Source organism: Lactobacillus sp. ESL0679, assembly GCF_029433515.1.
Taxonomy (GTDB): Bacteria; Bacillota; Bacilli; order Lactobacillales; family Lactobacillaceae; genus Lactobacillus.
The window spans coordinates 172289-229959 of the sequence record NZ_JAQTIG010000003.1 but is presented as its reverse complement, the minus strand read 5'-3'; the positions used below and the strand labels follow the sequence as shown (position 1 = coordinate 229959).

The window sequence follows — 57671 nt, the reverse complement described above, 5'->3', positions numbered from 1 at the left end:
CGCAGTAATGCATTAGCAGCAGTCTTATTGCCATGCATCATCGCCTGCTTCAAGTAAGCAATCCCATAAGCATAACCAGGCTTTAACATTTGTTCACCCTTGACGCGATCAGCCTTCTTAATTTTGATTGCCGTGTGCGATGTCAATTTGCCGTGCTGCTCTTGATAGTAAATTGCAGCAAGTAAATACAATCGACTGCTAGCAGTTATGCCATGTGCCTTAATTGTATTATTAACACGGGCAAACTTACGCGAGTTTAGATCCTGCACACTAACCTGATAGCTCTTGTCCTTGCCCATCACCTGTTCAATTTGCTGGGCCCAGTCCTTGTCACTGCCAGACTCAACTTTAACATCGGCAGCGTATTCGACTTCATCAACACTGGGTTCACGGCTCTTTTTAGTCGCTTTATTATTTTTAACTACCTTGCTTTGCCACGAATTAACAATGCGCACACTGGTATTTTCAACATGATTTAAATTATTTAAATAAAGTAAAAACGATACAAGAGTCGCAACTAATGAACCAACCAAAATTTTGTTTTTCATAAATTAGCCTCAATTTAGAAGAAATGATGTCGCTTCATTAACACAATTAACCAAACCATTAAGAAAATGGCAAAAGCAGTAATCGTAATCCAGTCTGATGGCTTATGTCCCACCGGCAAGCTAACATTCATCCCGTAAAAACCAGTTAAAATTGTCGGGATTGTCAACACTAGCGACCAGACCGTTAAGAACTTCATCGTGTCATTCAAGTTGTTGTTCATCATATTATTGGAAGTCGCTGACAATGTTGCCGTTACTTGCTGAGAAATCTTCACCATCTCGGCAGCCTGGTTAGACTCAATTAGAACATCATCCAGCCGCTCACCAGCATACTTAGTAAAACTCAACTTGGACTTTTTCAAACTCTTAAGCATCATTAAATTTGTTTGAATGGAGCTGGAAAGATAAACCAAACTCTTTTCAATGTTTGATAATTCAACCAAATCATGATTATCAATATCATCAGACAGTTTTTGGTCCAGACTATTGCGTTCGACATCCAACTGCGTAACAGCCCGCTGGAAATATTGCGACGAAAACAGCAAGAACTTCATTAATAGTTCCGTTACATCTTGCGCTTGAGCCAACTTACGCCTCATCGGTCGGTCGTTAAATTCGTCAAAAACATAACTAGTCGACTCAGTATGAAACGTAAAAATATTTTCACCAGATACTAAAAAAGTAATCGGGTGTGACGTAAAGTGCTTAATTGACTTCGTTGGCCAAATCGGCACATCGTAAACCAGCAAGTGAATTTGTGTATGAGTATCGTAATCGTAGTGCGGTCGCTCGTGCCGGTCAGAAATATAAGAAATCATGTCCGGGGTGAAACTAAAATCATCCTGCAGCCGATTGCTGTCTTCCTCACTCAAATTACTGATGTCATACCATCTATATTCAGTTTCCACAGGAAAAGATTGCTCTCTAATCACCGTTCTCACCCCTGGCTTGTTAAATTAATTGACCTACAATAACCAATTCTTATGCCTTATTTATCTTACCATTCAAGCAAAAAACAATAAATAAAAAACAGACCAAGAGGTCTGTTTTTTTATAAAATCTTCTATTTTATTATTGCTTCCATGCAGCATCAAATTTTGTCTTGCCCGTCTTAATTGCATTATTAACATTCTGCTTCTTTTGGGCAGCAGCCAAGATTGATTGCATGATTGCTGGCAATTGACTGTAAGTTGCACCAGAATCTTTAATTACTGGCACACTGTACATTGTGTTAGTTGTCAAAACATCTTCTAACTTAGCCGGCAGCTTCAATGCCTTGTTAGCCTTGTAACTCTTGGTCTTAGCTACAGCTTCGTTAACTGGGATATAACCAGTTTCCTTAGCCCACTTAGCTTGACTAGATTCTGAAGCTAAAAACTTCATGTACATGAAGGCAGCCGATTTTTGCATGGCAGTTGCATGATTAAACATGTAAATGTCAGTTCCTTGTTGCATCGTGTACTTGCTTGGACGAGCAGCAACATCATAAGTAAAGCCTTTCTTAGCAGCTTGCTTAACCCAAGTTTCTGTTGATGATGAGGTTACCATCATGGCTAACTTCTTATTGGTAAACGGAATGTACAGGTACTTATCTGAACCCGGCATTCTGAAGTAACCAGCTTTTTCACCATCAGCAAAGTAGTTGATGACTTGCTTAGATTCATTGCCAGCAAAGTCAATCTTACTGGAGAAGTTTTGACCAGCATTCTTCATCCCCAAGACATAGTAATTGTCCAAGGCATCAAAGCCGGCACCAACTACCTTGTGCTTACTCTTTTGGTAAATTGTTTGGGCAGCACTCTTAAGTTCCGCCATTGTAGTTGGCACTTTCTTAACGCCGTATTGCTTGAGCATTGCTGGATTGTAAATCAAAATTTCAATTGATTTGTTAAACGGAATGCCATATTGTGTCCCGTTAATTTTGGCACCATCAAGCAAGTCGGACTTAATGCCACTTTCTTGTTGACTGCCCCAACCAACATCCTTGTTATTAATGTAAGGTGTCAAGTTAACCAGTGCCTTGTTCTTAGCAGCACTCTCTAACCAGTCAGGATAAGCTTGAGCAATTGTTGGCAAGTCCTTCGGTGATTGCAAGGTTGAATTGATCTTTGCCTGTAAATCGTTATAAGCACCTTGCTCCTCTAACTTAACTGTAATGTTAGGATTTTTCTTTTCAAATTCCTTGGTCAAACTCTTTAAGGTGTTCTCTTGGGCACCCTGCATTCCATGCCAGAAAACAACAGTTGTTTTCTTAGTTACTTTAGGAATTTTATTATTAGTTGAAGTTGACGAATTGCTCTTTGAACAAGCAGCAGTCCCCATTAAAGCCAAGCCCGCTACTGCAACAGTTGCAAGCTTTTTACCGAATTTCATTTTAGATTTTCCTCCAAATAATTTATTATATTGTTCTTAATAAATTGTCAATTGATAATTCTTGTTAATTGTATAGCAAGCTTTGAAAAATTACAACAAAATTTTGAGTAAAAATTCGGTTTTTGTAAAAATATTATATTTTACTATAAATAAGGTTCGTATTTTATTCGATAAAGATTTAAAAATATACAGTTTGTTCTAGTTTAATGAGTGAAAATTACTGCAAAAAAGACTGGTTGTCGTTGAAACAATCAGTCTTAAAATGTTTTATTTTTCTACTTCTACATAATCTGCAATATTCAGCTTGCCTACCTTAGTAGTCACGGCTGGATTAACCGTGTGATCTGACAAATAAACGTCTAACTCAGTATAATCTTTATTAAACTCTACATTATAAAAATGATTTTTTTCTTTAGGATACTTAGCTTGAACATCACTGTTAGCAAGTGGCAGAATCTTTTTAGCTTCTTCAGCGGTTAAATGATTAATATCCTTAACTTTTACCCGCTTACCGCGATCAAGTGCAGTAGTTGCTTGTTGAAGATCGGTAATAGCTTTTTGCACATCTGTATCAGTACTAATTAATGAATCATAGGCAATTTGAGCTTTTTTAAAGTAATACTCATAGGAACTGCTATTTGAACCAGCATAACGGTATTTTTCACTAGCCCTAATTTCTGGAGCTTGATCCAATAACTGCTTTAATTCCACACGTTTAGCAGTTGATGCTAGTGGTTTATTTGCCAGAGCATCTTCTTTAGTATTAAGTGGAGATAATTTAATACCATAGATATACTTAGTATCAGCGGCTTTAAGAAGTGCATAGCTACCATCTCTTACTGTAGACTCAACTTGATAAAATAATTCAGGTTCAGTTTGACTAGGTTCACGCAAATAAAATGCCTTAGTTGCATATTCAATTCTGCCCTTCTTGGCAGTAATTGCCTGAACAACTGAATTTGGTGTATTATCCGGAACAATAACCAAGTTCGAATTCGGAATTACACTTTGAGTAGCTACTTCACCTTTGTACGTATAATAATTGGTATTCTTGGTTGTCAAAATTGCCATATGCTTACTGCACGGCAATAATTGTAAATCCTTTTTACTGTAAATTGCCGTTAGAACAGCATCATCGTCAATATCTTCGTCTAAGAATTGGTTACTACCCTTAATGCGATACATAATTGAATAGCCTTCGTCAATTTGGTAATCGATATCACTACCATCTGTTACAGCATCCACGACAACCTTTTGACCCGGTGTAAAATGTTTAGCAACTTTTTTACCTAAATCTGCATCATATACCTCAATCGTATTGGCCTTTTGATCATCAAACATCTTCTTAGTCAACTTAATTGAAGCTTGATTTGCCAAAAGTGCTTGACCATTGATCTTGGTGACATTGGCTGCCTTGATATAACCACCGTGACCAATACTATAATAAGTTTTTCCGTTAATCATTTTATATGGTAAGTAATACCAATCCCAGTTCTCATCATGAAAAGAATAATTTTTAGACCTTGGATCAGTTGTCGGTACTACTTGCTTAGCAACCTTGATTGACTTGCTAGTAATTAAAGAGCTTTTACCGCGATAAGACCATAGCTTTTGCCCATGCTTGTTATAGACACGTGAATGATTGATTTTCAAATTAGTTTGCTCAGTTGCAGCTTGAACTTGAGCAGGCTGACTTGCCAGCATAGCAGGTCCAGCTAGCATAACTGCACCAAGCAATAAAATAACTTTTTTATTGATTTTCATTATTAACACCTCACAATAAATTTTATGTAATAATTATAATCTATAAATATAGTGTTTTTTAAAATCTTTACCAAATTGAAACAAAAATAGTGAATCAATCTTGATTCACTACCAAATTAGGACATTTATTCCCAACTAAAATTTTGCATTTCTTTAATTCTCTCTTGGGCACCAGCAAGAACACCATCGATAATTTCCGTCACTGCTTTTTGTTCGTTAATTAAGCTGACATCTTGACCACACATAATGGCGCCGTTTTCTGTATCACCATGAACAAGCCCCTTATTAATGGTAATTGAATCTGCATTCTTCAATTTTTTAGCAGCTTCAGTAAAGCTCGTTCCTTGTTCAAGGGCAACAGTTCTCTTAGTTAATTCGTTCTTTAATTCACGCGTTGGCCCAATGGAATAGTTGGTTTCAACCGTTGACATATCACCTGCTGCAAGCAGCGCCTTTTTAGCATTAGGATGAATTGCCGCTTGAGCTGTTGCCAAAAAGACTGTTCCCATTTCAATTCCATCAGCACCTAAAGCTATCGCAGCTGCAGCTGTGTCGCCGTTAGCAATCCCGCCGCTAACTACTAGTGGAGCAGTTATGACTGACTTGGCTTTAGCTGCCAAAACCATCGTGCTTTCAAAGGAAATGTGGCCGCCGCCTTCCCAGCCCTTGACTGCAATTACATCGCCGCCAGCTTTTTCAGCGATTACCGCATCAGCAACAGTCGATGCCTTGAAGATAACTTTACGATGTTCTTGGTGCCATTTTGTTGTATATTCGGTCACAATTTCTTGTGGCCAATCTTGCATCCCGCAGCCATAGACAACTGGAATATCATATTCAGAAATATATTTATCAAGCTCACTAATTCGCGGAGAAGTCATATCAACTTGCAGGGCATACTTTTTGTCAGTTAAAGTTTTAATTTTAGCAATTTCCTGACGAATCATGGGTTCTGGTGCATAACCAAGGCCTAAAACACCGAGTCCACCAGCGTTAGAAACTGCCGCAGCCAAATCTGCCGTGGAAACAAAGGCCATTGCCCCTTGAATAACGGGTTTTTCAATCCCTAAAGCTGCACATACACGATTTTCTTTCATTTTTACTACCTCAATTCTTAAAAATTAATTTTTTGCTTCCATTGCTGCAATATCGTCTTTGTTAATCAGTAGCATTCCTAATCCAAATGATACGCCAAAGGCAATTAGCATTTCAATTATGGCATTTAATAAATTCATTGGTGTTTTAGCAAAAAGTGCAATTGCTAAAATACCGGGACTCGCCATTGCTGTTGATGTAACAAAAGTTAATCCGGCATATAGTCCACCAACGGCACCACCGATTATTGCTGAACAGAGCGCCTTCTTATTTTTCAAATTAACACCATATAACACAGGCTCGCTAATTCCTAGTAAAGCAGTCGATGCCGCTGAAACTGCAGTCGACTTTGTCTTTTTGTTCTTGCATTTCACCGCTACAGCAAAACCAGCACCAGCTTGCGAAATATTAGCACTTAACCCAGCTGGCGTGAAGAAAGAATCATAACCAAACTTGGTAATTGATTGTAAGGCAATTGGGAACAACGTATAGTGCATCCCCATCATGACAATGATTGGTGAAAAGCCACCTAGAATTGTCGGTGCTAACCAAGGCACATTGTGGTTTAAAAATGCAATTGCAATTCCAAGATAATCACCAATATAACTGCCAATTGGACCTAAGACAACTAGTCCCAACACAGCATTCACTAAAATAGAAAGTGTTGGTGTGACAAACATTGCCACGGTGTCCGGTAAATTACTGTTTAATAATTTTTCTATTTTTGATTGGACATAAACTATTAAAATAATTGGCACAACGCTTGAGCCATAATTAACAGCTCGAATTGGCAAGCCAAATAATGAAATTGAATGGCCACTAGCAACCATTGCAGCAAACGTTGGGTGTAACAATACGCCAGCCAAGGTTACCGCAATAAATGGATTAGCATTTAATTTCTTCGCTGAAGTATAAGCCAATAATACAGGCAAAAATTGAAAACAGGCATCAGCTATAAAGGATAAAATTTGATAATTTAAACTATTGGTTGCAATAACATGAACAGTCACAAAAATTGCAATGAACCCCTTTAATAACCCAGCTCCAATAATAACGGGCAAAATCGGTGTAAAACTACCGGCAAGAAAGTCCATGAATCGGGAAATAAGTCCTTCCTTTTTCTCTTGCTTTTTATTTTGAATTTGAGCCTGATCTTCATTAGTCGGCAGCAATTTCATGAACTCATCATATACTTTAGGTACTTCTGTTCCAATAACTACTTGTACTTGTCCAGCTTGGTTAATGACTTCAGTTACACCATCAACCTTTTTAAGATTTTCAAGATTTACTTGATTAATATCTTTAACATTTATCCGCAATCTCGTTGAACAATGTGTTATCTGGGTAATGTTTTCTGCATTACCCATTAAACGCAAAACTTCTTGAGCCACTTTTTGATAATCCATACGTTGTTTTCCCTCTTTCCTCAACCAATTTATCATGTTCAGGCTTTTGAAAAAATCACTAGATTAAGTCCAAATGGTAGGTTAAGCAACAACCTGCATATATTTGTCGGGTTATGCAACTTTGACTATTAAAATTGTGGTATATTTATTTACTGGTAAAACAAGTTTTTAGTTTAGGTCACTATTATGAAAAAAGAAGATTTACGAGTTAAAAAAACTAAATTAGTTATTCAAGAGGGCTTTGCTCAATGTGTTAGCAATAAGCCCTTTTCTAAAATTACTATTCGCGATCTAACAGACGCAATGATGATTAATAAATCAACGTTTTACAAATATTATCATGATAAATATGACCTGCGCGATACAATGGTGCGCGAAACACTTAAAGCATTTTCTAAGTACATTGACATTTCGTTTCTTAATCTTGACGAGACTAACAGCATTGAAAACTACAAAAAGAAATTACCGGCTGCATTATTACCAGTGTGGCAGCACCGAGATTGGTTAATGACTCTTTGGTCTAAAAATCTTGAACTAAATGTTTTTACAATGATGGAAATAGCTTTTGCTAAAAAATTTAAGCAGTATATTTTTTCGACAAAACAAGAATGTACTAAGTATGATGAATTACAGGCTAATTTATTTGCGACAGCGGCTTTACAAATCATCAGGTGGTGGTTTTTCAAAAGTCCTACTTCTTCTATTGATGAAATTGCCGATATTATCATTAAGTGCCTAGAATTAGGTCCATATTTTGCCTTCACTAAATAATTTTTCGATCACAAAAAGGTCTGCTCCAGTTACGGAACAGACCTTTTTAATTTAAATTGTTATTCTGCAGCATACTTTCCAGCTAAACGACCAAAAGTTAATGCGTGACTAACTGTCAGACCAGGAATGTGATCAGGATAGACACCCCAGAAGAAGCCACCGGAACAATTACCAGCAGCGTAAAGACCAGGAATCACCTTGTCTTGCTTGCTAATAACTTGCATCTTAGTATTAATGCGCAAACCATCGAGAGTTGCCAATAGCCGGCCACCCAAAATCGCCCCGTAATATGGTGCCTTATTAACTGGCTCTAAACGTGAACTTTCCTTGCCAAAGTCATCATCGCGACCTTGAGCTACCATTTCATTATAGCGTGCAACTGTCTTAGTTAAATTAGCAACTGGTAGACCCAATTTTTCGGCTAATTCTTCAATCGTATCAGCCTTTTGTACTAAGCCTTCGTTCAAGCGGTCATTAACTTCTTTACGTGCTTCATCCCCTGTGAAAATTCCAGGGAAGCCCAAGCGTGAGCAACCTAAAGTATGATATTGTCTTAATGCTTCATCAGTCATAGTTTCCTCAGTCCAAATCATGGCACTAAGATAACCAGGTTGCTTAGAAGCAGCACTCATTTGAAACTGGTATGGGGCACTTTCATTAAAGAAGCGTTCACCATTCAAGTTAACTTTCAACATCGGATAGGAACCAAGCCACAAATATCCAGGATCATCTGGAGGAGTTAAGTCAACTTCGTAGAAGTTTTCTGTCTTAGTACCAACGAGAACAGCACCACGGTTGAAGACAATCGAAGCTGGTTCTTCATCTTTAGCAGCGCCGATTTCCATAGCGGCAACAATACCAGAGCCATCATCTCGTTGACCATCAGTATAAACATTGGTCTTTAAGCCAAGTGGATTCCACTTCTGCATCAAGACTTCATTAGAACCATACCCACCAGTACACAAAATTACACCTTTGGTTGCTCTAACAGTTGTTGTCTTCTTAGTCTTCACATCTTTAACAACAACGCCCACTACGCGACCATCTTCGACAACTAAGCTTTCAAGCATTGTCCACCAGGAAAATTCGGCGCCCAATTTTTCAGCTTTTTCAATTACCCAGTTACCATAGCCCATTTGCCAATACTTACCATCAGGAGCAGTGGCTTCATTTCCTGTTGGAAAAGCACGATTACGGTCTGTTTCAAAATGAGCGTCAGGTGTTGCCTTGATATAGGCACCATGAGGCTGCAAGACTTCATCATCAAGCCAATCAACCATTTCTGAACTATTGTCAGCCCAAACATTTAATAAACGCTGGTCAACATTGCCTTGGTTAAAGGTTGAAATAAAATTGACTAATTCATTACGGTCAATTTCTACGCCAGCCTTTTTCTGCGCCTTACTGTGGATTGCAGCAATCGTTTCTCTATATAAGTAGCCAGCACTGCCCGCCTTATCAATTACTAAAACGTCACCGCCTTTTTCTGCAGCAGCTGCGGCAGCCATCCCACCAGCATTGCTGGCGCCAACAACAATAATTTCATATTCATTTTTCTTCATTTTTTATCTCCTTAACTAACTTTCTGTTTCAAAATGCTTTTTCGCAATTACGGCAACCAAGACCATAATAAGGATTGCAATTACAGCAAAGAACACATAAACAGCGTTAAAACCACCAAATTTTTCGGCAATTAAATTGTTAAGTGGCATTGCAAAAGCCCCAATCAGAAAGGCAATCGAGTTAACATACGAAAAGCCTTTAGCAAAGGCACGTTTGCCCAATGCCGCCGTTGCAATTGTCGTAATTCCTGTTCCCAAGTAGACATAGAAAATATCATTAATTCCGGCACTGAAAATTGCTAAGTTAGCCGAGTGCATGTTAGTTGCAAGAATCAGTAAGATATACGAAACAACAGAAATTGCTAACCAGAACAAACTGGCTTTTTCAGCACCATACTTATCACAAGTCGATCCAACCAATGGATTAAGAAAAATATCAAATACCATTGCGGCCGTAACCATAAAGCCGCCAACTTCGCCACTAAAGCCTGCACTAGCAGCATAAGTTGGGAACATTTGGTTCATTACAGCTGGGAATTGCAGCAAGATTACGATTGCTAACAACAACCAAAATGTGACAGATTTAAATAATTCGTGATTAGAAACTGGCTTTACACTAGCTTCTTCAGTATCATCAGTCGCATCTTTCTTATAGCCATATGGCTTGCGTCCTTCTAGTTCAGGCGTAAAGTTAATTCCAAATAAGGCACATGGAATACTCAAGACTGCAACGATAATTGCTAATATTGTCATACTCTGTTGCCAGCCATACTTAGTAATTAAGACTGACAATACAGGACTCATAATCCCTTGAAAGACAGACGTGATTGCCCAGCACAAGCCGATGGCAAATCCCGCTTGGTCACTAAACCAGTTATCAATTAAGATTCCAACTGGTGTGAATGACATAAATGAAATTGCAACACCGATAATAATGGCAATTACAAAGAACATCCAAACTGCTGTAAAGTGTGGCATTAAAAATAAACTAACGGCAACTGCCAAACTAGCAACTGCAAATAATAATTTATTATTAACTTTTGCCAAAATTTTCGGTACGTTTGGTGTCATCACAGCCATCGCCAATACTAAAACTGTGTAATAATATGACAATGTTGAGATTGGTGTATGTAGTGCTTGACTTAACGGCGCTAAAAATGACCCCATCAATACCATACTTGATCCTAGGCAAGCTGCCGAAATCAATCCGATACAGCACATGACTACCCAAGGTCTAATATTCCTTTTTTGCTTACTCATTTGATCACCTCATCATTGATACTTTTGAATATGACTTGATAATACACTGATGTTAACGCTATGATGAACTAAATAATGAATAGCACTATGATGAAATGGAATTGTATTAAATGAACTCTACGCAAATACGTTGTTTTTTGTCTTTGGCAAAAAATCTCAACTTTACTAAGTCAGCTAACGAAATGTACCTATCACAATCGACAGTTTCCAAAAACATTAAAAACCTCGAAAAAGAATTACAGATTAAGCTCTTTGAACGCGGCTACCACAAGATTTTTTTAACAGAAAAAGGCAAAATCTTCTATAATCAAATGTCACTGACCGCAGCAGAAATTAGCGATACCATTCGCAATTTGCAGCAGGGCAATAATACTAAGCGGCGCAAAATAAAAATGGGCTACACTGACTTACCTTTTGAAAAAAAGTGGCTGCCCATTGCACTTAGATTGGTTAACTCCCACACCCAATTGGATCTGGTCCCCGTCTTTGTCGACCCTGGTCAAAAACTTGATCTCAGTAACTTAATTAACGATGACACCATCGACTTATTAATTATTCAAAAAGATATTATTAGTGAGAAAAAGGAAACAGTTTATCTTGAACTATTTCAAAAAGGTTTTTCCGTAGTAATCGCCCAAGGTGACCGGCTTTACCTGAAAGACAGTATCAAATTCAGCGATCTGATTGGCCGCAAGATTTATCTGTGGAATGGCAGCGATAATTTTCCCGCAGTCGAAAGTCTCAAATTCAGCCTACAAAGTAGCGACTATGACATTAGCTTCAAAGAAGAAACGGATTCATCTATTTTAGTTGCGTATGTACGGGCCAAAATGGGCATCGGAATTGTTCCTAGTGTTCTATATAACAAGAGCGATTCAGACTTACGTTATACGCCATTAGTTACGCCGCAAAAATTGTCATACGGTATTTTATCTTCAGTTAATTCGACTAAGAAAGATGAAATTGCGATTGTCAGTAAGTACATTGCCCAAGCAATTAACATTTCTAAATCGCGATGGTAATTTTCCCATCACAAAAAGGACCTATTCCGTAATTGGAATAGGTCCTTTTATTGTAAATAATTACATTAATGTTTAGTTTTTATTGTTTCCATGCAGCGTCAAATTTTGACTTACCAGTCTTAATGGTACTGTCTGTATTCTGCTTCTTTTGTGCAGCAGCGTAGATACTCTGCATGATTGGGTTAAGCTGACCATAAGCTGCACCAGCATCCTTGATAACGGGAACACTGTACAAGTTCTTCATAGCACTTTCCAATTTGGCTGGCAGCTTAATCTTCTTGTTAGACTTATAAGCCTTAGAGTCAACTACACTTTGGTTAACTGGAATATAACCTGTGGCATTAGCCCATTCAAGCTGACTTGATTTTGAAACCAAGAACTTAATGAAGAGAAAGGCAGCAGCCTTTTGGTCAGCACTTGCATGCTTAAACATGTAAATATCTGTCCCTTGTTGCATTGTGTACTTACCAGGACGAGGAGCAACATCATAAGTGAATCTGTTGCCTACACCTTGCTTAACAAAGCCTTCACCAGCAGAAGTTCCGATATACATTGCTACTTTTTGGTTAGCAAATGGTCCTGAAAGGTAATGTTCTGACCCTGCAGTTCTGAAGTAGCCCTTCTTGATACCATCGGCATAATAGTTGATAACTTTCTTAGAAGTAGCACCATCAAAATCAATTTTACTTGAAAAGTCAACGCCCTCATTCTTCATCCCCAAAACATAATAGTTAGATAATGAGTCAAAGCCAGCACCAACAACCTTGTGGTTACTCTTGGTGTAAATTGTTTCGGCATCTTGCTTCAGTTCCGCCATTGTTGCTGGGGCCTTTTTAATCCCATACTTCTTGAACATATCGGCATTGTAAGTCAAAGTTTCAATCGACTTATTGAATGGAATACCGTATTGAACGCCGCCTATTTGTGCACCTGAAAGCAATGCTGGCTTAATATCAGAAGCACTGCTTAAACCCCAGCCAATATTTTTGTTATTTATGTATGGCTTTAAGTCAACCAGCAGCTTATTCTTTGAAGCTGTGTACAACCAATCTGGATAAGCCTGCGTGATTGTTGGTAAGTTATTTGGCGACTGCAATGTTGAATTAATCTTAGCTTGTAAATCATTGTACGCACCTTGATTTTCCAACTTAACTGTAATCTTCGGGTTCTTTTGCTCAAATTCCTGTGTCAGCTTCTTCAATGTTGCCTGCTGAACACCAGTCATTCCGTGCCAGAAAACAATATTGGTCTTCTTGGTAATCTTTGTCGGAATCTTGTCCGTACTTGATGACGAAGAAGAAGAATTGCTACCATTAGAACATGCAGCTGTCCCCATTAACACCAAACCGGTGGCAAAAGCCGCTGCTAGTTTTCTACTAAACTTCATTTGGTAAACCTCCCAAAATAAAACTAAACAATAAATTTTGATTCACTAAAGCGTAACTGTTTGATTACGCTCAGGTAAAATCCGCTTTCCAAATGGGTTCTCTTCCAGCTCCGGATGCAATGTGTGCACCGGAATTAGCATTGCTGGCTGAACCTCGGCAATAATTTCTTTGAGTTCTTTAACATCCGCATGACCAGAACAGCGCAATGCCTTAAACTCAATCTTCTTTGCCGCAAATTGTTCAACAAATGGCCGATAAGCAGGGTCAAACTCGCCTAACGGTTCTGCATTTGAATGAATATAAATGCCGCCTTCTTGCAACTTGTCAAAGTCAGTTACTGCCTGCCACAAGTATTTGCCCTTATCTGCTAACAATTCTTGGTAAGGAATTGCCAGTTCCGGTCGTAAGTCAGCAAACCTTTCATCCTGTGGCAAGTAGTAATATGGATAATCCTTACCCAAACTCTCTTTGAGCAAGTGTGCCCGTGACGCATGCAACACGACTTGCCGCGGCGAATCACTGATAATTCTTAACAAGCGTTCAACATTAGTTGAATAAGTATTAAACGTCATCTGGCGCTCTGGATTTTCCCGTTGAAGTGCGATAATCTGCTCCGTCAATTCCCGCTCATTCTTCGGGCCGGTGAATTCTTCACTATTTTGATCATGCTGTTCTTCAGGCCAAGAAACTCCAGTGCCTTCAATAATGAGCGCATCACTGCCTTTGGCAGCTGCCAAAAATTGGTGCACCCAGTCGGGATGATAGCCATGCAAGCGAATGTCGCCAGTATAAGCAATCTGCTTATCAGGAGTTGTCACAATTAAGCCAGTTGCCCCATAGGCATCATGATCACTCGGCCACACTTCAAGGGTAATGTCGCCAACCTTGATTGGCTGCCGATATTCTGCCGCAATAATCGGCCGCGTATAATTAGCTGCATGCCCTGCGGATGGCAGCAGAAAATCGCCCAATTTATTTAATGCTGGCAGCATTTTAGCAGTAATTGGCCCAGCATAAAGTGGTACCTCTGGTGCCAAAAAGTTCATTGCCTTGCTGTGGTCAAGATGCAAGTGCGACATGTACGCAGCCGCATGCTCCCAACGCTCATGATTAATCGCCTTGCCGGTCAGTTGTGGATCATAAAAGTCTGGCACATCCCCAATTAACTGATTTTTAATTAAAGTTGCGTAACTTTCATCGGGCAAGTTTAACTCTGGCCGAAAAACTTCCCCTAAGTCAAACAGCACATGTGACTTGTTATAAGCAACCTCAATCATTGGTCCGCCAATTGTTGTCAAACCATTATAAAAAGTAATTGTTGTCTTATCCTTTAAGGTCATTACGTACCACTCCTTGGATAATCTGTTTTCTAAAAATAAAGTACAAAATCAAAATTGGTAACACCGTCAGCGTTGCCGCAGCTAATTGCAGTTGAGTTTCACTCCCGGCATCGGATGCAAAAGTTGATAAACCATTGTTCAATAGCCGCATCGTATCTTCATTAGTTACTAAGAGTGGCCACAGAAATGAATTCCACCCTGAAATAAAGCTAAGCAGGCCCACAGTAAATAGGCCACCTTTGGACATTGGAACCAAGATTTTCCAAATGTATTCCCAATCACTGGCCCCATCAATCATGGCTGCCTTATAAATTGTCTCTGAAATCGAGCCAAAGTAACTTTGCAGGTAATACATGTAAAAAATTGACGTTAAAAACGGCAACACTAACCCAATATAAGTATTGAGCAGACCCATGTGGGCAATCGTGTTGTAATTGGTAAAGATAATCGCTTCTCCCGGCACCATTAATAAAGAGAGCAGCACCATCTGCACAATGCCCTTGCCCTTAAAGTGCAGGTTAACCATCGCAAATGCACCAAGCAGTGAATTAAATAGGCTGACAATCGTTGTAATACTGGCGGTCAGCACTGTATTGAAAAAGTACCGAGCAAAAGGAGCCCGAGCAAAGACCTTTGCATAATTACTCCATTCAAAGTGATGCGGAATGAGCGTCGGTGGGATTGACGTCGTTTCTTGAAAGCTCATTAGTCCACCCAATAGCATGTAAATGAACGGAAAAACCGTAATAATTGCGAAGATAAATAAAATAATATAACTGAACAACACACCTAAACGCAGTTTTTTCATCTAATTTTCTCCTATCTTCTTCATCATTTTGCGCTGCAAGAATGTCGCAAACAAAATAATTAAAAATAAGACAACTGTTGCCGCCATCGCTACACCCGGCGTACCAACAATCTGGAATTTGTTATAAATATAGAAAACCGCGGTTGTCCCGGAATTACCGACCCCAGCTTGCCCATTGAATAAGGCATAAACCGAAGTATAAATTTTAAAGGCACCAATAATGTTCATCGTTAACAAAAAGGCAATCGTCGGCACTAATTCGGGCATCGTAATCCGCCAGAACTTGTCTTTGCCGCTCGCACCATACATATCGGCAATTGTGTAAAAGTTCGGATCAATATTGCGCAATGCTCCCATCAAAATAACGATGTTAAAGGCTAATCCCGACCAAATACCAAAGATAATAATCGTAATCAAAGACATTGCCGGATCATCAATCCAGTCCGGTGCTGGCAGGTGCAAGCAGCGCAAAATAAAGTTCAGCATTCCGTAGTCCCCGTTAAAAATATAGCGAAAGACAATCCCAATCGCGATTGTTGAAGTTACATACGGCATAAAGAACGTCGTTTCAAAGAAAGTCTTGTGCTTAACTTTGCTAAAAATAATCCACGCTAGCATAATCGAAATTGCTAGGCCGACCGGTACTGAAATAACAGCGTACAAGATGGTATTTTTAATAGCCAGCCAAAATTCAGGATCATGAAAGATATACTGATAATTGCTGAAGCCAGCCCATGTTAAGTCAATTAACGACCCCTTTTGCAAGCTCATACCAAAGGCACGCAAGATAGGATAAATGCTAAATAATGTAACAAAAATAATTGTCGGCGCTAAGAACAACCACGCCTTTTTTTGATTTGTCTTCATTAGTACACGCGCTCTCCTTCGAGTGTAAAGAGAAAGATGCGGTCAAGTCGCAGTGCCAATTTGATCTGGTCACCACGCCTTAATGTCGATTCCAAGTTCACCAATGACCGAGCCTGAACATCATCATGAGTAAACTTCAAAATTCGTTCACGGCCAATTAACTCAACATCATCAATCTGTGTTGTCAAGACACCATCTTCTTGCGGGACAATATTTTCTGGCCGCACCGACAGTGTATATTCACCATCCGGCAAGTTACGCTTAAATCGTGATTGCTCCAGCTCTGCCAATTTAATTGTAAAATCACTACCCTGAAGTTCATCAGCAGTCTTAGTAACCTTAAAATTATCAATTACAGGATTACCGACAAAGTTAGCAACAAAGTAATTATTTGGTTCCAAATAAAAGTTCTGTCCCAGATCATCCTGCTGAATAACACCATCATTGAAAAGAATAATCTTGTCACCGATTGACAAAGCTTCTTCTTGATCGTGAGTAACAAATAGTGTTGTAATCCCTACCGACTTAACCAATGAACGAATTTCTTCACGGATTTTCAAGCGCAAACGAGCATCAAGGTTAGATAGCGGCTCATCCATTAATAAAATCTGCGGCTCCTGAACCAATGCCCGAGCAATTGCCACCCGCTGCTGCTGACCACCCGATAAGTTACCCGGCTTTTCTTCGGCTAAATCTGTAATCTGTGTCAGTTCCATGTACTTGCGCGCAATTTGCTCTGCTTCCGTCTTTGACTTCTTTTGTTTGCCAACTACTAGCGGAAACATAACATTTTGCAGAACCGTCATGTGCGGATATAAGGCATAGTTTTGAAAAACATAGCCAATGTGTCGGTCTTTAGGCGCAATCTTCACTACCGATTTGCCACCAAATAAAATATCACCAGCAGTTGGACTAAGTAAGCCTGCTAATATATTCAAAATAGTTGTTTTACCACAGCCAGATGGCCCCAAAAGACAAACCAGATCCCCCTTTTTAACAGAAAAGCTAACGTCCTTAATGGCCTCATGCCCATTGTCGTAGACTTTCCTGAGATTTTTTACTTCAACGAATTTGTTATCATCCATACGTTCGCACCACTATATCTTGTATTAACTGTTTGTTTTTCTCCCTAATTTTAAGATAAATTACGCTTCAGCACAACTATCTTTTCTTAATAAAAATTCGTAATTTATTAAAAGTAAGTTACTTTTTAAAGTGAATATTCGCTTTTACTGCTTAAATAGTTAATTATTTACCAAAAATATGATTTAATGTTTCTGTTTTATCATTAACGAGGACAAAACAAAAAGGCGGTAATTTCTTACTACCACCTTTTTAGCAAACTATTATTAAAACTAAACTAATTAACCGAATATTAGTTAAAAACTTTATTATTTCGACTGATTAAAAATATGGCCTAGTAAAACTTCCTTTTCCTAAAAATCATATAACCAAGAATAAAAAATATTAGTAAGTATCCCAACGTCCCTAATATAATTTGTACATTTTCAAGATGAGTTGTCGAATAATACATTGCAAAGTTATAGTATTGCCTAGTTAGGCTAACCATATTCAGTGGATTCCATTTAAGCACGTTAACGAACTTGCCCAAATTTAATAAATTTGCTGAAACTGCTTGTCCTAAAAAGATAACCAAAAAACTAGTTGTAATCACAATTGCATTACTAGTAATCAAGCAAGATAACAAAAATACTAAGCTGATAATCAGCATCGTTGTTAACAAATCGATTAACATTGTATTAAGCATATTTAGCCAAATTGGTTGATGATATTCATAAATAGTAGTCCAAGTTATTGTGGTACCCATAGTTATCGACTTCAACCCAATGGTAAAAATAATTGCTAATACATGTAAAAAGCAATCATAGATAATAACTACAATATATTTAGATAGGTAAACGTCTAATTTTTTAGAAGCTTTATACAATATTGTCAAAATTGCATTATTTTGGAATTCCATCGAAAACATCGTTGACCCAATAATTACTAAAATAAACATTATCCAGTCTGGCGCATCATAACAGGTCATCAATAAGCGTTTCGACTCTCCATATCCTAAAGTACATAAAGCCATTATCATTAATATTAAAAGAATTACAGGTATAAACCATATAATTCTTTTATGTCGTTGTTTATAAAACTCTTGTTTAATATTAATAATCATTTTTATCTCATTTCACAAAAACTACACTCTTCGCTGTCTAAATAACAAGTAACCGAGAATTGCAAAAAACAAGCTATAAAAAAGCGTTCCCATGATCAACTGCGAATTACTTAACTGAGAAACTCTATAATAATAGGGCTTCGATAATTGTTGAGAAATAAAAACCATATTTAACGGATTCCACTTTAAAATGTTACTAATTGTTGGAAAAGTCTTCATTAAAGCTGTTGACAAGCTAGCACCAAAAAAGCCCCAGGCTAGCCCGATACATATAACTACAGCATTAACTCTTATCAACATAATTAACATAAAGGACATGGCCACAGCAAAAAGCGAGTAAATTATCATCCCTAAGATATTTAAGCCAAGTTGAATTAAGATTGTTTTCCCAGCAATCACTGTAAACAAATTATATTGTCTACTCTGTAAAACTATACTTAGTAAAAAAGCAGTAATTATTGCAGTAGCAGTCAATACTATGCCATACAGTAAAATGGTCAAAAATTTTGCAATATAAATTTCTGATCTTTCAGAATTTTTATATAACAATAGCAAAATCGTATTATTGCTGTATTCCATTGCAAAAAATGCTGAACCAATTGCAATCAAAATAATTGGTATCCATTCAATTGCGCCAAAAATTGATATTAAACTATCAGCATTAGTCTTAGAAGTTAGCGCACTATAAATCATCAGCAATACTAAAGCAACTAGGCCATACAGTGAGGTTTTTTGATGAATAAATTTATAAATTTCTTCTTTTAAGCTTCTAATCATGCTGTTCCCTTTGGTTAGCTAAAATATTAACTACAATTTGTTCAAAATCAGCTGTTACTGGCGACATTTCTCGTAAGTGGATATTTTGCTTTAAAAGCTCATCTTGAATTTGATAAAGATTTTGTGGTTTTACTAGCAAATAATTATCTTGTCTAGCAAAATTAATCTTTTTAGTTTCAAGTACAGCTTCTGCAAGAGAATTATTTTCAGTCATCACTTTATAATCTTGCTGGATAAGATGATTAAATTTTGTTACTTCTTGGTTCATAATAATTTGGCCATCATTAATTAAAATTGCTCTAGTCATCACTTTTTGTAATTCACTTAAAATATGACTGGAAATTAAAAATGCTGTCCCATTTTTTGCATAACAATCAATAAGTTGCCGAACTTTAATTGTCGACTCAATATCAAGGCCATTCATTGGTTCATCAAGAATAATTAATTGTGGCGTATTTAAAAAAGCAATTGCTATGCCCAATTTTTGTTTCATTCCTAAAGAGTATCCTGAAGCTTTTGTATCAATGTAATTGTTCATTTCAAGCGCCGCAATCAAGTAATCCATGTCTGATGACTGCTGACTGTATAACTCTAGGTTCTGCCTACCAGTTAAAAAGGGATAGATTGCTGGATGCTCTATCAGTGCACCTACATTTGCCAATGCATGATGATTAGTTTCAGTAACTTTTTTATTATTTACTTTAACTTCACCGGTAAATTTTGTTAGCCCCAGAATAGTTTTCATTATCGTTGTTTTACCAGCTCCATTCGGACCAATTAAACCAACAACTTCTCCAGACTTAATATTAAAACTAACCTGATTAACAATTTTGTCGTGCCCGATAAAGACATTCAGTTTATCAACTATTAGCATATATTTTCTTTCTAAACTAATTTCTTATTTTATAACTATAGCTATGAAAAATAATGCAATTAAAAATATGATAAACAACCACCAAAAATGACTTAAGAAATCCCAAAAATTCATCGTGCCATAACGCCGAACATATTTATTTTTTTGTGGATTAAAGACAAACTGCGTTTCATCTATTTTCGAATCGGTCTTTATACCTAATACCAAATCATCTAGACTAACATTAAAAATTTCTGCTAACTTAACTACATTATCCAAATCAGGTGTTGAATCACCAGATTCCCATTTAGAAACAGCTTGTCTACTAATAAGTAATTTAGCTGCAAGTTCATCCTGAGACAGAGCATTACTTTTACGATAAGTTTTTAATTGTTCTGCAAATTTAATCATCTTTTATCCTCCTAAATTGTTACTCATTTAGTTTGTCATAATAGTTTAAATAAGCAAGCAACTATTTTAATCATTACGGTAAAAAGCAACTAACATTTACGCAACTAATACTTGCCGAACCAGAAAATACCCCAAGTTATAAGGCATAAATCTGGTTGCAGCCAAAATAGCAAGCGATTTTATGTGAGCTTCAAAATACTCAATAATTCTTTAAAATTTTACACAAAAAAATCAGTGAACTGATAAAAGCTCACTGATTTTTTATTACCTATCTCACTAAATTTCTTTCTTTGCCTTTTCCTTAATGGTTTTGGCAGTTTGCTGCAGTTGTTTCTTTTCCTCATCAGTCAGATTCAATTCAACCTTTTGCACGATACCATCCCTGCCAACTACTGCAGGATAAGACATGTATGTTCCGTATTCTTCTTGGTAATTGGATACCGGCATTTCTGTACGTGAATCACTCAAGACAGCTTCAACTAAGCGCACAGCGGCTGCCGCAATACCAAAGTTAGTGTATTGCTTACCTGCATAAACTGTGTAACCTCCTTGCTTAATTTCCTCATTCATCTCAGCCAAACTCCAAGAATTTTTCTTAGCAGTTTCAATGAATGGCTTTTCCAAAACTTTAACGGTTGACCAAGCAGTAAATTGCGAGTCACCGTGTTCGCCAAGTGTAAAGCCAATAACTGAACGAGGATCAACGCCCGTCTTCTTACCAACAGCACGCTTCATCCGTGCGGTATCAAGCAGAGTTCCTGTTCCAAAGACATGATTCTTCGGCAGGCCCGTCAATTCTTGATACAAACCTGTAATTACGTCAACGGGGTTCGAAATACAAATAATAATCCCATTGAACCCGCTCTTCTTAATGCCATCAGTGACTGCAGCCATGCGCGGCTTATTATAACGTAACTCACCAAAACGATCTTTTGCGGACAACTTAATATTGCCCATCGCACTAATGATAATGTCTGCATCCCCAAGAGCCGCATAATCATTAACCGTAATATTTGCATGATAGTGCAAGTTGGCCATTGCATCCTCAAAGTCAAGTGCATCTGCCTTAACTTTGCCCTCGTTTTCATCGATCAATACCAAATCGTCTACTAATCCAGAAACAATCAACTGATGTGCCACAGTACAGCCTACATGTCCATCACCAATAATACCTATTTTGTTCATAACTAGTTTTCCTTTCTGTTGATAAGATTGTTAATATAGACTACATTATAAGCTGATTTTTACAAAAATAAAATTATTTTGAAAAATTAATTAAAATAATTAAACATGTGATTGCAATTATCCACAATTTGCAAATAGTATTGCACCTTTTTAAAATATTATCCACCTTTTCTGTTAATAACTTTATTTTTATTGTCAGTTTTACCTTAATTAACACATTTTTAACTCGACCATATTTTTTTGCACAAGCTGTGTGCATTTCCTGTTCATAAAATTTATAGCTAGATTTTTCCACAAAGTAAAAGAGCACTCCTGCTTTCAGAAGTACTCTTTTGCCTATTATTTTTCTGCAACTGTCATTCGTGTAATGACATCAGTTAATTTAGGATACTTGGTTAATAATTCTTGTCGACGATATAAAATGAAGTCATGATAATCAAATCCTGGCGCTACTACGCAGCTTACAAGGCAAAAGCCTTCGCCGCCTTCTACCTCAGCACCAAAAATCGTATTCTGCGGCACACTGTATTGCAAAACCTCGCCATTCTTAATGTCCTTGCCCAATTTTACCGTCCAGTATTTACCAGTTTCACTAATACAATGGATTGTAATTGGCTGACCATCATGATAAAACCAGATTTCATCATGGTTTAACTTGTGTAAATGTGATGGACTACTGGCATCAAGTAAAAACTCAATTGAGGTGTAGCGATATCGTTCGCCGTTACTTTCCGGAGCAAAATACTTGTCCGGACTATGAGAAATGTCTTTAAACCAGCCACCTTCAGCGTGTGGTTCCAAGTCTAGCTGCTTAATATAATCTTCCTTAGTATTCATAAATTGTGTTCCCTTTCTTATAATTAAAGGCTGGTAATCAGAATTCATTTTACCATTATCCAGAAAAGTTGAGAAGACTACTTAATTGCACCTGACTTATAGACACCTTGTACTAAAAAGCTAATATCAATAGGAGTTACATCATTAGTCAAACATCCCATTGAAATATAATCAGTACCACAACCACGATAACTAGCCAAATTGGTCAAATTAACACCTCCAGAAATTTCAGTAACGATCTCATTAGGAACCAATTGAACCCATTTCTTAATTGTAGCTGGCGTTTGGTTATCAAACATAATTGTTGTTGGCTTAGCTGCAATTGCCTCCTTTAACTCTGATATTGATTCAACCTCAACTTCAATTGGAGTCAACGGTCCTTGGACAGCCTTTAATGCAGTAATTGCCTTTTGGACTCCGCCCATTAGCGCAACATGATTATCCTTAAGCATGGCACCACCAGTCAAGCCAAAGCGATGATTAACTCCCCCGCCAATTCTAACAGCATATTTATCAAACATCCGCAATCCTGGTGCAGTCTTACGCGTGTCCGTAATTCTAATCGAATCGTCATCTAAAAGTTGAATAGCTTTTTTAACAACAGTCGCAATACCACTCATTCTTTGAATAAGATTTAATACCACTCGTTCAGCACTCAAAATAACTGCCGCATCACCTGTCACTTCACCAATTTGCATTCCTTTTTTGACAAAAGTACCATCAGTTACTAACGGATGATAGTTAGCCTGACCTAATAGATCATAAGCAATCTGTGGTACTTGTTGCCCGCAGATAACGCCATCTTGTTTGGCGACAAAATGACCACTGATCTTTTTTCCAGTTAAAAATTGACTGCTATAATCACCTTTTTCAAGATCTTCCTCTAAAAAGCTAATTAGTTTCTGCCGTAATAATAGATTATTCATTATTAATCCTCATTAATTGATGCTTGCTTCTTAACAGTCGGTATTAACAGCATTGCTGCAGCTCCAATAATTAACGAAACCATGAAAATAACAAAAATTACGTTAATTCCAATCTTTTGGTCAATTAATACTCCTACCAGTAGTGGCCCGATTACTGCGCCAATTCGACCAATTCCTTCAGCTAATCCTGTCATTGTTCCTCTAATTGCAGGTTCATAAATGCTCGGTGTAATAGCAATAATCGTCCCATAAGCACCTAAATTAAAGAAAGATAAAATGCAGCCGCAAATTACCGTTGCAACTGGAGTTTGTGCCTGACCAAATAAAACGGCACCAATTGCTGTTCCAATCATATAAATTGCAAAAATATAACGTAGATTTATTTTTTTAGTAAGCCAAGCAGCAGTAAAGTATCCGGGTAATTGCGCAACGATAATAATTACTGAATAACCAAAACTATCTACCACACTGTTACCTTTACTTGTCATGATTCCTGGTAGCCACATAAACATTCCGTAATAGCTGAACATGACCATAAACCAAGCCAACCACAACATCATTGTTTTAAAGTTTAAAAATTTGCCAATGGCAAAATGACGTTCTTTTTTAGCTGGCTGCTTAATTTCTGGTACTTGCTTACGCACAACAATTGCAAAAAATGCACTAATTGCCGTTACGATTAGTAAACCACGCCAAGATAAAACACCATTCAATGCAAACGATAAAAATGACGCAACTAACCAGCCTAAAGCCCAAAAGCTATCAGCCAAAATTAACATTCGTGATCTTTTAGTACCACTATATAAGTCAGAAACATAGGTCGCTGCAACTGGTAGCTCACCACCAAGACCCATGCCAACAAAGAAGCGAATTATTAAAAATGAATCAAAGCCTTGAGCAAACGCCAAAACAAAGTTACCAATTGAAAATGTTAATAGCGACAACATTAATGTATCTTTACGACCAATTCGATCAGCTAAATAACCGAAGAAAAAGCCACCACAAATCATTCCAATCGTACTAATTGAACTAATTAATCCTGTTTGTGAATTAGTTAATGCCCATTCTTTATGTACAATCGGCATAATAAACGATAATAAGCCAACGTCCATTGCATCAAACAGCCAGGCTGTTCCCACAATTGCAAAAATAAATCCTTTTTTCTTATACACTTTTTTACCCCACAAATTAGCAAATATTTAGTTAATTATTAACCACTCATAAGTCACCAATTGATAATTCGTGCTAATTGTAAACTTGTAAATGTAAAATTTCAATATAATTTTATTAAATAATTCGTGTTACTTTGATTTTTTGATATTTTTTTAGTATAAAGTTCTTGTTTAGTGCAATATAAGGTGCAAAATTAACAAAAATGTTTCCCTTTACGTTTATTACCAAATACCATCCACTTATTTTATTTTTCAGTCTAAAAAGACTTATACTAATCGGATGGAGGTACTCTTATGAAACAAATTAAAATTGGCCAAACAAACTTTACTGGCTCGGCCATTGCTTTAGGTATTATGCGGATGAATGCACTCACAACTGATGAGGCCATAGCTGCTTTAGACACTGCGCATGACGCCGGGATTAATTATATTGACTCGGCCGATATTTACGGTCATGGCAGGTCCGAAGAAGTTTTTGGCAAGGCATTTAAGCAATCGTCACTAACCCGCGATGATTTTTACATTCAATCTAAAACTGGTATTTACGAAAATCCGGAGCTGGATTACAAAACTACCCGTTATGATTTTTCAAAAAAGCATATTATTGAGGCCGTTGATGGCATTTTAACCAGAATGAGAATTGATTACCTTGATAGTCTCTTGTTGCATCGACCCGATGCCTTAATGGATCCAGCAGAAATTGGTGCTGCGTTTGACGAATTACAAACTGCAGGAAAAGTGCGCCACTTCGGTGTTTCTAACTTTAACCCAATGCAAGTTGCACTATTACAACAAGGTATCAGCCAAAAGCTACTGATTAACCAACTGCAATTCAGCGTGATGCACACTGGACCAATTGACTTTGGTATCCATACGAATATGACTGATGCGCGCAGCATTGACCATGATCGCGGCGTACTTGATTATTCACGCTTGCACAACATGACCGTTCAGGCATGGTCACCATTTCAATATGGACAAATCGAAGGTAACTTTATCAACAATCCTAAGTTTCCTGAAGTAAACGCGGCTTTGCAAAAATTAGCCGACCAAAAGGGTGTTTCCAAGAATGCTATTGCGGCGGCATGGATTCTGCGCCATCCTGCTAAAATTCAAGTGGTTATCGGCACAATGAATCCAGAACATATCATCGATAGTGCTAAGGGAGCCAACATTAGCTTAACCGCACAAGAGTGGTACGATATTTATTTAGCAGCTGGCAATGATTTACCATAAAATTTAACAATCAACAAATAACAGCAATCCGAAAATACTCGGATTGCTGTTATTTTGTTTTGCGTTGATAACTGTTAGCAATATTTAATTTTTGACGATACTTCGTAATCACTCGCCGACTTAGATTAATTCCTTTGGCCGCAAATAGCTCGACTAACTGCTGATCGCTCAAGGGATTAGCATGATCCTCATTCTTAATGAGTTGCATTAAGTCGTACTCAATCTTCGCCTGCGATAAGTCCGCTGTAACTGCTCGCGGAAACAGCAGCTTCAAACTAAAAATTTTATTTTGGCATTGAATGTACTTATCTTTAATTGCACGACTGATAGTGCTGGGGGCTAAATTCAACTCACGAGCTGCTTCTTTTAACCCCAGCGGTCGCAGTTGCTCTTTTTCAAGAGTAGTCAAAAAAGCATACTGCTGCTCACCAACAAATTTTCCTAATCGCATTAATGTCTGGTGGCGATGCATAATGGCATTCTTTAATTCAACATAACGTTGTTTTTGTTCAGAAAAATACTGTTTTTGCTCAGACTGCTTCCTTAACTTAGAAAAACTACGCTCGTCAAATAAAATTTCAGGGATTTGATTTTGAAAGCTCTCAATTGTTAGACGACCATCATTTACCCGGTAAATTAGGTCAGGAATTAGATATTGCGTATTGGTGTTATTAATAAACTGACTCGCCGGCAGTGGATTTAAGGTTTGAATACTGCTTAATGCCTGTTGCAGTTGCTTCTGTGAATAACTACTATCTGACCATTTTTGTTTATCTGCTAATAGCAACAATTGCTTATTGGTTAACAATTCTATGGCAATCGGATTAAAATCAGGCTGTTTTTTTGCCTGCAATAGTAAGCATTCCGCTAAGTCACCTGCACCAATACCACATGGATCAAGCTCTTGTAACAAATCGCGAGCGTGAATTAATTCCGCAACCAGAAACTCCGTTTGCGTAGCAAGCTCAGTCAGGTCAACTCGTAAATATCCATCCTGGTCTAAATTGTAAATTAATAATTTAACTACTTGCTTTTCCTTACTGCGCCAATTGTTTAACTCGACCTGCATTAATAAATGGTCAACTAAATTTTCCCCTTTTGGCGTTCGCAACCATTCTAAACTGTGCTCACTATTCTGCGGCTGCTTTAGCGATACAAATGGATCGCTTTCAGCCAAATCCTTCATCACATTAACTAGGTCATAAGTACTGTATGACAGAACTGCCAAATTTTGCTTTAATTTGGGTGACAAAAAAAGCCGCGTGACAAGCTGCTCCTTTGGTTTTAAAACCATTTTTTGCAATCGTGCCATCGACTTTTCTCCTTTTAGTCAAATTTATTACTAGTATTTTTGTTCATTATACTACACCAATTAATCCTAAAACGATTGACAATATAAATATTCCCAACATAACCCAATTAATATTAACTCTTTTACGTAAAAGATAAAAACATCCAACTGTAATCAAAAGTGGAACTAAGCCTTTAAACAGTTGATCTAAGTATCCCTGTAAAGCGATTGGCTTTCCTTTACCAATACTTAATGCAATTGTAGTTTTAAACTTGACATTCATTGCAGTCATACAGCCCATCATAAGTAGTCCCAAGGTACTTGCAGCCTTAGTTAGAATTTGCATACCACCGCTCTCATATACACGCTGAATAAATGTTGAGCCTAGGCTGTATCCTACATACGTTAAATAAAATGACAAGAAAACAGCTGGTATATTATAAATAAGTAGAAATAAAATTGGTCCCATGATTGAGCCCTGCATTGAAAGACCTATCCCAATACTTGCTGCAATAACTCTAAGAATTCCTTGAAAGAAAGTATCTCCGATTCCAGATAATGGTCCCATCAGTGAAGTTTTTACGGCAGTGATTGATTGATCATCAAAGTCATCGCCTCGAAGGCTCTTTTCTTTTTCCATTGATGCAACAATACCTAAAATTAAGTTTTCTGCATGAGGAGTACAATTGTACCATTGCACATGCCTTGTTAATGCTGCTTCTTTATCTTTCGTTGTCTTATAGAATCTGTTAATTGCCGGTAACATACAAAATGTAAACCCACTGGCATGAAATTTTGAAGGTCCCATTCGATCAGCATGCATTGCAAATGAACGTAGCGACATCGAATTTAACATTTTCTTTTCTTCTTTTGATAAATTTTCTGTTATTTTCATGCGAAAAAGTCCTCCTCTTCTTGTTGTTTTTGGTCTAAATTACTGTTTACTTTTGTTGCCATAGTAGATTTTTTCTTCTTTAGATCCAAAATATCTTTATCACGGAATGCCATTACAACTACTATTGCGATACCGATACATGCAATTGCCACTGCTGGTAAATTCAAATAAATCGTTAATACAAATCCTAATAAATAAAACACTGCCAGTTTATTAGCCCATAATATTTTCATTAGTGTTGCAAATCCAACAGCTGGTAATAATCCACCTGCAGTATTCAAGCCTGCCATTAAATTTTGAGGAATAAATTTGACCAGTGAACTTATTGCAGAAGAGCCTGCATAAACGCCTATAAAAGTCATTACTGCATAAATTCCATAATAAATAAACCAGGATAAAAAGTGAATGAAAATTAGGCCCTTTTGATTATTAGTTGCTGCAAATTTATCCAAAATAGGTGCAAAAATAATCATGACACCATTTTTTAATGCCAATAAAACAAAAGCTGCTAAAACGCCTATTGGTATAGTTAGCGTAACTGCTGCCTTTTGACTAATATTCGTTGTTACCGCAAAAGTTACAGCTAATACTGTTGCAATAGCCGGCTCAGATGAAATTACACCACCGACATTCAATGCTCCCATAAATACGGCTTCTAGGGTAGCTCCAATTGTTAACCCAAGCTTTAAATTTCCTAAAAATAGTCCTGTCACAGCGCCAATCACAATTGGACGGTCAATATAACTATTGCCTGTTAAATAGCTTCCTGCATAACAAAGAAGCATAACTAACATAGCAATTAATGCTGCTTTTAACATTATTTTCTCCTCTCTTCCTTAAAAATTAAGCTTTACCATTAATTAGTTGTGGAATTGTTAGCTTTTCAGAAGTGGGTAATCCTTGCGAAAATGTCTCAACATCAGACAATTTATCTAATTCCTTTAACTTAGTAATTTCATCAGGATTAAGTGCTATTGCAGAATTAAATCTGACAATCTTTGATTTATCAGTTTGATCAAATCTTCCCGCATTTGCTACATTGACTTGCTCCACTTGATCAACATTTTTCGCAATTTCATAAGCATCTTTAACACAATTAGTCACTACAAAAATTCTCATATTTTTTCCTCGTGGATCATTTAAAACGCTAATAGAATCTTTAATACCACGAATTAATAATTTTTTATCACTAGGCATTGCCATTTTCATTGTCATTTGAGCAACATCATTTTCAGCTGCACCATCATTAGCAACTAAAATTGCGGAAGCATTCAATTCTCTACTCCATACAAGTGCTACCTGTCCATGAATTAATCTATCATCTACTCTAACTTGTACTATCATTATTACTTTTTCTCCCTTACTATTTGTAATAAATCTGACATTCTATCAATACAATAAGTTGGTTGATACGGGCGAATCTGTTCATAATTTTTTTGCGACCAAGTTACAAATACACTGCGTGTATGAGCATTGTTAGCAGATTCAATATCTTGCCAATTATCACCAATCATCAAAGTTTCTTTAGGATTCGCATTTATTTTTTGCATTGCAATTAATATTGGTTCGGCATCAGGCTTTCTCCTTTTGCATTCATCACCACCAATTACAACGTCAAATACAGAAGCTAAATTAAATAAATTCAGTCCATGATTAACCATGTACTTACGTTTCATCGAAACTACTCCTAAATGACATCCTAAATTTTTTAATTTCTGTAAAACTTCTTTAACATCTGGAAATAATCGAACACTTTGGTCATGCCGTAAATCGCTATATGTATTGTATGCATATAATATTTTGTCCTCTAATCCCGGATATAATTCACGATATACATCTATTAAGTGTCTTCCATTAAAGGGTTTAACTTCATCTACAGTAAAAGTATGATCACCGTATTTATTGAGTGCATACATATTCGATTCATTAATCAAATCGTTACTATTTAAAAGTGTTCCATCCCAATCAAATAAAATTGTCTTAATCATAATTTTTTCTAATTAAAAAAGTCATCTTCTTTATTTTCATTTACTTTAGTCTCTACTATTTTTAATTGACTATCATTAATCATTTCTTGTAAGTTATGCATTGAAACATTATCTGTCGCTAATAATATTGATAAAACAATTGGCAAGTTCATTCCTGTAATTACATAAATGTTTTTTTTGCCTGAATTTATAACTTCTGAAACAACCTTTTGATTAACACTTCCTCCATAAATATCAGTAAAAATAAATCCCTGATCATTTGCACCTATACTAGCTATAAAATCAATAATTTGACCTGTAAAGTCTGAATCATCAACATAAGCATCAATAACTCTAAGGTTCTTCTCTTTACCTGTTAAAATTTTAATAGAACTTCTAATACCACTAGCTAATTTGCCATGTGATGCCAATAAAATTTTTTTCATCTTTTTCCTCCCTCTAACTTTCTTTTAGCAAAATACATGCCAACTAAATCATTGTCTTTATAGCTTTTATAGCTTTTTAGTTGTTGAATAAAGTGTTTAATTTAAATGATTAATTAAACACTTCCGTTAACATACAAAAAATACTAAATTTTACTAATTCTTTCCGTAAAATTTAGTATTGCCTTTTATCTTAAATAAACTGGCTAAACAGCTCATATAAAACATTCATTTCTGAAGCCGTAATTCTAATATTGTATTTTATTTCTATTGGTTGAAAAACACTATGAGTTATTTTGAAAAATTTTGCCTCCTTTTTAGATATCGACTTTTCCACACTAACTGATGAATTATGAAGCATTAGTCGTTCAATCATCAGTGCGATATGCATATATAAATTAAGCTTGAATTTACCATCAAATTTCACTTTATAAAGCAGTTCATATTTATTAATAATTGTTTCTACCTCACCAATAACTACGTCAGGATTTAAAAAACTTAATCTCTCAGCAATTCCTTCTTTAGAAAAGAAACGAACAATTTGATTATTAAAATTTATTATCTGCTCTGATGATAAGTATGGGGTCAACCAATCACGTAATTTTTCTTCACCACTTGCATCCAACAAATTATATAAATTCATATGTTTAAACTTCACATCTTTAGTGATATCAATCGTTGTCAACACAAAAAGTGTACGATCAAAATATGACCATTCCTTTCTCATTATTTTTTCTTTCAAAGAATCATAACTAATTGCAATTGTCTTAATATCGGCTGGCATGAATGGTCTAATTATTTCACTTACTTTTTCAGCAATTCCTAGCCCCGAAACACATGAAACCAAAATATTAGGTAATTGAGAAAAGCCTTCATAATATTTTGCTTCAATTGCGTAATCTTGGTCTGCTTTTTCGGCAATCTTTTTAAATGGTGTATTCTGTTTAATTTTAATCGCAACATCAAGTGCTGTCAGGGTAGTTAAATTATTAATTACTAATAAATCACCATCTAAATGTGAATTAATTTTAGAATAAAGTTGTTCTAATGAGCCCATATCTATCATCAACACAAAGCCATTAGTTGTGTTGAAACTGTCTATTAATTTATTTGCTTCTTTAATAATGGAAGAAACATTAGCATCAATAGGCATATCAATTGCATCAAAAATATAATTTTCACATAAGGAATTAACGACAGCCTGAATACTGGTAGCAGTATTTTCTCCATGTGCAACCATTAAAGCACGCAATTTAATATTTTCATCAACAAATTGACTTATTAAGATAGTAAAAATTATCATTAAAGAGTTTTTGCTTATTTTATCCAATATTGGCAATTGTTGATAAAAAATATCTGCTATATGAAATGAACGTGGTAACTTCTTTGAAAAAATTTTAGTTAAACTTTCTCTATCTATTTTAGTAATCCTAAAATGGCTTTTATATAATATGAATATTAGCGGCTCAATTGATGTTGCCATATTTAATCCATACCTCTTTTGAATAATTTCTAAAAAAATACGTTGATGTTGTAAATGAAGCCCTGTCTCAAATTCAATTTTATTATTTATACTATTTAAATTTTGAAGTTTTGTTTGACAAGCGCATAACTTTTTTAATGAATAATTTTCTGCTAACTGATGAATTGATATTTTTAAATCATCTAATCCCAACGAAAAATCATATTGTGAAATAAATTTCATTTTTTTATTTGGATCAACTAAAATAGTTCCCCAATTATAATATTTAGGTAAATTATTCAAAGATAAATTAGAGATAGTCACGTTAATTGTCGGCAAATTTAAATCACGATTATATGCCGATGCACAAGTAAGTTGAATGATATTCTTAATATATCCAATATTTCCTCTATGCTTTATTTGTAATAATGCAGAAACGACATGCTGATCGACACAGATACTTTTATTTATTTTTCTTGCTTCTTTATAAACAAGTAATTTCAATAATTCTAATCGCTCATCAATTGGTCGATCTATATAATCAGGTAATTTTATTTTTACTGGTATTCGCCTTAAAAATGTTGTTAATAAGACCTTATCTGGATCTTCCGTAGTTGCCATTATCAATCGAACATTGGTTTTTTCAGCATGAATATTATCACCTATTTTATAAAATTTACCTGTATCAATAAAACTAAACAATTTTTCTTGATTTTCACTACTTAGACGATGAACTTCATCTAAAAATAAGAACCCACCGTTGGCTTGTTTTAAAAGCCCTTCAGTTTCTTCATTTGCACCCGTAAAAGCCCCCTTCACATATCCAAACAAAGTACTAGAAATTAATTCTGGATTATCAGCATAATTAGCACAATTAAAAGTAATATATGGTGCACCAGCTTTTTTAATTTGTTTACTTATAGAATAACGATAAATTTTATTTGCTAAATAACTTTTACCAACACCTGAATGACCTGTAATTAAAATATTTAATCCATTTGGAGGATATACTACTGCTGCTTTAACCTGATCAATGATATGTTTCATTGAGCCTTTATATCCTATAAAATCAGTAAAAACTTGAGAAAAATTAGAAGATACTTGCTCTGTTATTTGCCATTTTACAGGTCTACCCGTAATTTTTATTACTTTACGTTCCTTTAATAACTTATTAAGATAGTGACTAACTACAGATCTAGATAATTTTAAATTCTCTGCTAATTGAAGAGTAGGAATAGCATGCTCAGAAGCTTGTTTTGCTAATTCATCATAAACTCGTTTTTCTGCTATACTCATAAAATTCCTCAATCCACACTTTTATTCCAAAAAAACCTGATCAAATTGATCAGGTTTTGCACAAATAATCTTGATAATAGTTGCATCTATAGAAAAAATGTTATATGGTCAAAGTGGTCAAACTTTGTAAGAAGGGCACTTTTTAGTCGCCCTTTTTATTTTGGGCTGTTTTTTTATTATAAAGTGCTTTTCCAGCTTTAACATCTTCCCAAGTACCAATTTTTGTATCTTCGGAATAATATCCGTCTAGGACACCAATTTTTTGAAATACAGTTTGCTTATATGCAACTTTAGCATTATATTCAGTAATATCAACGTCAGCTAAAGACTTATGTAATGCAGTTAGCGGATCCATATCCTTTCCACCTGATGTAAACAAAGTACCATGTGAGTTTAGGATAAAACCATTTCGTAAAGCTTTTGAGCCCAGCTTTTTAATTTCTCCCGCAACATACTGTGCCAGTTCTTCTGTACACATTGGATGCCAATCTAGAGTTCTTATTTCTTTCAACTTTTGTGTAGCTTCTGTAACATTGGGCATATTCAAACCACTTGTACCCCAAAACATACATTGATCAGCATGGGAGTGAAAGACACATTTAATATCTGGATTAGTATCATAAATTGCTTCGTGCATATTAATTTCACGAGTTACCTTACCATTTCCAGAAATAACTTTACGAGTGTGTGGTTCAATTACCAAAATCTGATCAGCATTTAAATAGCCCATATATGCTTCTGACATCATTGTTGGTGTCATTACATAGTAATCTTTACCAGCTTCATCTTGAACTTTAATGCTAATATTTCCACCAACAATATTAGTATCACGACGTTCCATTACTTCTCGAACTACTTTTGCTAAATCTTCACGTTCATATTCAAAAGGTATTCTTCCTGCAGGATATTTCATAAATTATTTTTCCTCCTTATATTATTTTTAGTAGACCAACAATTTTTAACAAAAAGGGTATCACTTCCCTTCTTATTAATTAGTAATCCTAAAATAATAACGAAGATATTTAGCCAATAAGTCTTAGTTATAAGAGCTAGACTGAATAGTCCGAAAGCTAGAAGAGATAAGCATGTCCAAAAAAACTTTTTATTTGAAATGTTTTTCATTAATCTATACCTATTCGACTTTAGCCGCTTTCTTATACTTTAAAGCAGGAATCGGATTTTTCTTAAATGAGCGATACAGCAGCCAGAATAAAACCATCAATACTACTAAGACAATGATTGCCCATATATTACCACGACCAGCCCAAGCCATTGCCCATCTCAATTCAGGGGCTTCAATTGAACTCCACGAAACTTGAGAACCGGCTGGGACTTTAATGGTAGTACTAGATTTTGCTAATTTAGTAAAGATATTTGCAAAATATGATGCTCCATATAAGAAGACTGGTTCGTAAATCACACCCAAAACTAGCATTCTTAATAAATTGCCACCAGTAAGCAGTAAGCCACCAACACCAATACAATAATTAATTACACCAGCAATTGGTAGAATAGTATTACCCGGCAAAACTGCAGCATAAATAATCGAAACTGGAATCATTAGTACCATTGTTACCCATAATTCAGTACTTTGACCCAAAATTGGCCAGTCTAATCCAATGGAGAATGTTCTGCCTTTAACGTGTTTCTTCATAAAGTCACTCATAGTAGAGCCAAATGGTGTTAGTGCATCCATAAAGAATTTAGCCATAACTGGAAAGATAGCCATTACAGCTCCAACAGTAACCGCTAAATTCAGAGCATCGCCCAAACTATAACGACCAGCCAAAGCTAACAAAAGTCCAATAATTGAGCCCATTACAACTGGTTCACTAAAAACACCAATTTTTTTCTTTAAAGCTGTAGCATCCCATTCACGATTAAAAATCGGAATATAATCCATCAATTTATTAATAGGCGACATAATAATAGCAGTAAAAGCCTCAATGTGTGTTACAGTAACGCCTTCATAACCTAACATATTAGCTATTTCTTTGCTCCACATATCACCAAGCTTCAAACAAATCACTACTTGAATTGCACCACAGATAAAGCCCCAAATTAAACTACCAGAAATTTGGTAAACCATATAGCCAGTTAAAGCAACTCCCCAAACATTCCACATATCTGCATTCATCGTGTCTGTCAGTTTTGCTAAAAGCATAATGATATTTACAACAATTTCTACTGCAAAGAAAAGAAAAGCTAAGGTCCAACTCCATGTAATTGAAGCCGCACCAGTCCAGCCGAAATCTACCGCAGGTAAATTGATTCCAGTATATTTAGCTAAAGCTTTAGCAGCAGGACTAACAGTTTGAGTCAATTGGTTTATTGCCATTGACATACCAATAAACCCAGTTCCTAGATACAGTCCAGAAGTTACAGCCTTAGACGGCTTCATTCCAAATATTAGTCCCAAAATCATAATTAAAATTGGAATTAACACTTGAGCTCCAACGCTTAAAATTCCTTGAACTATCGCGTTCCAGTCCATTCAAATCATCTCCTATACGATTTGTTATTTTGCCTGTTTAACAATATCAGCTACTTTTTGATTAGCTTCATCTTGTCCCATACCAGTTAGCCATGGTAAACCTACCATACCGACAACGTTGTTCTGATCAAGCGCTTCTTGAAGCTCTCCATCAGCCGGAGCGATGCCAACATAAATAATGACGTTAGCATCATTTTCAACAGATCCTTTGGCTTCTGCAACAGGCTCTGGTGTAGCTTTAGCAATTTGATCTAATCCTTGGTCTGCTAAAAAATCATTAATTTTATTAGCAACTTGAGGACTAGTAGCAACGCCCGTTCCACAACAAACTAAAATAGTTTTCATTTTGATAATCCCTCAAACTTTCTTTCAACTAACTGAAGCATCTTTTCAGCAGTAGCTATCTCTTTAAATTGCCCAACAAAGTTTTCATCTTGAAAAGCTGAAATTATTTGAGATAGCAATTCAGGTTGCTTTTTACCATTCTTTAAACCTAAAAACAAAAAATCATTAGCTGCAATCTCAGCATTATCACCCATTTGTCTCAATTTTAATGGTTGATTAGTTCGCGCAATATATATAAATGGTCGTTTGACATATTGTGGATCCACATGTGGCAACGCTAAAGATATTTTTGGAAACTTTAATCCAGTCGGATAAGAGAGTTCCCTCTTCTCAAGACTCGTAATATAACCTAAGTTTGCATACTCCAAATTAATGACCCTCAGCCCAACTAAATCAAATAACTGCTCTTCAGTAGACACAGAAACATTTAAATCAATTAAATTTTCGTAAAACAATACTTAAACCTCCTTTCTTATTCTGTATACGTTTTCAATATAATACCTAAGTTGAACATTGTCAACCTAAATTTAACAAAGATAAACACAGAATTACTTTTATTGTTCATGAATGTTTGTTATACTATGTGTGTGATATAATTCTAGTATGAAGAAGTGATTTTGTGAGTTTACAAGAAAAAAGATTAACAGAGATTAACAATATTCTAAGTAAAACAGGATTTATGACAACCGTTGATATTGCAAAAAATTTACAAGTTTCACCAATGACTATCAGACGTGATCTCAAGCGCTTAGAAGAACAAGGAAAAATAACCAGAATTTATGGCGGTGCCCAAAGCAATAATCAGACAGAATCAACAACAAACGAAAAATTAAAGAAAAATATCGTTGAAAAAAAAGAAATTGCCAAATTATTAGCAAATAAAATTACTAATAACTCAACAATTTTTTTAGGTGCGGGGACCACTTTACTAATGGCAGTACCCCAACTAATACCGAAGAATTTGACTTTTGTAACTAACAGCTTGCCAGCTTTTAATGAAATAAATAAAAGTGACTGCCGTTTATTACTTACCGGCGGTGAATTGCATAGAAACACCGAAGAATTCTTAGGAGAAAAAGCTGAAAATATTTTTAATGGTCTCAATTTAGATTATGCATTATGCTCTACTAATGGAATCAGTGAAAACCGTGTTACAACAAGCACAATACCTGAAGGCAACATTCAAAATATTGCCATTGCACATTCTGAAAAATCATTTATTGTAGCAGATCATACTAAACTAGATCATTCAGATATTATAACTTTTCAAAAATTGGATAAATTTGATTGTTTGGTAACAGATCCAGAAATCGAAAATGAAAGCGTTAAGAAATATTCAAAATATATTAAAATGATTTACTAACAATTTAGAATAGGAATAGATAATGGATATTACAATTACAGTCAACCCATCCGTTGACCGTCTATACCAACTCAAGGAGTTAAAAGTAGGCTCACTTAATCGAGTCAATTTAATAAAAAAGATGGTTGGCGGTAAAGGAATTAATGCTGCTCGTGTTGCATCTAATCTTGGTGCAAAAACTGCAGCAACAGGCTTTTTAGCAGGTTACAACGGTCAATATATTGAAGATCAAGCATGTGAAGATCAATATACTGCTGATTTTATTAAGATTGCTGGTAACACCCGCAATTGCTACACAATAATTCAACAAAATAATAAAAAAACAGAAATTAATGAACATGGAGACTATTTATCTTCTTTAAATTTCACATATTTACTCAATAAATTAAAATCATTAATAAGCAATAACAAAATTTCAGCAATTTCTTTAAATGGTAGTTTACCCCCTACTCAAATTAATAATTTTTATACTAGAATTATTAGCTTGATTAGAACACTGGATCCAAAGATAAAAATTATTTTGGATACTTCCGGTAAAGCTTTAACAGAAGTATTAAAAAGTAACCTATTACCTGACTTTATTAAGCCTAATGAACAAGAAATTGCAGATCTTCTTTCAACTACAGTAACCTATGATTGTTACGTTTTAAAAGAGGAAATCACTCAAAGTAATTTAAATAAAATTCAAAATATTATTGTTTCATTAGGTGCAAAAGGTGCATTAATTAAACATCATGAGCACTTTTTTCAAATTAAGTTTAATCCCGTAAAGGTAGTAAACACCGAAGGATCTGGCGACTCGGTTGTTGGTGGATTATTATATGCATTAGACAAACAGCTTGACTTCGAATCTGCTATCCGTTGGGCAATTGCTGCAGGAACAGCAAACGCTATGGAAACAAAAACAGGCTTTGTACAAAAAAATAATGTTAAGCAAATAATGAAAACCATTGAATTAGTTCCTATCAAATAAAACAAAAACTTCAGTAGACATTTAAATCTACTGAAGTTTTTATTTTATCTATAATATTAGCCTTATTCAATATCACATAAGTTAACGCCATACATCGTAGCTAAGTCGCGAACTTGTTCCTCAGTAGCTGCAAATGACATTACAGTATGGTGACCACCACCAGCATGAATCCACTTAGTGGCACCTTCTTTAAGACCAGGTTTTGGTGTCCACATTTGCTTAGCAACAGGTAAGTGTGGTGTTTCCTCAGCTTTATGACCAATCACTGGATAAGTAACAATCTTGAAATTATCACGGAAGTCAGCCAAAGTTACATCAACAGCGTCGCCTTCACCACCGGAGAATACCAGACGTGCAGGATCATCCTTACCACCAATGTCTAATGGGTGAACTTCAACCCGTGGCTTTTCAGAAGCAATGGATGGGTCAACTTCAAGCATGTGTGAACCTAAAATAGCTTCATGACCTTTACGCAAGTCAAGAGTGTAGTCTTCCATAAATGCAGTCCTCTTGTTATGTGTCATAATCTTGAAGATCCGCAACAGTCCAGCAGTCTTCCAGTCACCTTCACCGGCAAAGCCATAGCCATCACGCATCATCAATTGAGCTGACAAACCTTCCAATTGCTTCATTCCGTGCAAGTCCTCAAAGTTTGACGTAAATGCAGTATAGCCGTCACGTTCAAGGAAGCGCTTTAAAGCAATGTATTGTCTTAATTGATAGCGAACAGTATCTTCATAAGCTTTTGCATCCATATCGCCCTGAACCATAATGTAGCGCGACTTCAGGTCAGCATATTCGTCATCAATTTCAGATTCTTTAACTTTGTCCATTTCGTCAATTAAGTCACCAACAGGATAGTAATCAACTGTCCAACCTAATTGAATTTGTGCTTGAACCTTGTCACCTTCTGTAACGGCAACATTACGCATGGTATCACCAAAACGACAGATCTTAGTCTTAAATGATTCGTCATAAGCAACAGCAACATCTTCCCAGTCAGCAATTTGCTTTACAACTTCTGGATCTTGCCAGTGACCGTAAACGACCTTATTATGCATATTCAAGCGAGCATTGATATAGCCATATTCCCGGTCACCGTGAGCACTTTGGTTCAAGTTCATGTAGTCAAAGTCCATTGTTTCATATGGGATATAGTTTAAGTATTGTGTAGCAAAGTGAAGCAGTGGCTTTTGCAATAATTGTGAGCCGCGAATCCAATTCTTAGCTGGTGAGAAAGTATGCATCCAAGTAATTACACCGGCAACATTGTCATCATAATTAGCTTCTTTCATAAACTTAGTGATTTCATCAGCAGTTGTCAAAACTTCTTTAAACACAATTTTATATGGTAAATTGCCATTTTCGTTTAGACTAGCAACAATTTTCTTGGAATCTTCTGCAACTTGATTTAAAGCTTCTTCACCATAAAGGTGTTGACTACCGGCAGCAAACCAGAATTCATATTTTGGAATAGATAACATAATAATTTCTCCTTTGAAATAAAAACACGCTTTTAAACCACTACAATTTTTAATCCATCGTTACTCAGCCTGACATCACTTTCCAGTTCTCTTTGCATGTGTCTGTGACTGCGCATTGTTTTGACCATAATAGGCATTCTTACCATGCTTGCGATAATAGTGCTTATCCAGCAAATATTGTGGTAATTCACTGTTAGCTCGAGTTAGTTGCAAAGTGTGATAGTCTTCCTCAGCTACAACTTCTAGCACCTTAGCGTTATATACCGCCTTTTTTGGCGTTTCACCCCAACAGAATGGACCATGTTGGCTAACCAACGCTCCTGGAGTTGCCTCATAGTCTAAACCACGTTCTTTGAACGTCCGCACAATTGCTTGACCCGTGTAACCTTCATAATCTTCCTCAATTTCAGCCTTAGTTAAAGCATCGGCTGCTGGAATTGCATTATAAAAAGTATCGGCATGTGTTGTGTTCATTGCGGGAATATCCATTTTGGCTGCCGCAAAAGATACGGCCCAAGGTGAATGCGTATGGACAATGCCGCCAATCTTAGGAAAGGCATTGTACAAAACGGTATGCGTTGGCGTATCACTTGATGGGTTCATTGAACCCTCAACTACCTCGCCTTTAAGGTTAACCACTACCATATCGTCGGGTTTCATTTGCTCGTATTCCACACCGGAAGGTTTGATAACAAATAACCCACTGTCGCGGTCAATTCCGGACACATTGCCCCAAGTAAAGGTAACCAAATCTAGCTTAGGCAGTTGCATGTTAGCTTCATAAACTTCTTTTTTCAGTTGCTCTAACATTCTATTCTTCCTCGTCCTTTAATATTTCCGCCTGATTTTCAAGTTGTAGTGCCAATTCATAGCGATCAATGTACTTTTGGGCACCCTTGACACCTTCAGGTTCTGGACTTAAACTCATCATTTCTGAATCAACAAAAACTTGACTGTCTAGATAGTCCGCCAATGCTATCGACTCATGCTGTGCAGCGTATTGCGCGAGCACCGCCATGCCCCAAGGGCCACCAACACTGGCATTAAGCATGACAGAAATTGGCAAATTCAAGATATTTGACAGCACCTGCTGCCCAACTACCGGAGTTTTAAATAAGCCACCTTGTGCAATCATGACATCTGTTTTGACATTTTCTTCATCCGTCAAAACATCCATTCCAATCTTAAGCGGTGCATAGGCCGAATAAAGTTGTGCCAACATAAAGTTAGCTAACGTAAATTTACTGTTAGGAGTTCTAACAAGCATTGGCCTACCTTCATCGGTATTAGTCACTGGCTCACCAGAGAAGTAACTATAATTAACCATGCCACCAGCATCTGGGTCTGACTTAGTCGCATCTAAGAACAAAGTACTGTACAGTTCATCCGCAGATAAATTCTTACCTAATCGCCCAGCAAATTCCTTAAAAATTTCTGCCCAAGCATTAATATCAGAAGAACAATTATTAACGTGAACCATAGCTACTGGTAAGCCATCTGGGGTTGCCACAATGTCGATATCGCGGTGAACTTTTTTGAGAGGTTTATCCAAAACTACCATTGAAAATTCAGAAGTACCAACAGAAATATTACCGGTTCTAACCCGGACACTATTAGTACTAATCATGCCGGTACCAGCATCACCTTCAGGTGGTGCCATTACACTGCCACTTTTTAGCGTTCCAGTTGGATCAAGCAGCTTAGCACCCTGCTCGGTTAGATGACCAGCTACTTGTCCTGCAGTTAAGACCTTAGGTAAAATATCTCTAATTTCCCACGGATATTTCTTAACTTGTGGCAAATTATTAAATTGTTCAAGCATCTTAGAATTAAAGTTCCCTGTCTGATCAACAGGAAACATTCCTGACGCATCACCAATGCCGATGTTTTTTTCACCAGATAATTGCCAATGAACATATCCTGCTAAGGTTGTCATATATGCAATATTTTTAACATGCTCTTCATTATGTAGAATTGCGTGATATAAGTGTGCGATACTCCAGCGAAGTGGAATATTGAAATTAAACAACTTTGTCAATTCGCCAGCTGCATCACCAGTAATCGTATTGCGCCAAGTTCTAAAAGGTACCAACAATTGATCATCTTGATCAAATGCTAGATAACCATGCATCATTGCACTAACACCAATTGCCCCAATTTTTTCAATTTTGACATGATATTTACTGCTAACATTGGCTGCTAACTGCTGATAGCTTAATCTCAAGCCAGTCCAAATTTCTTCCTTTGAATATGTCCAAATTCCGTTCTTTAAACTGTTTTCCCATTGAAAAGTACCTGTTGCTAACGGCCTAAACTTACTATCAATTAACACTGCCTTAATTTGCGTTGAACCAAATTCAATTCCCAAAGCAGTTTTACCTGACCGAATTAATTCAGCGGTATCCGTGATATTCATATTTATACCTTTCAATTTAATTTTCAGAAGCTTCTGTTTGAGGATTATTATGTCCCTTAACTAAGAAAAACATACCAAAAACTGCAAAAACTGCAATAACTATACCAACAACCAAATAAGTTGATTTGAATCCTAGCGAATCATAACTAGAACCAATTACTGTTGAAAAAATAATCTGTGATATTTGAACTGCAGCAGTCGTACTAAGTGACTGGATAGTTGCAAATTCACTCTTATCAAACACAGAGAAAACGTACCCCATTGGGCAAACAAACCAAAACGGTGTATACACACCCTGTAAAATCCATCCAAATGCTACAAACATCCAATTCTTAGCAAATGCAAATATCAAAATTCTTGCAGCCATAATAAAGGACATTACAATTAATCCATTTCTATAGCCAATGCGTTTAACAACCAAAGGAATAATCATCATACCAAAGAAGGCAATAATTTGTTGAATAGTTGTAGCATAAGAAAATAATGCTGTGCCTTGAGCAGTATTAGTAAAGAATGTTTGAAAATAATTAATAACTTGTTGATCGCATATTTGTGACAAAGGTGTAGTTCCAAGCAAAAAGATTACAAAAAAGATAAAAGCTTTAGATTTCATACTTTTCATTACTTGCTTTAAAGTAACTTTTTCAGATTTTTCACCCTTTAAAACACCGAGATTATTATCATCATGCTTGGTAAAAAATACTACCATTATTAGATAAATTAGCCCTGTTATGCTTAAACTCCAAAAGAAATTTTGTGGCTGCCATGACAATAACCATGCACAAATCAAAGGTGCGATAAATCCAATAACAGTTACACCTGAACGAACCCAGCTAAATTCAAACTTATTAACAAAACTCATTCTCTGCTCGTAAGTTTCATTAACATTAGTACCACTATTCATTACCAAACCAACAAATAGTCCCATAATGATAGCCATTACGTAAGTGTTACCTTTCATCGGCATTACAAACCACTGCATGAACGGTCCCATTGCAACCGACAAAATAGCCACAGTTAGCATAAGTTGCTTTTTCTCTAAAATTTTATCTCCAATGAAACCTATTGCCGGTGCAGAAATCAAACCCATTACTGACATCATTGAAAAAGCTAAGCCAACATCTGCATGAGTAAAATTAGCATACTTTACTAACCAAAAACTTGCATAAGTTCCCATAACTGGCCAAATAAAATTATAAGACATTTCTGAAATAATATATGACCAAAATAGGTTAAAAGAATTGTATGGACTTGGTATATTTTTTATTTTTTTAATTATATTCATAATTTCACTTTTTCGATTATCTTAAAGTTACTGAAATTACACTTTTAGCTGGTATAGCAATATGCAATTTATCATCAATTAGTGTTGCCCCATTAAATTCCTTTAAAGTAACTTCATTAGGGTTATCAAAAGTATTGTGTGCATCCATTGTAGAACCTGTAATAATTTCTGCATTTTCGATTGACTTAGGATTTTCCTCAAATTCAAAATCAACTGTTTTATCTTGATTTAAATCATAATTACCTAAGGAAATTGTCAATTTACCATCTTTCTTTGATGCAGTATAAGTAATTCTATCTGGTAACTCTCCATCTTCTAATATACTTTCAGCATCCATGTGCTTTTGATACATATCAAACAGATAATATGTTGGTGTTTTCAACATCTTAGAGCCGTCAGTCAATATCATTGCTTGTAAAACATTAACCATTTGAGCAATATTTGCCATATATACTCGGTCTGCATGTTTATGGAAAATATTTAATGTAATCGCACCAGTTAGTACATCACGTAAAGTATTTTGCTGGTACAAAAAGCCAGGATTGGTACCCTTTTCTACGTCATACCATGTTCCCCATTCATCAACTATTAAATTAACTTTCTTATTCGGATCATATTTATCCATAATCTCTGAATGTTTGGTAAGCAAACGATCCATAAATTTGGCTCTATCCATAGTCTTATACCAATATTTATCAGTAAATCCAGTAGCTGGACCTTTACTACTTATCCAATCCTCACCTTTTGGTAATGTATAATAATGTAAACTAATACCATCAAGATATTGAGCAGCATTTTTCATTAAAACTTCGGTCCAATTATAATCATCTTCACTAGGACCACACGCAACACGGTAAATCGGCTTATCTTTATTATATTGTGGTAAAAATGTCTGATATTGACGATAAATATCTGAATAATATTCAGGGCGCATATTACCACCGCCACCCCAAGTTTCATTACCAATACCGAAGAACTTAAGCTTCCAAGGATCTTTCCGACCATTTTTTTGACGTAAGTTTGCCATTGGTGACTTCCCTGGCATTGTCATGTATTCAACCCATTCAGCCATCTCTTGGACAGTACCACTTCCAATATTGGCATTAATGTAAGCTTCTGCACCTAATTGTCTTAACAATTCAAAATACTCATGAGTCCCAAATGAATTATCTTCAGTTACATCTCCCCAATTAGTGTTAACAATCTTTTTTCTACCTTCTTTTGGTCCAATCCCATCCTGCCAATGGTAGGTATCAGCAAACAAACCACCTGGCCAACGTAAAACTGGAACATGAATTTTCTTTAATGCATTAACAACATCTTTTCTTAAACCATTTTCATTTGGAATATCTGAATTTTCACCTACATATAAGCCTTCATAAATTCCTCTACCCAAATGCTCTGAAAATTGACCATAAATATACTTACTAATTTTCTGACCTTTTCTTGAATTTAATATTTTTACTGACATTTCTAAACCTTTCATAAAAATAATATTTTTGTCTTGCAAACGATTACATAATATAATATTTATATGAATGAATCAAGCTTTCAAATAATTCATTCGAATAAATAAAAATAGACAAATAATTGATAAATCAATACTACTTACGTCTAAAAATAATTTTTTATTTTTTACCACAAAAATTCATAATCTTTTTTAGAACAAATTTTAACCTTGTATAAAAAGATAATCGTAATAATATTCAATTGACTTTATTAATATTTTTTATAATATATAATTTGTTTAAATAAAACGGAGGTCCCTTAAATGAAAAGCGATTATCTCGCAATCAAAGAAACTCTTAAAAAAGAAATAACTTTTGGACACTTTCGAGTTAATCAAAAATTACCAACAGAAACTGAACTAATGCATCGCTTTAATAAATCACGTTATGCTGTTCGTAAAGCATTATCTGAATTGCAAGATGAGCATTTAATATATAAGGTTCAAGGTAGCGGAATGTTTATTCAGGACTGGAACAAAAAATGGCAAATTAATCCCGAAAGTAAAACAATCGGATTAATTTGTACTCATATCGCAGACTATATTTTCCCCAAGATAATCTCACAGATTGACACTGAAATCAGTACAAAAGAATACTCACTTCTCATCGCTAATACACATAACCACCCAAAAAAAGAACGTGAAAGCTTAATTAAAATGCTTGATTCACAAATTGCGGGTTTAATTGTCGAACCAAGCGAAAGTGCTAAGCCTAGTCCTAATCTCGATATCTATAAACGAGTCGCTAAGAGTAAAATTCCACTACTATTTATTAACGCTGAATACCCTAAGTTAAACTTTCCATCAATCACAAATGATGATGAGGCAGCAGAAACAGAACTCATCAAATACCTACTTAGTATGGGGCACCAGCGAATACTAGGAATATTTCAGGTAGATGATCTTCAAGGTGTACACCGAATGAATGGCTTCATGAAAGCTTACCAAGAGACCAGCTCCAATCTCTCTAACAGCAGTATTATCATGTACAATTCTCATGATCCTTTTCAAACAATCAGTAAAAAAATAGCCTTTTACCTAAAAGATGGTCAAAGACCGACGGCAATCGCTTGCTACAATGACAGCTTGGCATTATTAGTCTTAGATATGCTTAAAAAAATGCAGTTGAAAGTCCCAGAGGATATTTCACTAGTTGGATTTGATGATTTTGACTCAGCCGCATACTTAACTCCCAGCTTAACAACAATGAATTACGAGCGAACCTCTGTTGGTAAAGAAGCTGGTCAGGGAATTTTGAAATTAATTCAGGGTAAAAAACTTAATTCCATTGTTCATCATCCTAAATTAAAAGTAAGAGCTTCTGTTGCTGCACCTAAAGAAAAATAAAGGTGCTAGGCGAGGAGTAAAGAATTTTTTAAAAGAAAATGTCATGTAAAAATATATTGTCGAGCCTTCTAAATAATAAAACTTGGAGGAATAAGAATGATTATTTAGAAGGCTTTGCTATTATTGAATTTACTAACGTTTTGTACTAGTACCAAAGTACAGGCAGCTACCAGTCACAAATGAAAATAATGAAGCTAAGTCTTTAACTAAAACGAAAAGGCTAAGTCGTAAGCTTGCACAATCGGATAAAGTAACTGTGGTAATTCGCTAATCTTAGAAGAAATAGATGAAGAAAAGGCACTAGCCAAATAATTGGTTAGTGCCTTTTTGGATATGATAGGAGTATCTCCCCTGTTGCATAATTTAAGAGTGAACGGACCAGCCACCACTTTTTAGTAGCCAGTCGGTTATCAATGCTCTACTTAATAATTAGTGGTTAAATTTTTTACTACCCAGCTTCATGTGGAAGTTAGGGTCTTTAGGAGTATTGGGATCAAAGCCCATAACAGTTGGAACGATTGATGCCATTACTTGCATAAGCATTGGGTAAATAAAAGTTTCAAAGTCCTTAGGGACATCAACGTCGTAACCAAAGTGATTACCATTGTTAGCGTCAGAAGTATCAACCAAATATAAGTTGTTGGTCCAATCGCCTAAGACCTCAATCATCTTTTGACAACGTGGCTCTGTACCATTGTCTAAGATAACGACACTAGCTTTTTCGTTCATTGCATTATAAATACCATGAATAAACTCATCAAAGTCATACCCGGTAACTGGCATCCGACAAGTTTCCAATACTTTGAGTGAACTTTCTAAGACATCCCCATACAGCATAGAAGGTCCAACTACACGTAAATTATCAGTCTTTGCTAACTTTTCTTTATGTTCTTCAACCCACTTGTAAGCACGGTCATAAGCATGAGGGAATTGCTCTAGCGTTTGATTTAGATTACTAATATCTTCGTCAAATTGGTCTTTAGTTAGATTACCGCTTTCAAGTCCAATGTAATCAGCTAACAGTAGCAAATTTAATTTCGTACAATAATAACCTTTGGTCTTTGCTCCAGCCTTTTCTTCACCGATATTAACGGTCATAACTTCGTCTGCAATTTGGTCAATGTAGGCACCAGTTTCGCCAGCCATTGTGCCAACAATGCAGCCAGCTTTTTTAGCAGTCTTCATAGCGTTAAAGGTACTAAAGCTGCTGCCACCTTGTGAAATACCAATGAGCAATGTGCGTGTGTTGTCGCCAACAAAGAAGTCAGGCGTTAGCATAAAGGGATAAAAAGCGAGAACTTCAATTCCGGAACGTTTTCTCATCAAAGATTGCATTTGCAAACCTGAATGGTAACTGGTACCTGAACCAGTAATAATAATTTTATTAATATCTCTTTTTGCTACATTAGCGAAAAGCTCCTTACTACCCTTAACAATTTTGTCCAATTGCTTTGGTGTTTCTGAAATATATTGCTGAATTAAATTCATTTTTTAAATCTCCCTTATAAAATCCCAATAACGTGTAATAAAATACCTAAAATCAAAACGCTAATTGTTAATTTTGACGTACTTACTTTCTTTCTGATTAGCCAAAATACTAACAAAGTAGCTAACAGCGGTAGCATTTCAGGAATAATTTTGTCTAATATTGATTGAATTTTAATTGTTGCACCACTCATTGCAAATTTAAGAGGTGTAGTTACTGGCAGCATAGTTGCGACCATGCCACCTACGACCATCATGCCGACTATTCCAACGATTTGCATGATTTGATCCATAACACCATTTTTTTGCACTTTGTCGAGTGACTCTACACCCCACTCATAGCCATACTTGAGGCCGAATACTCTAAGTAAAGTTGCTGGTAAGTTATAAAGTACGAAGAATAGGATCGGGCCTAAAATATTTCCTTGCTTTGAGAATGACACGCCGACACCAGCTGCGATTACTCTAAAGGTACCAAATAAAATTGAATCACCAATTCCAGAAAATGGTGCCATCAGGGATGCTTTAACAGAGTTGATTGAATCAGGATTGATTTCGTCAGGATTATTGGCATATTGCTCTTCCATAGCACAAGAAATACCCAAAATTGTTGGGGTCATTGCTGGCGTACAATTAAACAGTGCTAAGTGACGTTTTAAAGCAGCAGCTCGGTCTTTAGCCGATGAATATAAGCGTTTAATGGCAGGTTCCATTGCATAAGCATAGCCAATATTTTGCATTTTTTCGTAGTTAAAACCACCTTGTAGTGCAAATGCACGCCAAAAGATTGAGTGGAGGTCTTTTTTGGTTAAAGTTTTCTTATTCAAAATCAATATCCCCTTCCGTTAAATTATCTTCTGTCTTTGTTTCATCTTTTTGGTCAGAAGAATCATTATTATTCTTACCAAAGATAGTTATCACAATGGCTAAACAAATTGCGAGAATTGCAATACCAGTAATGTCTAATTTCAGATAAGCGCAGAGAAAGAAACCAATGAAGAAGAATACAAACAGCTTTTTCGAAAATAGCATATCAAGTAATAAGCCAAAACCAACGGCTGGTAAGAGATTACCGGCAATGGTTAAGCCGTCTAAAATTACTTTAGGAATAGCGTTAATGATTACATTGATTGTTGAAGAACCCACAAGCATTGCTAAAAAAGCAGGGATAAAAGCACTAAAGAAGAATAAGATCGTTGGCAAAAGCAACATCATGTTTACCCCTCTAAAATTAGCCGTTTCCGCATATTTTTCTGCTTTATGAGAAAACCATAGGTTACCAACACGAACTAAGGTACCGAGGTTAGCAGCTAAAACTGCAACAGGAACTGCAATCGTTAAAGCAATCCCAATACCATGGTGTGAAATAATTGCCATTGCTGTACCAATGACACCACCAGTAACGTAGTCTGGAGGAGTTGAAGCACCGATACCGGCAATTCCCATCCAAACTAATTCAAGCTGCGCACCAATAATAATTCCTTGTTTTAAATCGCCCAATGCTAAACCTACAAAAAGGCTTAGAACGATAGGTCTACAAAATAAAGTCGCACCCAATACACGTTCATCAAGCATACCGATACCGGCAATTAAGCCGATTAATAAAGCTTGTATCATTATTTATCACTCCCCAATAAATCAGAAAGACTTAGCTTCTTATCTCTAGGTAACATCCTGAAATCAAGTTCAACTCCCATCTTTTGAATTTCTTTCAGATCTGCAACGTCTTGATCCGAAACAGCAACAAAATCATTTAACTTTTTCTTGCCATCTTCAAATTTAACGCCACCAACATTTAAGTTTGTAATAGCGCCGTTTGAACCCTTAATAAGTTTTAAAGCATCTTGAATATTGCGTACCAAAACTAATACTTGTGCTTTCTTTGCAGAAGCAAATTTATTAACAATTTCGCCTGATTCAGCCACGTTTCGAATGTAGAGCTTAACACCAGCAGGCTTGGCCAAATCTAATGCCATTGCTTTAACCTTATCTTGTTGAGCTTCATCATTTGCCACTAGAATTGTGTTTGCACCTGAATTGGAAGTCCAACCAATCGCAACCTGACCATGTAATAATCTTTCATCAACACGAACTAATTTAATCATCGCTAGCCACACCTCTTTCAATCTTTTCACTAACGTCGATAATGCCGGCAACTCCTGCTTCCCTTAATTGCTTAACTAATTCTTTTGATGTCATGTTTGCAGAATCAATCGTTAAAAATGTAAGCAATAACGGTAAATTAAGACCTGAAAGTAGTTGGAAGTGGTGACCTTTTAGCAACAATTCAGTACAAATGTTGTTGGAACTACCACCATATAAGTCAGTTAAGATGATCAGATTATCTTCGTCAGTATTTTTGATTAGATTTTCTAACTCTTTTTGCCCTTCCACAGCAGATTTATCTTTAGTCATTCCGAAGCATTGAATATTATCAATGTGACCAACGATTAATTCAGCTGTCTTCTTAAACTCAAAAGCCAAGTTACCATGAGTAGCTAAAATAATATCTTTCACATAATGACCTCCCTTTTACTAAATAAGATATTCACTGACTTTATAGCAAAAGGTGTGCCAAGTACTGTGCGAGCGCTTAACTCAATAGAAGAATATCTCTTATGTATGCGATTTCCGGATCAGTGATTTTAATTAAAAATTCATTTTCCAGCACACTATTATGCTTTTTTAGCACACTAAAGTAGCCGTCTTTAACAATGTTCTTGTTGTCTCCCTCGTATGCTTCGATTTCATTACCACGGATAATTCTTTCAACCATGTTCGCAATATGAACATACAATGAGATTGCGACCTTATTGGGAATTTTCATATTTAAATCTTTTTGAATGCCTGTTAAATATTTACTGATGACTTTCATTACCTTATCTGGAGAAATAATGGTTAAGGTATCTATTATTCTGTTTAGAGAAAAGTTCTCAATTAGCCGGTTTTCCCATAATTCGATTTTTTTAGTAGTTGAAAATGGCTCTAGAATTCGCTTTAAGCCCTCTATTTTGGCACCTGAAATAATTTCTTCTAGACCAAAATATGGCACTCCGGGGACATCAGGATTATCAATACCTATAATTGCAATCACGTTTTTATTTAAAAATAAATTTAAGTCGCGATAATTTACTAACTCCTTAAAGTCAAAGGCTTCTACTTGAACATTTACCAGATTAGTAAAGCTTTGAGTTAGCATTGTCTTAATCCTTTGCGCACTACCGACGCCAGTCATGCAGGTAGTAATAATTGTGGCAGCTGCAGCAACTCTGGGAACACAAAGCTTGCTTTTAATAGTATCTCTAGGTAAATCATGTTGGATCGCATGTAATCCCTTTTGTTGCAATAGCTTATTCCCAATTTCTAAAATTACAGCCATGCTAACATTATTGATTACTAGTAAGGTGCAATTACAGTCATTTCTAATTGGTTCAATAATTGAATCCAGTGCGCCCATATCCATTAATATTACTAAGCCATCTTGCGGGTTAATTCTTTTGATTAAATCTTTCAAATTTGCAATCATTTCAGCACGGGAAACGTCAGGCTTTAAATCAATTGCCGTAAAAACTGCGCTTTGCAAAAAATGATTGCAAGTATCAGCCATACTACTTGCTGTGGCATAGCCATGTGCTACTACAATTGCTGGTACCTTAGACGAAACTGTAAAATTATCATTTGAACTCAAAATGGCTAGCCACAAGTAATCACATTTTCTCAGTTTTATTTCAAAACGCATTTCAATTAGTGGGGCCATTTTATTAATTAGCTGTAGTTCTGGTGCAAAAAGTTGCTCAATTTTAGCGACATTTTTGTCAGTAGTGTAGTCATGATCGAACTCATTTCTCATTAAATAGTAAATATAGACAGCAAAATCATAAATAGATGAGTTTTTAAGACTTAGCGAATCAATTTGTACGACATTAAAAATATTTGTTAGCACATTGGTGTAATCAGTAATCAGTGACCGGTCGGTACTGTAAGTTGAATATAAAATCTCATGTGTTTCTTTTTCTACGACTTTGTAGTAACTTGCTCTATCTGCTATTTGGTCGTTCTGTAGGCTTAATAAGCATTGCCAAGAAGCTTCGATTTTTGAAATATACTCTTTATTATCAGAATTAAATAGCTCTTGAATAGTATCGGTAGCATGAAAAACACACTTTTCTTGGCCCTGGCTTAAAGGATAAGTATCCTTAGACATTTGTCCCAGAATAGCTCCTGGCAAGTCGCCGATCTTTATTTCTATTTCTTGATTTTGGGTGGTTTTTGCATATTTTTGAGCAACAATGTTCTGTAATAAATTCTTTAATTCACCAACATTGGCATGAAAATGACTATGATAAATTAAACTAAGACATTGCTTAGAAATCTTGATATTACAATTAATATGTTTAGCTTGTTCAATCAGTAAAGCGTAAGTTAAAACTCTTTTTTCATATGTTCCCCGCTGGTCTAGGGATGGTAGTGTAATTTTAATGGGTATTCTACGCAAAAAGGTTTGCAAAAAATCAGATTCCTTTTCTGTTGTAGCAAAAAATAATCTAGCTTTACTTTTTAATTTTTTGGCATTATTACCTACTGGAGAAAAGTACCCAGTATCTAAGTAGGTAAAGAGCTTTTCTTGGCCTTCGGCACTCAATCGATGAACTTCATCTAAAAATAGAATGCCATTATTTGCCGACTGAAGAGCACCACTACTATCAATATCCGCGCCGGTAAACGCTCCTTTGGTGTAGCCAAAAAGCAGACTAGATAACAATTCGGGATTATTCGCATATTGAGCACAATTTATTACAATCAACTGCGCTTCATCATTAAAAAGTTTACGCTGCTTTGCATATTCGAATAGTTTGTTAATGATAAAAGTTTTACCAGTTCCAGATTCACCAAAAATAATGACCGGTAGTCCATTTGGTGGATACATTAAAGCAGCTTTAAGCTGTTCTATTGCCTCCTTCAAACTGCCATTGTAGCCAATGATTCGACTCCAAATTGACTTTCGTTGACTAGCTTTTAAATCTTGGACACTTGTATATGCTTTATTATTTTGAGTTTCTTCCTTAAGCTGCAAATAAATGACTGGTCTTGTATTGACCTTACTTAATTGCTTATTTTTATAAAGTTCATTTAGCCTTTTACTAACAACTGACCGTTCTATGTTTAACTTATTTGCGATAAATTCAGTCGTCGGCGCTTCTTTGGTAACATAGTTCTTTAGATAAACCTTAGTTTGCTGGCCAACTAATTTCAAAATTTCTTTATCTTGATTCTTCATGTAATATACCTCTTTTATACCATGAATAAGGCACACAATGTTTACTATTATATATTGTAGCAAAAGCTTTGCTTATATGCTTTCGAAATAAAAATACTCGAAAACAAGCTTTAAATTTTATATCTTACTAGATATTACTTTATTAGCGATAAGATAACATCAACCAAGCCAGCAATACTTAAATATTTGATCTTTCTTTTATACTCAAAAAAGAACATTGTTAAATAAACAATGTTCTTCTTGATACTTTAATAATGAAACTATATTTTTAAATTTTATTAGCCAATTTCTAGTTTTATGATCCTCTAAATTTTAGTTACCAATTATTTAACATAGAATCTATCTGCTGCTGGAATGTTTTTGTCTCTTCCGCCAGCATAACCATAAGGGTTATAGTGAATTTTGGCCAAAACATACCAAGCACTCGATGAAATAGCAATATGTGTATCAACACCATCCCATAAATTACTGGTTCCGTAACCTGTACCAGGATTAGTAGCATAAGGTAGACCAGCAGCACCTTTAAATTTGTTACTAGAAATAAACATCTTATTCATTTCAGAAATTAAGTTGTCTGCTTTTTGTTGCATTCCTGCTATATTAAACGCTACAGCCATCTCACCTGTTCCTTCAATCCAGATGGTATCACGGTCGATATCAAATGAATAGCCTGATACTGCATTCTTACTTGCTGTTGCGGTTTGAGTATTGTACATCATATCAGCTTTAAGAAGTGCTTCTTTGGGATAGTCTTGTAACATACCAAAACCCCAAGAAATCATATCTAGAGCGTACATATATTTACCATTATCATTAGTAGTTTTCAGTAACCCAGTTTCAGGATTAAAACGATTATTTTTAAGATATTTCAAAATGTTTTGATGAAAATTATCGTAACCTTTAACAGCAATGAATGCATCTAAGATTCCTTCGGTATTTTTACCAATCCGCTGATTATTTTGGTCAGTTCCTCCCCAAAGACCACCATCTGTATCTTGTAGTGAACGGATCCAAGTTGTCATAGCATTTGTCAATTTTTCATATTTATTACTACCAGTTTTTGCTTGATAATTATTTAAGGCAATTAACAGCCAGGCATTATCTCCTAACCAACGATTTGGCTTGTTATCTGTCGGAACACCATTCCGGTCACGGAATTGAGCAAAGCCTTTGTATTGCCCATCGAATTCAGTTACTAAATGGCTATTAAAGAAATCAAAAATCTTCTCTGCTTTACCGTAATCACCATTTGCTGTAAAAACAATCGCTGAGAGAGCATTATCATATAAGGACACTTGATTACTGTCTTCTGCACTTTCAATCAGCCCATTTTTCAATTGCATCTGACTAAGCCAACTATAAATGGAAGCTTCTTGTGTACCGGGTTTAATAGCAGGAGTATTTGCAGCGGTCTCGTTATTAATAGGTGTAGTAACCGAATTACCAGTGCTGGAATTAGATACAGTAGGCGCATTCGATGTAGTAGGTACTGTCGGTTTCGTATTAGCAGTGTCTTGAATAGGCTGTGTGTCGCTTACTTTGTTTGGCTTAACCAAATGAGCAGTACTCTTTAAAATACACGTACCATTAGCCAATACATAATACTTCTTGTGGTGCAATGTTAGTATTGCGTATGAGTTTCGTTTACTACCTTTCTTAATCTTTTTACCTGTATTTTTACCTAAAGTAGTATAAATTTTAGCATTCTTAGTTAGAATTATTTGTTGCGGTTTTTTGTCAACTACTGTGGCAGTGCCCTTTTTAATATATCTATTCTTGCCCAAATAATAAAAATGTTGCTTGTTAATTGTCGCAAATGTTACCTGATAATATGTGCCTTTACGAACTCTTTGTCTGGTTTTCTTGCCATTTTTAGTATAAATTTTTGCAGCAGTTTTAGTCTTTACTAAAACATATTTCTTAATCTGTGAAGCCTTTACTTGATAAACTTGGCTTATCGGATTAGTAGGTATAACACTATTTGCGCCAGATCCTAACAAAACTATTCCTGCTAAGCTTGCAACTATTTTATATTTATTCATTTTGTTTCTTTCTATATTATTTGAAATTCTTTTGTAATTACATCATTTGAATTTGGACCAATAAATAAATGGAAACTCCCTTTTTCTAATTTTGGATGCCCAGTGTTGTCAAAGAAGCTAAAATCTGTTGCTGGAATACTAAAAGTAACTCTTACACTCGTTTTTGCTGGGACGGTCACTTTCTTAAAGCTAACCAAACGTTTCACAGGCTGAACAATACTTGCAACATCATCATGAAAATAAACTTGGACCGTTTCCTTTTGTGACCACTGACTATCATTAACTAATTTAATACTTAATCGTAAATTATCTGATTCATTTAAAGCATCAGATTCTATTTGTAAATCAGAATATTTAACATCTGCATAACTTAAACCATAGCCAAATGGAAACAAAGGCTCATTAGGAGCATCAATATATCTTGAAACGAAACGCCCAACATGTTGTGATCCTTTTTGTGGTCGTCCGGTGCTTAAATGAGAGTAATATAGTGGCTCTTGCCCTTCTGTGAATGGAAAAGTTGTTGATAATCTCCCTGATGGTGAGACCTTACCAAATAGAACATCTGCAATTGCATTGCCCCCTTCGGTTCCAGGAAACCATGATTCAACAACTGCATCTACGTCTTGTATAACATCGGTTAAAACCAGTGGTCTTCCACTGATAACAACTAATACAATTTTCTTACCTAAATTATGAATATCTTTTATCAATTTCACTTGATTTTTAGGTAAGTGGAGGTTGGTTTTCGAACCTGCTTCTCCAGATTCAAAAACATTTTCGCCAACAGCTAAGATAATTGTTTCAGCTTTCTTGGCTAAAGATAAAGCAGCTTGATGATTCTGATTTTCAGTTTCATCATCGGAAACAATTCTACTAATTCGTTCTTCATTGAGAAACCCTAGTCCAGCTAGCATTTGCTTGTCACGAGTAATATCCGTTCCTTGTGCATAACCTAAATTAGTTCCTAATATAGAACTTAAAGCGGCTTTAATAGTAACACAATCTTTTATATCTCCGTGAACTGCCCACATCCCAATCAAAGATTTTTCATCTCCATAAGGGCCAATTAAGGCAACCTTTTCATTAGATGATAGAGGCAAAACTTGATGATTATTTTTTAGCAGCACAATTGCTTCGTCAGCGACTTTACGAGCTAACTTTCGATTATCATCACTTAATGTGTATTCGTGCTCTTCAATTTCTGAGGAACCAAAATATGGATTTTCAAACAAGCCTAAATCATTTTTCAACTGTAAAATTCGCATACAAGCTTCATTAATTTTAGTAATGCTTAACTTGCCGTTTTCGACCAGTTTTTGAAGACCATTCGCATATACGGGTGACTTCATATCAATATCAATTCCTGCATCAAGCGCCTTAAAAGCGGCATCTTCTTCATCTGCAGCAAATCCGTGTTTAATTAATTCGTATACAGAAGCGTAATCACTAATAATTACGCCGTTAAAGCCCCATTGCTTTTTTAACAGATCAGTTAGCAACCATTTGTTTGCCGTTGCAGGAACACCATTCAATGTATTCAGCGATGCCATTACCATCTTACAACCTGCTTTAACAGCAGCTTTATAAGGCGGTAAGTAGTTTTGAAATAAATTACTCATAGACATATCGGCCAAATTATATTCCAGACCAGCTTCAACTGCACCATAAGCAGCATAATGCTTAACACAAGCTACCTGACCTTTTTTATTAGGTAGCTGTTCTTGTAAACCCTCTACCATTGCTTTAGCAAAACAAGAATTCAAATATGGGTCTTCTCCTGGAGACTCTAAAGTTCTTCCCCATCTCGGGTCATGTGTGACATCAACCATTGGAGCAAAACAAACTTGATTACCACTCACAGCAGCTTCATTAGCAGCTACTTTAAAGGCTTCTTTGATTAATTCAGGATTCCAAGTAGCTCCCAAACCTACTGGAATAGGAAAGATCGTCTTAAAGCCATAAATAACATCAGACATAAACAAAACTGGGATATGATGCGGCTGTTTAGCCATTTGTTGTTTTTGTAAGCGTTGAGTTTCAGCAGCACCCGTAACATTCATTATTGAGCCACTTAAATCAACTAATTTATCTGGTATACCCAATTTTTGAATTGGACCAAACGAAATATCTTTCGATTTAAAGAAATCACCAGATAATTGGATTAATTGTCCGATTTTTTCTGATAAGGACATTTCATTTAATAGCTTTTCTAATCTTTCTTGTTTCATTAATTAAATTCCTTTTTATTATTTATTAACAGCTTTTTGTTCCTCTTGCAAAGCAAGATTATCAGCATGTTTAAACCATGGGTACCATAGTAATGGAGATAACACTAGTTGAATAAATAGTTGCAATATGATAATCGAAACACTACCTTCAACTGCGGCGTATACACCTATTGGTAAGCCAAATGTGGTTTGAACTCCTGAAAAGCGAGCAACAATTCCCAACTTAACTGCTAAATATGAAATTATAATTGCAATTGTATTATTGGTAATGAATGGCACTG

At 35.8% G+C, this 57671-nt stretch carries 52 protein-coding genes (2 of these 52 running past the window's edge); 6 read left to right on the top strand and 46 right to left on the bottom strand.

Features of this window, described 5'->3' with window-relative positions; translation table 11 throughout:
- From PT287_RS05730 to PT287_RS05705, 6 genes are all read right to left on the bottom strand, one after another.
- On the bottom strand, positions 1 to 548 hold the 5' portion of the coding sequence (locus tag PT287_RS05730) for a serine hydrolase (RefSeq protein ID WP_277133365.1). 385 nt of this gene lie to the left of the window's left edge; only the first 548 of its 933 coding nucleotides appear in the window; it begins with the start codon at positions 546 to 548; the stop codon falls past the left edge of the window.
- Between the two features lie 14 nt (positions 549 to 562).
- Complete coding sequence (locus PT287_RS05725) at positions 563 to 1480, bottom strand: magnesium transporter CorA family protein (RefSeq protein WP_277133364.1); 918 nt, start codon at positions 1478 to 1480, stop codon at positions 563 to 565.
- A 139-nt stretch (positions 1481 to 1619) separates the two neighbouring features.
- Entirely contained in the window at positions 1620 to 2921 is a 1302-nt protein-coding gene (locus tag PT287_RS05720; protein ID WP_277133363.1) for an extracellular solute-binding protein, read from the bottom strand.
- Positions 2922 to 3188: 267 nt separating this feature from the next.
- Entirely contained in the window at positions 3189 to 4685 is a 1497-nt protein-coding gene (locus tag PT287_RS05715; RefSeq protein ID WP_277133362.1) for a hypothetical protein, read from the bottom strand.
- 125 nt (positions 4686 to 4810) lie between these two features.
- On the bottom strand, positions 4811 to 5782 hold the full coding sequence (locus PT287_RS05710) for a nitronate monooxygenase (RefSeq protein ID WP_277133361.1): 972 nt from the start codon (positions 5780 to 5782) through the stop codon (positions 4811 to 4813).
- A gap of 24 nt (positions 5783 to 5806) precedes the next feature.
- Positions 5807 to 7186 (bottom strand): PTS transporter subunit EIIC, encoded by a 1380-nt coding sequence (locus PT287_RS05705; RefSeq protein ID WP_277133360.1) that lies wholly within the window; start codon positions 7184 to 7186, stop codon positions 5807 to 5809.
- 186 nt (positions 7187 to 7372) lie between these two features.
- Here PT287_RS05705 and PT287_RS05700 point away from each other — a divergent pair, with 186 nt between their 5' ends.
- Positions 7373 to 7957, top strand: coding sequence for a hypothetical protein (locus PT287_RS05700; RefSeq protein WP_277133359.1), 585 nt, complete (start codon positions 7373 to 7375; stop codon positions 7955 to 7957).
- Between the two features lie 59 nt (positions 7958 to 8016).
- On the opposite strand, the gene PT287_RS05695 is transcribed toward PT287_RS05700, so the two are convergent.
- Entirely contained in the window at positions 8017 to 9519 is a 1503-nt protein-coding gene (locus tag PT287_RS05695; RefSeq protein WP_277133358.1) for an FAD-binding protein, read from the bottom strand.
- Between the two features lie 15 nt (positions 9520 to 9534).
- Positions 9535 to 10779 carry an MFS transporter gene (locus PT287_RS05690; protein WP_277133357.1) on the bottom strand — a complete coding sequence of 415 codons (1245 nt, stop codon included), beginning with the start codon at positions 10777 to 10779 and terminating at the stop codon, positions 9535 to 9537.
- A 110-nt stretch (positions 10780 to 10889) separates the two neighbouring features.
- Here PT287_RS05690 and PT287_RS05685 point away from each other — a divergent pair, with 110 nt between their 5' ends.
- Complete coding sequence (locus PT287_RS05685) at positions 10890 to 11801, top strand: LysR family transcriptional regulator (protein ID WP_277133356.1); 912 nt, start codon at positions 10890 to 10892, stop codon at positions 11799 to 11801.
- 79 nt (positions 11802 to 11880) lie between these two features.
- Here the strand turns inward: PT287_RS05685 and PT287_RS05680 are convergent, their stop codons facing one another.
- From PT287_RS05680 to PT287_RS05620, 13 genes are all read right to left on the bottom strand, one after another.
- The gene (locus PT287_RS05680) at positions 11881 to 13188 is read right to left on the bottom strand and encodes an extracellular solute-binding protein (RefSeq protein WP_277133355.1); all 1308 of its coding nucleotides are present in this window, start codon (positions 13186 to 13188) and stop codon (positions 11881 to 11883) included.
- A 45-nt stretch (positions 13189 to 13233) separates the two neighbouring features.
- Positions 13234 to 14529, bottom strand: a complete 1296-nt coding sequence (locus PT287_RS05675; protein WP_277133354.1) for an MBL fold metallo-hydrolase — start codon at positions 14527 to 14529, stop codon at positions 13234 to 13236.
- Complete coding sequence (locus PT287_RS05670) at positions 14513 to 15337, bottom strand: carbohydrate ABC transporter permease (protein WP_277133353.1); 825 nt, start codon at positions 15335 to 15337, stop codon at positions 14513 to 14515. Before PT287_RS05670 ends, PT287_RS05675 begins: the two co-directional genes overlap by 17 nt.
- Positions 15338 to 16204 (bottom strand): sugar ABC transporter permease, encoded by an 867-nt coding sequence (locus tag PT287_RS05665; protein ID WP_277133352.1) that lies wholly within the window; start codon positions 16202 to 16204, stop codon positions 15338 to 15340.
- Complete coding sequence (locus PT287_RS05660) at positions 16204 to 17289, bottom strand: ABC transporter ATP-binding protein (protein WP_277133351.1); 1086 nt, start codon at positions 17287 to 17289, stop codon at positions 16204 to 16206. The genes PT287_RS05665 and PT287_RS05660 overlap by 1 nt, the downstream gene beginning before the upstream one ends.
- A 332-nt stretch (positions 17290 to 17621) precedes the next feature.
- On the bottom strand, positions 17622 to 18389 hold the full coding sequence (locus tag PT287_RS05655) for an ABC transporter permease (RefSeq protein WP_277133350.1): 768 nt from the start codon (positions 18387 to 18389) through the stop codon (positions 17622 to 17624).
- A gap of 21 nt (positions 18390 to 18410) precedes the next feature.
- Positions 18411 to 19166: an ABC transporter permease gene (locus PT287_RS05650; protein WP_277133348.1), complete on the bottom strand. Its 756-nt coding sequence runs from the start codon at positions 19164 to 19166 to the stop codon at positions 18411 to 18413.
- Positions 19159 to 20040, bottom strand: a complete 882-nt coding sequence (locus PT287_RS05645) for an ATP-binding cassette domain-containing protein (RefSeq protein ID WP_277133347.1) — start codon at positions 20038 to 20040, stop codon at positions 19159 to 19161. The genes PT287_RS05650 and PT287_RS05645 overlap by 8 nt, the downstream gene beginning before the upstream one ends.
- Before the next feature lie 24 nt (positions 20041 to 20064).
- Positions 20065 to 20430, bottom strand: coding sequence for a helix-turn-helix transcriptional regulator (locus PT287_RS05640; protein WP_277133346.1), 366 nt, complete (start codon positions 20428 to 20430; stop codon positions 20065 to 20067).
- A 276-nt stretch (positions 20431 to 20706) separates the two neighbouring features.
- Complete coding sequence (locus tag PT287_RS05635) at positions 20707 to 21615, bottom strand: L-lactate dehydrogenase (protein WP_277133345.1); 909 nt, start codon at positions 21613 to 21615, stop codon at positions 20707 to 20709.
- A 339-nt stretch (positions 21616 to 21954) separates the two neighbouring features.
- Positions 21955 to 22452, bottom strand: coding sequence for a cupin domain-containing protein (locus tag PT287_RS05630; RefSeq protein WP_277133342.1), 498 nt, complete (start codon positions 22450 to 22452; stop codon positions 21955 to 21957).
- Positions 22453 to 22529: 77 nt separating this feature from the next.
- On the bottom strand, positions 22530 to 23378 hold the full coding sequence (gene nadC, locus PT287_RS05625) for a carboxylating nicotinate-nucleotide diphosphorylase (protein WP_277133340.1): 849 nt from the start codon (positions 23376 to 23378) through the stop codon (positions 22530 to 22532).
- A gap of 2 nt (positions 23379 to 23380) precedes the next feature.
- Positions 23381 to 24490, bottom strand: a complete 1110-nt coding sequence (locus PT287_RS05620) for an MFS transporter (protein WP_277133382.1) — start codon at positions 24488 to 24490, stop codon at positions 23381 to 23383.
- A 354-nt stretch (positions 24491 to 24844) separates the two neighbouring features.
- Between PT287_RS05620 and PT287_RS05615 the strand changes: the two genes are divergently transcribed.
- The gene (locus PT287_RS05615; protein WP_277133338.1) at positions 24845 to 25786 is read left to right on the top strand and encodes an aldo/keto reductase; all 942 of its coding nucleotides are present in this window, start codon (positions 24845 to 24847) and stop codon (positions 25784 to 25786) included.
- A 49-nt stretch (positions 25787 to 25835) separates the two neighbouring features.
- Here the strand turns inward: PT287_RS05615 and rpoN are convergent, their stop codons facing one another.
- From rpoN to PT287_RS05560, 11 genes are all read right to left on the bottom strand, one after another.
- The gene (gene rpoN, locus PT287_RS05610) at positions 25836 to 27098 is read right to left on the bottom strand and encodes an RNA polymerase factor sigma-54 (RefSeq protein WP_277133336.1); all 1263 of its coding nucleotides are present in this window, start codon (positions 27096 to 27098) and stop codon (positions 25836 to 25838) included.
- A 46-nt stretch (positions 27099 to 27144) separates the two neighbouring features.
- On the bottom strand, positions 27145 to 27972 hold the full coding sequence (locus PT287_RS05605) for a PTS system mannose/fructose/sorbose family transporter subunit IID (RefSeq protein ID WP_277133334.1): 828 nt from the start codon (positions 27970 to 27972) through the stop codon (positions 27145 to 27147).
- The gene (locus PT287_RS05600) at positions 27969 to 28790 is read right to left on the bottom strand and encodes a PTS sugar transporter subunit IIC (RefSeq protein ID WP_277133332.1); all 822 of its coding nucleotides are present in this window, start codon (positions 28788 to 28790) and stop codon (positions 27969 to 27971) included. Before PT287_RS05600 ends, PT287_RS05605 begins: the two co-directional genes overlap by 4 nt.
- A 25-nt stretch (positions 28791 to 28815) precedes the next feature.
- Positions 28816 to 29316 carry a PTS sugar transporter subunit IIB gene (locus PT287_RS05595; RefSeq protein WP_277133330.1) on the bottom strand — a complete coding sequence of 167 codons (501 nt, stop codon included), beginning with the start codon at positions 29314 to 29316 and terminating at the stop codon, positions 28816 to 28818.
- Positions 29317 to 29318: 2 nt separating this feature from the next.
- Positions 29319 to 29960: an HAD-IA family hydrolase gene (locus PT287_RS05590; RefSeq protein WP_277133328.1), complete on the bottom strand. Its 642-nt coding sequence runs from the start codon at positions 29958 to 29960 to the stop codon at positions 29319 to 29321.
- Between the two features lie 8 nt (positions 29961 to 29968).
- Positions 29969 to 30385, bottom strand: a complete 417-nt coding sequence (locus PT287_RS05585; RefSeq protein WP_277133326.1) for a PTS sugar transporter subunit IIA — start codon at positions 30383 to 30385, stop codon at positions 29969 to 29971.
- A gap of 190 nt (positions 30386 to 30575) precedes the next feature.
- Positions 30576 to 33140, bottom strand: a complete 2565-nt coding sequence (locus PT287_RS05580) for a sigma 54-interacting transcriptional regulator (protein WP_277133325.1) — start codon at positions 33138 to 33140, stop codon at positions 30576 to 30578.
- A gap of 142 nt (positions 33141 to 33282) precedes the next feature.
- A complete protein-coding gene (locus PT287_RS05575; protein ID WP_277133324.1) occupies positions 33283 to 34053 on the bottom strand; it encodes a class II aldolase/adducin family protein in 771 nt (256 codons plus the stop codon).
- Positions 34054 to 34272: 219 nt separating this feature from the next.
- The gene (locus PT287_RS05570) at positions 34273 to 35634 is read right to left on the bottom strand and encodes a PTS transporter subunit IIC (protein WP_277133322.1); all 1362 of its coding nucleotides are present in this window, start codon (positions 35632 to 35634) and stop codon (positions 34273 to 34275) included.
- 24 nt (positions 35635 to 35658) lie between these two features.
- On the bottom strand, positions 35659 to 35979 hold the full coding sequence (locus PT287_RS05565) for a PTS galactitol transporter subunit IIB (RefSeq protein ID WP_277133320.1): 321 nt from the start codon (positions 35977 to 35979) through the stop codon (positions 35659 to 35661).
- A complete protein-coding gene (locus PT287_RS05560) occupies positions 35976 to 36434 on the bottom strand; it encodes a PTS sugar transporter subunit IIA (RefSeq protein WP_277133318.1) in 459 nt (152 codons plus the stop codon). Before PT287_RS05560 ends, PT287_RS05565 begins: the two co-directional genes overlap by 4 nt.
- A 164-nt stretch (positions 36435 to 36598) precedes the next feature.
- Between PT287_RS05560 and PT287_RS05555 the strand changes: the two genes are divergently transcribed.
- Both PT287_RS05555 and PT287_RS05550 read left to right on the top strand, forming a co-directional pair.
- Positions 36599 to 37342 carry a DeoR/GlpR family DNA-binding transcription regulator gene (locus tag PT287_RS05555; RefSeq protein ID WP_277133316.1) on the top strand — a complete coding sequence of 248 codons (744 nt, stop codon included), beginning with the start codon at positions 36599 to 36601 and terminating at the stop codon, positions 37340 to 37342.
- A gap of 22 nt (positions 37343 to 37364) precedes the next feature.
- Complete coding sequence (locus PT287_RS05550) at positions 37365 to 38315, top strand: 1-phosphofructokinase family hexose kinase (RefSeq protein WP_277133314.1); 951 nt, start codon at positions 37365 to 37367, stop codon at positions 38313 to 38315.
- Between the two features lie 62 nt (positions 38316 to 38377).
- Here the strand turns inward: PT287_RS05550 and araA are convergent, their stop codons facing one another.
- The 5 genes from araA to PT287_RS05525 form a co-directional block, all read right to left on the bottom strand.
- The gene (gene araA, locus PT287_RS05545; RefSeq protein ID WP_277133312.1) at positions 38378 to 39799 is read right to left on the bottom strand and encodes an L-arabinose isomerase; all 1422 of its coding nucleotides are present in this window, start codon (positions 39797 to 39799) and stop codon (positions 38378 to 38380) included.
- 75 nt (positions 39800 to 39874) lie between these two features.
- Positions 39875 to 40609: an L-ribulose-5-phosphate 4-epimerase gene (locus PT287_RS05540; protein WP_277133311.1), complete on the bottom strand. Its 735-nt coding sequence runs from the start codon at positions 40607 to 40609 to the stop codon at positions 39875 to 39877.
- 1 nt (position 40610) lies between these two features.
- Positions 40611 to 42215: an FGGY-family carbohydrate kinase gene (locus PT287_RS05535; protein WP_277133310.1), complete on the bottom strand. Its 1605-nt coding sequence runs from the start codon at positions 42213 to 42215 to the stop codon at positions 40611 to 40613.
- A gap of 16 nt (positions 42216 to 42231) precedes the next feature.
- Entirely contained in the window at positions 42232 to 43500 is a 1269-nt protein-coding gene (locus tag PT287_RS05530) for an MFS transporter (RefSeq protein ID WP_277133308.1), read from the bottom strand.
- 16 nt (positions 43501 to 43516) lie between these two features.
- On the bottom strand, positions 43517 to 44971 hold the full coding sequence (locus tag PT287_RS05525; protein ID WP_277133306.1) for an alpha-L-arabinofuranosidase C-terminal domain-containing protein: 1455 nt from the start codon (positions 44969 to 44971) through the stop codon (positions 43517 to 43519).
- A 300-nt stretch (positions 44972 to 45271) separates the two neighbouring features.
- Here PT287_RS05525 and PT287_RS05520 point away from each other — a divergent pair, with 300 nt between their 5' ends.
- Positions 45272 to 46354 carry a GntR family transcriptional regulator gene (locus PT287_RS05520; RefSeq protein WP_277133305.1) on the top strand — a complete coding sequence of 361 codons (1083 nt, stop codon included), beginning with the start codon at positions 45272 to 45274 and terminating at the stop codon, positions 46352 to 46354.
- 429 nt (positions 46355 to 46783) lie between these two features.
- On the opposite strand, the gene PT287_RS05515 is transcribed toward PT287_RS05520, so the two are convergent.
- The 9 genes from PT287_RS05515 to PT287_RS05475 all read right to left on the bottom strand — a co-directional run.
- Complete coding sequence (locus PT287_RS05515) at positions 46784 to 47842, bottom strand: SIS domain-containing protein (RefSeq protein ID WP_277133303.1); 1059 nt, start codon at positions 47840 to 47842, stop codon at positions 46784 to 46786.
- 14 nt (positions 47843 to 47856) lie between these two features.
- Positions 47857 to 48666: a PTS system mannose/fructose/sorbose family transporter subunit IID gene (locus PT287_RS05510; protein WP_277133302.1), complete on the bottom strand. Its 810-nt coding sequence runs from the start codon at positions 48664 to 48666 to the stop codon at positions 47857 to 47859.
- Positions 48659 to 49456: a PTS sugar transporter subunit IIC gene (locus tag PT287_RS05505; RefSeq protein WP_277133300.1), complete on the bottom strand. Its 798-nt coding sequence runs from the start codon at positions 49454 to 49456 to the stop codon at positions 48659 to 48661. The genes PT287_RS05510 and PT287_RS05505 overlap by 8 nt, the downstream gene beginning before the upstream one ends.
- A complete protein-coding gene (locus PT287_RS05500; RefSeq protein ID WP_277133298.1) occupies positions 49456 to 49944 on the bottom strand; it encodes a PTS sugar transporter subunit IIB in 489 nt (162 codons plus the stop codon). Before PT287_RS05500 ends, PT287_RS05505 begins: the two co-directional genes overlap by 1 nt.
- Positions 49937 to 50356, bottom strand: coding sequence for a PTS mannose transporter subunit IIA (locus PT287_RS05495; protein ID WP_277133296.1), 420 nt, complete (start codon positions 50354 to 50356; stop codon positions 49937 to 49939). Before PT287_RS05495 ends, PT287_RS05500 begins: the two co-directional genes overlap by 8 nt.
- 76 nt (positions 50357 to 50432) lie before the next feature.
- Positions 50433 to 53117 carry a sigma 54-interacting transcriptional regulator gene (locus PT287_RS05490; RefSeq protein ID WP_277133294.1) on the bottom strand — a complete coding sequence of 895 codons (2685 nt, stop codon included), beginning with the start codon at positions 53115 to 53117 and terminating at the stop codon, positions 50433 to 50435.
- Between the two features lie 323 nt (positions 53118 to 53440).
- The gene (locus PT287_RS05485; RefSeq protein WP_277133291.1) at positions 53441 to 55159 is read right to left on the bottom strand and encodes an SLAP domain-containing protein; all 1719 of its coding nucleotides are present in this window, start codon (positions 55157 to 55159) and stop codon (positions 53441 to 53443) included.
- Between the two features lie 11 nt (positions 55160 to 55170).
- Positions 55171 to 57390: a beta-glucosidase BglX gene (gene bglX / locus PT287_RS05480; protein WP_277133290.1), complete on the bottom strand. Its 2220-nt coding sequence runs from the start codon at positions 57388 to 57390 to the stop codon at positions 55171 to 55173.
- An 18-nt stretch (positions 57391 to 57408) separates the two neighbouring features.
- A protein-coding gene (locus tag PT287_RS05475; RefSeq protein ID WP_277133288.1) for a PTS transporter subunit EIIC crosses the window boundary here: on the bottom strand, positions 57409 to 57671 show its 3' end. The gene runs 1009 nt beyond the window's last position; only the last 263 of its 1272 coding nucleotides appear in the window; its start codon lies beyond the right edge, outside the window — the gene reads right to left on this strand; its stop codon occupies positions 57409 to 57411.

Excerpts from the sequence above, each read along its gene's own strand:
- PT287_RS05540 (WP_277133311.1), bottom strand. The coding sequence starts at position 40,609 with ATGTTAGAGCAACTGAAAAAAGAAGTTTATGAAGCTAACATGCAACTG.
- bglX (WP_277133290.1), bottom strand. The coding sequence starts at position 57,390 with ATGAAACAAGAAAGATTAGAAAAGCTATTAAATGAAATGTCCTTATCA.
- PT287_RS05705 (WP_277133360.1), bottom strand. The coding sequence starts at position 7,186 with ATGGATTATCAAAAAGTGGCTCAAGAAGTTTTGCGTTTAATGGGTAAT.
- PT287_RS05685 (WP_277133356.1), top strand. The coding sequence starts at position 10,890 with ATGAACTCTACGCAAATACGTTGTTTTTTGTCTTTGGCAAAAAATCTC.
- PT287_RS05530 (WP_277133308.1), bottom strand. The coding sequence starts at position 43,500 with ATGAATATAATTAAAAAAATAAAAAATATACCAAGTCCATACAATTCT.
- PT287_RS05490 (WP_277133294.1), bottom strand. The coding sequence starts at position 53,117 with ATGAAGAATCAAGATAAAGAAATTTTGAAATTAGTTGGCCAGCAAACT.
- PT287_RS05615 (WP_277133338.1), top strand. The coding sequence starts at position 24,845 with ATGAAACAAATTAAAATTGGCCAAACAAACTTTACTGGCTCGGCCATT.
- PT287_RS05575 (WP_277133324.1), bottom strand. The coding sequence starts at position 34,053 with ATGAAATATCCTGCAGGAAGAATACCTTTTGAATATGAACGTGAAGAT.
- PT287_RS05515 (WP_277133303.1), bottom strand. The coding sequence starts at position 47,842 with ATGAATTTAATTCAGCAATATATTTCAGAAACACCAAAGCAATTGGAC.
- PT287_RS05520 (WP_277133305.1), top strand. The coding sequence starts at position 45,272 with ATGAAAAGCGATTATCTCGCAATCAAAGAAACTCTTAAAAAAGAAATA.
- PT287_RS05595 (WP_277133330.1), bottom strand. The coding sequence starts at position 29,316 with ATGATAGTACAAGTTAGAGTAGATGATAGATTAATTCATGGACAGGTA.
- PT287_RS05505 (WP_277133300.1), bottom strand. The coding sequence starts at position 49,456 with ATGATACAAGCTTTATTAATCGGCTTAATTGCCGGTATCGGTATGCTT.
- PT287_RS05710 (WP_277133361.1), bottom strand. The coding sequence starts at position 5,782 with ATGAAAGAAAATCGTGTATGTGCAGCTTTAGGGATTGAAAAACCCGTT.
- PT287_RS05570 (WP_277133322.1), bottom strand. The coding sequence starts at position 35,634 with ATGGACTGGAACGCGATAGTTCAAGGAATTTTAAGCGTTGGAGCTCAA.
- PT287_RS05500 (WP_277133298.1), bottom strand. The coding sequence starts at position 49,944 with ATGATTAAATTAGTTCGTGTTGATGAAAGATTATTACATGGTCAGGTT.
- PT287_RS05715 (WP_277133362.1), bottom strand. The coding sequence starts at position 4,685 with ATGAAAATCAATAAAAAAGTTATTTTATTGCTTGGTGCAGTTATGCTA.
- rpoN (WP_277133336.1), bottom strand. The coding sequence starts at position 27,098 with ATGGCACGATTGCAAAAAATGGTTTTAAAACCAAAGGAGCAGCTTGTC.
- PT287_RS05630 (WP_277133342.1), bottom strand. The coding sequence starts at position 22,452 with ATGAATACTAAGGAAGATTATATTAAGCAGCTAGACTTGGAACCACAC.
- PT287_RS05635 (WP_277133345.1), bottom strand. The coding sequence starts at position 21,615 with ATGAACAAAATAGGTATTATTGGTGATGGACATGTAGGCTGTACTGTG.
- PT287_RS05605 (WP_277133334.1), bottom strand. The coding sequence starts at position 27,972 with ATGAAAATAACAGAAAATTTATCAAAAGAAGAAAAGAAAATGTTAAAT.
- PT287_RS05590 (WP_277133328.1), bottom strand. The coding sequence starts at position 29,960 with ATGATTAAGACAATTTTATTTGATTGGGATGGAACACTTTTAAATAGT.
- PT287_RS05720 (WP_277133363.1), bottom strand. The coding sequence starts at position 2,921 with ATGAAATTCGGTAAAAAGCTTGCAACTGTTGCAGTAGCGGGCTTGGCT.
- PT287_RS05645 (WP_277133347.1), bottom strand. The coding sequence starts at position 20,040 with ATGCTAATAGTTGATAAACTGAATGTCTTTATCGGGCACGACAAAATT.
- PT287_RS05640 (WP_277133346.1), bottom strand. The coding sequence starts at position 20,430 with ATGATTAAATTTGCAGAACAATTAAAAACTTATCGTAAAAGTAATGCT.
- PT287_RS05695 (WP_277133358.1), bottom strand. The coding sequence starts at position 9,519 with ATGAAGAAAAATGAATATGAAATTATTGTTGTTGGCGCCAGCAATGCT.
- PT287_RS05525 (WP_277133306.1), bottom strand. The coding sequence starts at position 44,971 with ATGTCAGTAAAAATATTAAATTCAAGAAAAGGTCAGAAAATTAGTAAG.
- PT287_RS05700 (WP_277133359.1), top strand. The coding sequence starts at position 7,373 with ATGAAAAAAGAAGATTTACGAGTTAAAAAAACTAAATTAGTTATTCAA.
- PT287_RS05550 (WP_277133314.1), top strand. The coding sequence starts at position 37,365 with ATGGATATTACAATTACAGTCAACCCATCCGTTGACCGTCTATACCAA.
- PT287_RS05600 (WP_277133332.1), bottom strand. The coding sequence starts at position 28,790 with ATGTTAAAAGCAGCATTAATTGCTATGTTAGTTATGCTTCTTTGTTAT.
- PT287_RS05655 (WP_277133350.1), bottom strand. The coding sequence starts at position 18,389 with ATGATTATTAATATTAAACAAGAGTTTTATAAACAACGACATAAAAGA.
- PT287_RS05680 (WP_277133355.1), bottom strand. The coding sequence starts at position 13,188 with ATGAAGTTTAGTAGAAAACTAGCAGCGGCTTTTGCCACCGGTTTGGTG.
- PT287_RS05620 (WP_277133382.1), bottom strand. The coding sequence starts at position 24,490 with ATGGACGTTGGCTTATTATCGTTTATTATGCCGATTGTACATAAAGAA.
- PT287_RS05485 (WP_277133291.1), bottom strand. The coding sequence starts at position 55,159 with ATGAATAAATATAAAATAGTTGCAAGCTTAGCAGGAATAGTTTTGTTA.
- araA (WP_277133312.1), bottom strand. The coding sequence starts at position 39,799 with ATGTTATCTATTCCAAAATATGAATTCTGGTTTGCTGCCGGTAGTCAA.
- PT287_RS05690 (WP_277133357.1), bottom strand. The coding sequence starts at position 10,779 with ATGAGTAAGCAAAAAAGGAATATTAGACCTTGGGTAGTCATGTGCTGT.
- PT287_RS05665 (WP_277133352.1), bottom strand. The coding sequence starts at position 16,204 with ATGAAGACAAATCAAAAAAAGGCGTGGTTGTTCTTAGCGCCGACAATT.
- PT287_RS05670 (WP_277133353.1), bottom strand. The coding sequence starts at position 15,337 with ATGAAAAAACTGCGTTTAGGTGTGTTGTTCAGTTATATTATTTTATTT.
- PT287_RS05660 (WP_277133351.1), bottom strand. The coding sequence starts at position 17,289 with ATGGATGATAACAAATTCGTTGAAGTAAAAAATCTCAGGAAAGTCTAC.
- PT287_RS05650 (WP_277133348.1), bottom strand. The coding sequence starts at position 19,166 with ATGATTAGAAGCTTAAAAGAAGAAATTTATAAATTTATTCATCAAAAA.
- PT287_RS05565 (WP_277133320.1), bottom strand. The coding sequence starts at position 35,979 with ATGAAAACTATTTTAGTTTGTTGTGGAACGGGCGTTGCTACTAGTCCT.
- PT287_RS05535 (WP_277133310.1), bottom strand. The coding sequence starts at position 42,215 with ATGAATATCACGGATACCGCTGAATTAATTCGGTCAGGTAAAACTGCT.
- nadC (WP_277133340.1), bottom strand. The coding sequence starts at position 23,378 with ATGAATAATCTATTATTACGGCAGAAACTAATTAGCTTTTTAGAGGAA.
- PT287_RS05585 (WP_277133326.1), bottom strand. The coding sequence starts at position 30,385 with ATGAAAAAAATTTTATTGGCATCACATGGCAAATTAGCTAGTGGTATT.
- PT287_RS05675 (WP_277133354.1), bottom strand. The coding sequence starts at position 14,529 with ATGACCTTAAAGGATAAGACAACAATTACTTTTTATAATGGTTTGACA.
- PT287_RS05580 (WP_277133325.1), bottom strand. The coding sequence starts at position 33,140 with ATGAGTATAGCAGAAAAACGAGTTTATGATGAATTAGCAAAACAAGCT.